Origin of the sequence: Enterobacter cloacae complex sp. ECL352 (genome assembly GCF_020149545.1) — a bacterium.
Taxonomy (GTDB): Bacteria; Pseudomonadota; Gammaproteobacteria; order Enterobacterales; family Enterobacteriaceae; genus Enterobacter; species Enterobacter asburiae_B.
On record NZ_CP083709.1, the window covers coordinates 979660 to 1030987 of the forward strand.

71 protein-coding genes, 6 tRNA genes and 7 pseudogenes (2 of these 84 running past the window's edge) are annotated in these 51328 nt (G+C 52.5%); 36 read left to right on the forward strand and 48 right to left on the reverse strand.

The genetic code is table 11. The features are described from left to right. The 31 genes and pseudogenes from LBF07_RS04570 to LBF07_RS04725 all read right to left on the reverse strand — a co-directional run. Positions 1 to 992, reverse strand: the 5' portion of a protein-coding gene (locus LBF07_RS04570; RefSeq protein ID WP_094934273.1) for a DUF1073 domain-containing protein. Its footprint begins 469 nt before the window's first position; the window shows 992 of its 1461 coding nt (coding positions 1–992); it begins with the start codon at positions 990 to 992; its stop codon lies off the left edge, out of view. An 11-nt stretch (positions 993 to 1003) separates the two neighbouring features. Next, entirely contained in the window at positions 1004 to 2479 is a 1476-nt protein-coding gene (locus tag LBF07_RS04575; protein ID WP_224435119.1) for a terminase, read from the reverse strand. 9 nt (positions 2480 to 2488) lie between these two features. Continuing rightward, a complete protein-coding gene (locus LBF07_RS04580; protein ID WP_224435120.1) occupies positions 2489 to 2938 on the reverse strand; it encodes a DUF2280 domain-containing protein in 450 nt (149 codons plus the stop codon). A gap of 31 nt (positions 2939 to 2969) precedes the next feature. Further along, complete coding sequence (locus tag LBF07_RS04585) at positions 2970 to 3626, reverse strand: putative metallopeptidase (RefSeq protein WP_224435121.1); 657 nt, start codon at positions 3624 to 3626, stop codon at positions 2970 to 2972. A 224-nt stretch (positions 3627 to 3850) separates the two neighbouring features. Further along, positions 3851 to 4078, reverse strand: a complete 228-nt coding sequence (locus LBF07_RS04590; RefSeq protein ID WP_224435122.1) for a head fiber protein — start codon at positions 4076 to 4078, stop codon at positions 3851 to 3853. Between the two features lie 134 nt (positions 4079 to 4212). Next, positions 4213 to 4401: a hypothetical protein gene (locus LBF07_RS04595; protein ID WP_224435123.1), complete on the reverse strand. Its 189-nt coding sequence runs from the start codon at positions 4399 to 4401 to the stop codon at positions 4213 to 4215. After that, a complete protein-coding gene (locus LBF07_RS04600) occupies positions 4398 to 4934 on the reverse strand; it encodes a Rha family transcriptional regulator (RefSeq protein ID WP_224435124.1) in 537 nt (178 codons plus the stop codon). The genes LBF07_RS04595 and LBF07_RS04600 overlap by 4 nt, the downstream gene beginning before the upstream one ends. Before the next feature lie 190 nt (positions 4935 to 5124). Beyond that, a pseudogene (locus LBF07_RS04605) lies at positions 5125 to 5214 on the reverse strand (lysis protein); the annotation flags it as partial. Beyond that, positions 5214 to 5738 carry an NUMOD4 domain-containing protein gene (locus LBF07_RS04610; protein WP_224435125.1) on the reverse strand — a complete coding sequence of 175 codons (525 nt, stop codon included), beginning with the start codon at positions 5736 to 5738 and terminating at the stop codon, positions 5214 to 5216. The pseudogene LBF07_RS04605 and the gene LBF07_RS04610, both read right to left, overlap by 1 nt. A gap of 27 nt (positions 5739 to 5765) precedes the next feature. Further along, on the reverse strand, positions 5766 to 6236 hold the full coding sequence (locus LBF07_RS24600; protein WP_253164777.1) for a lysis protein: 471 nt from the start codon (positions 6234 to 6236) through the stop codon (positions 5766 to 5768). Next, positions 6230 to 6676: a lysozyme gene (locus LBF07_RS04625; protein ID WP_224435126.1), complete on the reverse strand. Its 447-nt coding sequence runs from the start codon at positions 6674 to 6676 to the stop codon at positions 6230 to 6232. The genes LBF07_RS24600 and LBF07_RS04625 overlap by 7 nt, the downstream gene beginning before the upstream one ends. Continuing rightward, on the reverse strand, positions 6660 to 7001 hold the full coding sequence (locus LBF07_RS04630) for a phage holin, lambda family (RefSeq protein WP_094934279.1): 342 nt from the start codon (positions 6999 to 7001) through the stop codon (positions 6660 to 6662). The genes LBF07_RS04625 and LBF07_RS04630 overlap by 17 nt, the downstream gene beginning before the upstream one ends. A 159-nt stretch (positions 7002 to 7160) precedes the next feature. Beyond that, complete coding sequence (locus tag LBF07_RS04635) at positions 7161 to 7661, reverse strand: antiterminator Q family protein (RefSeq protein WP_094934280.1); 501 nt, start codon at positions 7659 to 7661, stop codon at positions 7161 to 7163. Beyond that, positions 7661 to 7777 carry a hypothetical protein gene (locus LBF07_RS04640; protein ID WP_094934281.1) on the reverse strand — a complete coding sequence of 39 codons (117 nt, stop codon included), beginning with the start codon at positions 7775 to 7777 and terminating at the stop codon, positions 7661 to 7663. Before LBF07_RS04640 ends, LBF07_RS04635 begins: the two co-directional genes overlap by 1 nt. Continuing rightward, a complete protein-coding gene (locus LBF07_RS04645) occupies positions 7774 to 7956 on the reverse strand; it encodes a hypothetical protein (protein ID WP_094934282.1) in 183 nt (60 codons plus the stop codon). The genes LBF07_RS04640 and LBF07_RS04645 overlap by 4 nt, the downstream gene beginning before the upstream one ends. Further along, positions 7953 to 8594, reverse strand: a complete 642-nt coding sequence (locus LBF07_RS04650; protein WP_094934283.1) for a recombination protein NinG — start codon at positions 8592 to 8594, stop codon at positions 7953 to 7955. Before LBF07_RS04650 ends, LBF07_RS04645 begins: the two co-directional genes overlap by 4 nt. After that, positions 8587 to 8886 carry a hypothetical protein gene (locus tag LBF07_RS04655; protein WP_094089355.1) on the reverse strand — a complete coding sequence of 100 codons (300 nt, stop codon included), beginning with the start codon at positions 8884 to 8886 and terminating at the stop codon, positions 8587 to 8589. Before LBF07_RS04655 ends, LBF07_RS04650 begins: the two co-directional genes overlap by 8 nt. Further along, positions 8879 to 9049, reverse strand: coding sequence for a NinE family protein (locus tag LBF07_RS04660; protein ID WP_094934284.1), 171 nt, complete (start codon positions 9047 to 9049; stop codon positions 8879 to 8881). Before LBF07_RS04660 ends, LBF07_RS04655 begins: the two co-directional genes overlap by 8 nt. Then, the gene (locus LBF07_RS04665; RefSeq protein WP_048702407.1) at positions 9049 to 9630 is read right to left on the reverse strand and encodes an NUMOD4 domain-containing protein; all 582 of its coding nucleotides are present in this window, start codon (positions 9628 to 9630) and stop codon (positions 9049 to 9051) included. Before LBF07_RS04665 ends, LBF07_RS04660 begins: the two co-directional genes overlap by 1 nt. Next, positions 9623 to 10054 (reverse strand): recombination protein NinB, encoded by a 432-nt coding sequence (locus tag LBF07_RS04670; protein ID WP_094934285.1) that lies wholly within the window; start codon positions 10052 to 10054, stop codon positions 9623 to 9625. Before LBF07_RS04670 ends, LBF07_RS04665 begins: the two co-directional genes overlap by 8 nt. A gap of 184 nt (positions 10055 to 10238) precedes the next feature. Then, the gene (locus LBF07_RS04675) at positions 10239 to 10829 is read right to left on the reverse strand and encodes a hypothetical protein (RefSeq protein ID WP_224435127.1); all 591 of its coding nucleotides are present in this window, start codon (positions 10827 to 10829) and stop codon (positions 10239 to 10241) included. Beyond that, positions 10826 to 11305: an ead/Ea22-like family protein gene (locus LBF07_RS04680; RefSeq protein WP_206461941.1), complete on the reverse strand. Its 480-nt coding sequence runs from the start codon at positions 11303 to 11305 to the stop codon at positions 10826 to 10828. The genes LBF07_RS04675 and LBF07_RS04680 overlap by 4 nt, the downstream gene beginning before the upstream one ends. Before the next feature lie 266 nt (positions 11306 to 11571). Continuing rightward, positions 11572 to 11910: pseudogene (locus tag LBF07_RS04685) on the reverse strand (hypothetical protein); the annotation flags it as partial. Beyond that, complete coding sequence (locus LBF07_RS04690; protein ID WP_224435128.1) at positions 11907 to 12206, reverse strand: protein ren; 300 nt, start codon at positions 12204 to 12206, stop codon at positions 11907 to 11909. The gene LBF07_RS04690 and the pseudogene LBF07_RS04685, both read right to left, overlap by 4 nt. After that, positions 12206 to 12970 (reverse strand): annotated as a pseudogene (locus LBF07_RS04695) (DnaB-like helicase C-terminal domain-containing protein); the annotation flags it as partial. The pseudogene LBF07_RS04695 and the gene LBF07_RS04690, both read right to left, overlap by 1 nt. A gap of 318 nt (positions 12971 to 13288) precedes the next feature. After that, positions 13289 to 13999, reverse strand: a pseudogene (locus LBF07_RS24685) (DNA helicase); the annotation flags it as partial. Beyond that, positions 13991 to 14659, reverse strand: a pseudogene (locus LBF07_RS04705) (DnaB-like helicase N-terminal domain-containing protein); the annotation flags it as partial. The pseudogenes LBF07_RS24685 and LBF07_RS04705, both read right to left, overlap by 9 nt. Next, complete coding sequence (locus LBF07_RS04710; RefSeq protein ID WP_094934290.1) at positions 14649 to 15545, reverse strand: DNA replication protein; 897 nt, start codon at positions 15543 to 15545, stop codon at positions 14649 to 14651. The pseudogene LBF07_RS04705 and the gene LBF07_RS04710, both read right to left, overlap by 11 nt. After that, complete coding sequence (locus LBF07_RS04715; RefSeq protein WP_023306333.1) at positions 15538 to 15684, reverse strand: hypothetical protein; 147 nt, start codon at positions 15682 to 15684, stop codon at positions 15538 to 15540. Before LBF07_RS04715 ends, LBF07_RS04710 begins: the two co-directional genes overlap by 8 nt. A gap of 89 nt (positions 15685 to 15773) precedes the next feature. Continuing rightward, complete coding sequence (locus LBF07_RS04720; RefSeq protein WP_094934291.1) at positions 15774 to 16316, reverse strand: toxin YdaT domain-containing protein; 543 nt, start codon at positions 16314 to 16316, stop codon at positions 15774 to 15776. 30 nt (positions 16317 to 16346) lie between these two features. Further along, entirely contained in the window at positions 16347 to 16568 is a 222-nt protein-coding gene (locus tag LBF07_RS04725) for a helix-turn-helix domain-containing protein (RefSeq protein ID WP_000608751.1), read from the reverse strand. A gap of 117 nt (positions 16569 to 16685) precedes the next feature. On the opposite strand from LBF07_RS04725, the gene LBF07_RS04730 reads away from it, so the two are divergent. Beyond that, positions 16686 to 17396, forward strand: coding sequence for a helix-turn-helix transcriptional regulator (locus tag LBF07_RS04730; protein WP_032671516.1), 711 nt, complete (start codon positions 16686 to 16688; stop codon positions 17394 to 17396). Between the two features lie 74 nt (positions 17397 to 17470). Further along, positions 17471 to 17851, forward strand: coding sequence for a hypothetical protein (locus tag LBF07_RS04735; protein ID WP_032634788.1), 381 nt, complete (start codon positions 17471 to 17473; stop codon positions 17849 to 17851). A gap of 41 nt (positions 17852 to 17892) precedes the next feature. On the opposite strand, the gene LBF07_RS04740 is transcribed toward LBF07_RS04735, so the two are convergent. Further along, entirely contained in the window at positions 17893 to 18102 is a 210-nt protein-coding gene (locus LBF07_RS04740) for a hypothetical protein (RefSeq protein ID WP_094934292.1), read from the reverse strand. A gap of 867 nt (positions 18103 to 18969) precedes the next feature. Between LBF07_RS04740 and LBF07_RS04745 the strand changes: the two genes are divergently transcribed. The 18 genes and pseudogenes from LBF07_RS04745 to LBF07_RS04830 all read left to right on the forward strand — a co-directional run bounded on the left by LBF07_RS04745 (position 18970) and on the right by LBF07_RS04830 (position 25349). Next, positions 18970 to 19164, forward strand: coding sequence for a hypothetical protein (locus LBF07_RS04745; protein WP_224435065.1), 195 nt, complete (start codon positions 18970 to 18972; stop codon positions 19162 to 19164). Positions 19165 to 19324: 160 nt separating this feature from the next. Further along, positions 19325 to 19585 (forward strand): hypothetical protein, encoded by a 261-nt coding sequence (locus LBF07_RS04750; protein ID WP_047357432.1) that lies wholly within the window; start codon positions 19325 to 19327, stop codon positions 19583 to 19585. After that, positions 19582 to 19743, forward strand: a complete 162-nt coding sequence (locus LBF07_RS04755; protein WP_206461960.1) for a hypothetical protein — start codon at positions 19582 to 19584, stop codon at positions 19741 to 19743. The genes LBF07_RS04750 and LBF07_RS04755 overlap by 4 nt, the downstream gene beginning before the upstream one ends. Then, entirely contained in the window at positions 19740 to 19949 is a 210-nt protein-coding gene (locus LBF07_RS04760) for a cell division protein FtsZ (protein WP_058676785.1), read from the forward strand. Before LBF07_RS04755 ends, LBF07_RS04760 begins: the two co-directional genes overlap by 4 nt. A gap of 73 nt (positions 19950 to 20022) precedes the next feature. Next, positions 20023 to 20994, forward strand: a pseudogene (locus tag LBF07_RS04765) (hypothetical protein). An 8-nt stretch (positions 20995 to 21002) separates the two neighbouring features. Then, complete coding sequence (locus tag LBF07_RS04770; protein ID WP_224435063.1) at positions 21003 to 21200, forward strand: thioredoxin reductase; 198 nt, start codon at positions 21003 to 21005, stop codon at positions 21198 to 21200. Then, positions 21197 to 21355, forward strand: a complete 159-nt coding sequence (locus LBF07_RS04775) for a hypothetical protein (RefSeq protein WP_159427221.1) — start codon at positions 21197 to 21199, stop codon at positions 21353 to 21355. The genes LBF07_RS04770 and LBF07_RS04775 overlap by 4 nt, the downstream gene beginning before the upstream one ends. Beyond that, the gene (locus LBF07_RS04780; protein ID WP_224435062.1) at positions 21352 to 22077 is read left to right on the forward strand and encodes a Rad52/Rad22 family DNA repair protein; all 726 of its coding nucleotides are present in this window, start codon (positions 21352 to 21354) and stop codon (positions 22075 to 22077) included. Before LBF07_RS04775 ends, LBF07_RS04780 begins: the two co-directional genes overlap by 4 nt. Then, positions 22078 to 22611, forward strand: a complete 534-nt coding sequence (locus LBF07_RS04785; RefSeq protein ID WP_224435061.1) for a single-stranded DNA-binding protein — start codon at positions 22078 to 22080, stop codon at positions 22609 to 22611. 25 nt (positions 22612 to 22636) lie between these two features. Further along, positions 22637 to 22858, forward strand: coding sequence for a hypothetical protein (locus LBF07_RS04790; protein WP_094934657.1), 222 nt, complete (start codon positions 22637 to 22639; stop codon positions 22856 to 22858). After that, a complete protein-coding gene (locus tag LBF07_RS04795) occupies positions 22858 to 23010 on the forward strand; it encodes a DUF1317 family protein (RefSeq protein WP_129719539.1) in 153 nt (50 codons plus the stop codon). The genes LBF07_RS04790 and LBF07_RS04795 overlap by 1 nt, the downstream gene beginning before the upstream one ends. After that, complete coding sequence (locus LBF07_RS04800; protein WP_129719535.1) at positions 23007 to 23666, forward strand: MT-A70 family methyltransferase; 660 nt, start codon at positions 23007 to 23009, stop codon at positions 23664 to 23666. The genes LBF07_RS04795 and LBF07_RS04800 overlap by 4 nt, the downstream gene beginning before the upstream one ends. After that, positions 23663 to 23881 (forward strand): hypothetical protein, encoded by a 219-nt coding sequence (locus LBF07_RS04805; protein WP_224435129.1) that lies wholly within the window; start codon positions 23663 to 23665, stop codon positions 23879 to 23881. Before LBF07_RS04800 ends, LBF07_RS04805 begins: the two co-directional genes overlap by 4 nt. After that, positions 23878 to 24225, forward strand: a complete 348-nt coding sequence (locus tag LBF07_RS04810) for a hypothetical protein (protein ID WP_172421305.1) — start codon at positions 23878 to 23880, stop codon at positions 24223 to 24225. The genes LBF07_RS04805 and LBF07_RS04810 overlap by 4 nt, the downstream gene beginning before the upstream one ends. Positions 24226 to 24310: 85 nt before the next feature. After that, positions 24311 to 24532 carry a TraR/DksA family transcriptional regulator gene (locus LBF07_RS04815; RefSeq protein WP_206461931.1) on the forward strand — a complete coding sequence of 74 codons (222 nt, stop codon included), beginning with the start codon at positions 24311 to 24313 and terminating at the stop codon, positions 24530 to 24532. Then, entirely contained in the window at positions 24532 to 24771 is a 240-nt protein-coding gene (locus LBF07_RS04820; protein WP_206461930.1) for a DUF4222 domain-containing protein, read from the forward strand. The genes LBF07_RS04815 and LBF07_RS04820 overlap by 1 nt, the downstream gene beginning before the upstream one ends. An 8-nt stretch (positions 24772 to 24779) precedes the next feature. After that, positions 24780 to 25010, forward strand: a complete 231-nt coding sequence (locus LBF07_RS04825; protein WP_094058358.1) for a hypothetical protein — start codon at positions 24780 to 24782, stop codon at positions 25008 to 25010. Between the two features lie 135 nt (positions 25011 to 25145). Continuing rightward, positions 25146 to 25349: an AlpA family transcriptional regulator gene (locus LBF07_RS04830; RefSeq protein ID WP_094935813.1), complete on the forward strand. Its 204-nt coding sequence runs from the start codon at positions 25146 to 25148 to the stop codon at positions 25347 to 25349. A gap of 151 nt (positions 25350 to 25500) precedes the next feature. Here the strand turns inward: LBF07_RS04830 and LBF07_RS24605 are convergent, their stop codons facing one another. From LBF07_RS24605 to LBF07_RS04845, 4 genes and pseudogenes are all read right to left on the reverse strand, one after another. Further along, positions 25501 to 25770: a VasL domain-containing protein gene (locus tag LBF07_RS24605; protein WP_176686757.1), complete on the reverse strand. Its 270-nt coding sequence runs from the start codon at positions 25768 to 25770 to the stop codon at positions 25501 to 25503. 2 nt (positions 25771 to 25772) lie between these two features. Further along, a pseudogene (tssC, locus tag LBF07_RS04835) lies at positions 25773 to 27039 on the reverse strand (type VI secretion system contractile sheath large subunit); the annotation flags it as partial. A gap of 32 nt (positions 27040 to 27071) precedes the next feature. Continuing rightward, positions 27072 to 27569 carry a type VI secretion system contractile sheath small subunit gene (gene tssB / locus LBF07_RS04840; protein ID WP_094935815.1) on the reverse strand — a complete coding sequence of 166 codons (498 nt, stop codon included), beginning with the start codon at positions 27567 to 27569 and terminating at the stop codon, positions 27072 to 27074. A gap of 632 nt (positions 27570 to 28201) precedes the next feature. Beyond that, a complete protein-coding gene (locus LBF07_RS04845; protein WP_162531704.1) occupies positions 28202 to 28342 on the reverse strand; it encodes a hypothetical protein in 141 nt (46 codons plus the stop codon). Positions 28343 to 28354: 12 nt separating this feature from the next. On the opposite strand from LBF07_RS04845, the gene lpxP reads away from it, so the two are divergent. Both lpxP and ypdK read left to right on the forward strand, forming a co-directional pair. Continuing rightward, positions 28355 to 29275, forward strand: coding sequence for a kdo(2)-lipid IV(A) palmitoleoyltransferase (gene lpxP, locus LBF07_RS04850; RefSeq protein ID WP_024907634.1), 921 nt, complete (start codon positions 28355 to 28357; stop codon positions 29273 to 29275). A 357-nt stretch (positions 29276 to 29632) separates the two neighbouring features. Next, entirely contained in the window at positions 29633 to 29704 is a 72-nt protein-coding gene (gene ypdK, locus LBF07_RS04855) for a membrane protein YpdK (RefSeq protein WP_099458937.1), read from the forward strand. Positions 29705 to 29756: 52 nt separating this feature from the next. Here ypdK and alaC read toward each other — a convergent pair whose 3' ends face one another. Beyond that, positions 29757 to 30995: an alanine transaminase gene (gene alaC, locus LBF07_RS04860; RefSeq protein WP_023308710.1), complete on the reverse strand. Its 1239-nt coding sequence runs from the start codon at positions 30993 to 30995 to the stop codon at positions 29757 to 29759. A gap of 18 nt (positions 30996 to 31013) precedes the next feature. Continuing rightward, positions 31014 to 31265 (reverse strand): hypothetical protein, encoded by a 252-nt coding sequence (locus LBF07_RS04865; RefSeq protein WP_126327530.1) that lies wholly within the window; start codon positions 31263 to 31265, stop codon positions 31014 to 31016. Positions 31266 to 31381: 116 nt separating this feature from the next. Here LBF07_RS04865 and LBF07_RS04870 point away from each other — a divergent pair, with 116 nt between their 5' ends. Then, positions 31382 to 33088, forward strand: coding sequence for a sensor histidine kinase (locus LBF07_RS04870; protein ID WP_094935816.1), 1707 nt, complete (start codon positions 31382 to 31384; stop codon positions 33086 to 33088). Between the two features lie 3 nt (positions 33089 to 33091). After that, the gene (locus LBF07_RS04875) at positions 33092 to 33823 is read left to right on the forward strand and encodes a LytTR family DNA-binding domain-containing protein (protein WP_048977832.1); all 732 of its coding nucleotides are present in this window, start codon (positions 33092 to 33094) and stop codon (positions 33821 to 33823) included. Positions 33824 to 33858: 35 nt separating this feature from the next. Here LBF07_RS04875 and glk read toward each other — a convergent pair whose 3' ends face one another. Then, a complete protein-coding gene (gene glk / locus LBF07_RS04880; protein WP_094935817.1) occupies positions 33859 to 34824 on the reverse strand; it encodes a glucokinase in 966 nt (321 codons plus the stop codon). Between the two features lie 205 nt (positions 34825 to 35029). Here glk and LBF07_RS04885 point away from each other — a divergent pair, with 205 nt between their 5' ends. Then, the gene (locus tag LBF07_RS04885) at positions 35030 to 36265 is read left to right on the forward strand and encodes an ion channel protein (RefSeq protein ID WP_094935818.1); all 1236 of its coding nucleotides are present in this window, start codon (positions 35030 to 35032) and stop codon (positions 36263 to 36265) included. On the opposite strand, the gene ipdC is transcribed toward LBF07_RS04885, so the two are convergent. Continuing rightward, positions 36266 to 37924, reverse strand: a complete 1659-nt coding sequence (gene ipdC, locus LBF07_RS04890; RefSeq protein ID WP_069303143.1) for an indolepyruvate decarboxylase — start codon at positions 37922 to 37924, stop codon at positions 36266 to 36268. Between the two features lie 184 nt (positions 37925 to 38108). On the opposite strand from ipdC, the gene mgrA reads away from it, so the two are divergent. Together mgrA and LBF07_RS04900 are read left to right on the forward strand one after the other, a co-directional pair. Further along, positions 38109 to 39107: an L-glyceraldehyde 3-phosphate reductase gene (gene mgrA, locus LBF07_RS04895; protein ID WP_094935819.1), complete on the forward strand. Its 999-nt coding sequence runs from the start codon at positions 38109 to 38111 to the stop codon at positions 39105 to 39107. Between the two features lie 127 nt (positions 39108 to 39234). Next, a complete protein-coding gene (locus LBF07_RS04900) occupies positions 39235 to 39588 on the forward strand; it encodes a DUF2502 domain-containing protein (RefSeq protein ID WP_023308717.1) in 354 nt (117 codons plus the stop codon). A gap of 32 nt (positions 39589 to 39620) precedes the next feature. On the opposite strand, the gene LBF07_RS04905 is transcribed toward LBF07_RS04900, so the two are convergent. Further along, positions 39621 to 40859, reverse strand: a complete 1239-nt coding sequence (locus LBF07_RS04905) for an Nramp family divalent metal transporter (protein ID WP_033146141.1) — start codon at positions 40857 to 40859, stop codon at positions 39621 to 39623. A gap of 348 nt (positions 40860 to 41207) precedes the next feature. Here LBF07_RS04905 and LBF07_RS04910 point away from each other — a divergent pair, with 348 nt between their 5' ends. Continuing rightward, positions 41208 to 42395, forward strand: coding sequence for a NupC/NupG family nucleoside CNT transporter (locus tag LBF07_RS04910; RefSeq protein ID WP_008501591.1), 1188 nt, complete (start codon positions 41208 to 41210; stop codon positions 42393 to 42395). A 44-nt stretch (positions 42396 to 42439) separates the two neighbouring features. On the opposite strand, the gene LBF07_RS04915 is transcribed toward LBF07_RS04910, so the two are convergent. The 3 genes from LBF07_RS04915 to LBF07_RS04925 all read right to left on the reverse strand — a co-directional run bounded on the left by LBF07_RS04915 (position 42440) and on the right by LBF07_RS04925 (position 45038). Continuing rightward, on the reverse strand, positions 42440 to 44632 hold the full coding sequence (locus tag LBF07_RS04915) for an EAL domain-containing protein (protein ID WP_112778099.1): 2193 nt from the start codon (positions 44630 to 44632) through the stop codon (positions 42440 to 42442). A gap of 213 nt (positions 44633 to 44845) precedes the next feature. Continuing rightward, a tRNA-Ala gene (locus LBF07_RS04920) sits at positions 44846 to 44921 on the reverse strand. A 41-nt stretch (positions 44922 to 44962) separates the two neighbouring features. Then, positions 44963 to 45038, reverse strand: a tRNA-Ala gene (locus LBF07_RS04925). 217 nt (positions 45039 to 45255) lie between these two features. Between LBF07_RS04925 and LBF07_RS04930 the strand changes: the two genes are divergently transcribed. Both LBF07_RS04930 and LBF07_RS04935 read left to right on the forward strand, forming a co-directional pair. Then, complete coding sequence (locus LBF07_RS04930; protein ID WP_094934563.1) at positions 45256 to 45618, forward strand: YfeC-like transcriptional regulator; 363 nt, start codon at positions 45256 to 45258, stop codon at positions 45616 to 45618. Between the two features lies 1 nt (position 45619). Then, positions 45620 to 46003 (forward strand): YfeC-like transcriptional regulator, encoded by a 384-nt coding sequence (locus LBF07_RS04935; protein WP_033146144.1) that lies wholly within the window; start codon positions 45620 to 45622, stop codon positions 46001 to 46003. 52 nt (positions 46004 to 46055) lie between these two features. Here the strand turns inward: LBF07_RS04935 and gltX are convergent, their stop codons facing one another. Beyond that, positions 46056 to 47471, reverse strand: a complete 1416-nt coding sequence (gltX, locus tag LBF07_RS04940) for a glutamate--tRNA ligase (protein WP_087823074.1) — start codon at positions 47469 to 47471, stop codon at positions 46056 to 46058. Positions 47472 to 47729: 258 nt separating this feature from the next. On the opposite strand from gltX, the gene LBF07_RS04945 reads away from it, so the two are divergent. From LBF07_RS04945 to LBF07_RS04965, 5 genes are all read left to right on the forward strand, one after another. Then, positions 47730 to 47805: transfer RNA gene (locus LBF07_RS04945), tRNA-Val, on the forward strand. A gap of 41 nt (positions 47806 to 47846) precedes the next feature. Continuing rightward, positions 47847 to 47922: transfer RNA gene (locus LBF07_RS04950), tRNA-Val, on the forward strand. A gap of 29 nt (positions 47923 to 47951) precedes the next feature. Further along, positions 47952 to 48027 (forward strand) — tRNA-Val (locus tag LBF07_RS04955). Positions 48028 to 48031: 4 nt separating this feature from the next. Continuing rightward, positions 48032 to 48107 (forward strand) — tRNA-Lys (locus tag LBF07_RS04960). Positions 48108 to 48295: 188 nt separating this feature from the next. Next, positions 48296 to 48634 carry a FlxA-like family protein gene (locus tag LBF07_RS04965; protein WP_047060695.1) on the forward strand — a complete coding sequence of 113 codons (339 nt, stop codon included), beginning with the start codon at positions 48296 to 48298 and terminating at the stop codon, positions 48632 to 48634. On the opposite strand, the gene LBF07_RS04970 is transcribed toward LBF07_RS04965, so the two are convergent. Next, a complete protein-coding gene (locus LBF07_RS04970) occupies positions 48631 to 49566 on the reverse strand; it encodes a LysR family transcriptional regulator (protein WP_033146568.1) in 936 nt (311 codons plus the stop codon). The two genes, LBF07_RS04965 and LBF07_RS04970, sit on opposite strands and share 4 nt — an antisense overlap. A gap of 89 nt (positions 49567 to 49655) precedes the next feature. Here LBF07_RS04970 and LBF07_RS04975 point away from each other — a divergent pair, with 89 nt between their 5' ends. Next, positions 49656 to 50651: a bile acid:sodium symporter family protein gene (locus tag LBF07_RS04975; protein WP_047060698.1), complete on the forward strand. Its 996-nt coding sequence runs from the start codon at positions 49656 to 49658 to the stop codon at positions 50649 to 50651. Here the strand turns inward: LBF07_RS04975 and LBF07_RS04980 are convergent. Both LBF07_RS04980 and ligA read right to left on the reverse strand, forming a co-directional pair. Further along, entirely contained in the window at positions 50648 to 50863 is a 216-nt protein-coding gene (locus LBF07_RS04980) for a DUF3820 family protein (RefSeq protein ID WP_003861328.1), read from the reverse strand. The two genes, LBF07_RS04975 and LBF07_RS04980, sit on opposite strands and share 4 nt — an antisense overlap. Before the next feature lies 1 nt (position 50864). Further along, positions 50865 to 51328: the end of an NAD-dependent DNA ligase LigA gene (ligA, locus tag LBF07_RS04985; protein ID WP_094934564.1), read on the reverse strand. Its footprint extends 1552 nt past the window's final position; the window shows 464 of its 2016 coding nt (coding positions 1553–2016); its start codon lies off the right edge, out of view; the stop codon is at positions 50865 to 50867.

A 51328-nucleotide genomic window follows, 5' to 3' on the forward strand; every position in this document is an offset into this window, starting at 1 on the left:
TTGGCTGCCACTGTCCAGGTCGGGGACGGGTCTGCCGCCGCAACAGAAAGCACCGACGGCGTGCCGGCCTGCATAACCAGGGCCGCATCCGTGCCACGGTTCATCTTGGCGACTTTGTCGTTAAGCGCCTCGCCCAGGTCTTTGTAGCCAGATTCTGTGGCTTGCTTTGACAGGTTCGCAATGTTGGTTTCTTTGTCGAACGCAATCCCTAGCTGACGGCTGGCATTCTTCAGGAACCCCTCGGCACTACCGCCAGATACCTTTTCAAGGTCGAGCAGTTTGTTGTAGCCCGCTCGCAGGAAGGGTACGCCAGACAGCATGTTCTCGTCTTCTGAGCCTTCGCAAAGGATGATGATTCTCTCTGGGTGCACGGTAACGCCACGCACCGGGCCGTACGTGCCATCATCACCAACTGGCTGCTCGTTGAAATTGTACGAAACTGGCTGACCGTACGTTTCTGAAAGCGTGTCGGTATCGAAGTTACCTGGCTTGACCTGTGATTCCCATGCGGGGATTAGCTTAACGATAGGTCCGCTACCGATATTTCGCAGGGATTTAACCTTCGCCCGGTCTACCGGCTCATGCCATTCCTTGCCGTCGCGGAACTGAATGAGCAATGCCGAGTACCGGCCAACAAGATTGCGGCGATCCGCATCCTTAATTTTCGGCCAGTGCTTCTTCAGCAGCTTTGTAACTGACTTTTCCCAAGGCGTAGTCTTAGTGGACTCCTTCGCACCATCTCCATCAATTATCGTCGGATTATCAACCCAGCACGAATCAAGCAGCTTATGGACTGCAGCAAACGCCACCGCGTTGCGCTCGTAGGCCCGATAGTAGCGGTCGAACTCGAGACTGTTTGGATAGCCGAACTCATCCCACAACTTCGTGCGTTTGGTGTTTCCCGGCTGGCCCGCGTACAGCATGCGCTGTCGCCCGATAGCATCAGCAAGGGCATTAACGAGGAACTGTTCCCCGGTGCTTAATTCACTCACTGATGAGCTCCTTAGAAGAATACTGCGCCGACCTGCTTGTGGTTGTTCTTCGCTACAGCAAAGTAACGGAAGCCGTCAGCACCGTGTGATGTGAAGTCATGAAGCGGTTTGTCTTTCCAGCAACCGCGCTTGTCGTCCCACTCCTTGCGGTAGCCTTCGAGGTGAGATATGCCCTCGGCACATTTCTCCTCATCGAAGACGCAGGACGGGAGAATTTCACGCACAGACTCAATGCCGGTATCAACTCCCACTTTCGGAACCACCTGAAACGTCATGCTGTAAACCTGCCCGTCGATTTCATACCCTTCGCGGGCAAGTTCTCTGCGGGATTTTGCGTCAGCACCGAATTCACGGTTATCGATGTCGTGCGGCCCCCAGTGCTCGCCGTACTCATAGCCGCGGTCTTTCAGCACCTTCATGTAGTGCCTCAGACCCTCACCGGAGTTTTCGTAGTAATCGATGATATGGAACTCTTCGCCAACCTCACGAACGAACCAGATCGCCGTGGAGTCACCCACACCGATATCCCAGAACGTGTGCACCGGGAGGTGCAAGTTATCCGGGATTTTGCCGATCCGCTTGTTGGTGTAGAGCCATCGGAACTGTTTGGCGTAGTACGCGCCTTCGACCGACTGCTGGAATGCCTCGTCCGGAATGGTCGGGTATTCGCGCTTCATGTCGTCGCCGAGCGTTTTCTCTTTGGCGTGATACCAGGCTTTCTGGCGCTCGTTTACCACTACGCCGTGCTTCGCTTCCATCTCTGCGAAGTATTCAAGCAGGCGCACCGGCAGAGACTCGACCGGGTCGATTGCGTACTGCGGATTCTTCCACCAGGAGAAGAAGAAAAACTTCCAGTCGAGGTTGGATAGTTCCTTGCCCTGAAGCATGGCCTTCTCAGCCTCAGAGCAGTAATCATAAAAATATCCCGCCCGCCCCTCAGCCGTGCTTTCCAGGGTGATTACGCCACCAAGTGGCACAGCCTCGAAAGCACCGGTAACAATCTCCTTAGCCTTCTCTGGCCACTTTGCGCATATCTTCCCAAACTCGGAAACGTGCAGGCTATACAGCGTGCCGCCTCGGAAGGATGTCGATACCGTTACGCTACCTCCTTTCGCGAAGACGTACTCGCTGGTCGTCTCTTTAACGAGAGGATTGGCCAGCTTGATATCGTCGGGCATCCGCTGGTAGGCAAACTGCGTTTTGTTTCGGAATAGCCTTTCTGCATCCGGGAGGGAATGAGCGATCAGCGCGCATTCTTTTTTGTGGAAGATCGCCAGATCAAGCTGGATGATGCACACCTCGGTGGTGAATCCGAGCTGGCGTGCTTTAAGTATCACGTTGCGGTCGTGCATCCCGTCGAAATACTCCAGCTGCTCTGGAGTCATCTTGAACGTTACGCACTTACCGTTCTTATCTTTGATTTTGTACAGGTGATTGAGACGCCAGAACCTGTTCTTCAGGAGCGCTTTCTGCTTATCAGTTAACACAGCCACTCCTTACAGGTCTTCATCTCCTATCTCGTCCATGACAGATGCAACTGAGCTCACGGCTAGGCCGCCTGAGTGTTCAACCTTCTGCTTGTTCGTGTATGCATCCCCGCACTCTTTCGCTGCCTGCTCGATTATTTCCGCTGCAAGCGCGATGTTCCTCATTTTTTCAGCATTACCCATCATCCGGTCAAGTACACGGAGCCTGTATGCCTTGTTGGCAATGGGGATGTCTGATATGTCACTCTGGAATCGGGCACGCGTTGAGTGAAATAAATCCACCCACTTCTTAGCCAAACTCACACCAGCAGCCTTTGTTGGATCGTGTGACGCCACATGCTGGCGGGTTATCTGAATAGAGAATTCATTTTGTACGGCCTCGACTATTTGAGATGGGGTATCGAAGCACGCAAGCTGCTGGACGATGAAGGCTTTCACTTCTGGCTTTAATGCAGCCATGCTTCACCACCCGTATAAACAAGTATAAAAGTTAAGCCAATTTCATGAGGCAAGTTCCACATGCTCTGGCTATGTTGATTTTTGCCACTTCGGCAGGTTTGTTTGCAGCATCGACTAACTCCTGCACGTCGACACTTGCACCATATCTACGCACAACGCCAACAAACTCTTCGACGTCATGCCCTCGCATACAGAGCTTTGGCAGCCCGGATTCTTTGTAGAACTTAGGAGCGCCGAACTCATCTGCCTCTTGCGCTATGTGATAAAGCTCGTGCTCAATCAGGGCGCAGAATTCCAGGTCCGAGCATTGAGAACAGAAGTCAGCGGCTAATGTGATGATGTAGTCCGGTTGGTGACCGAACCAGTCATTCATCTGCTGCTCCATTCTTGCCTTCTGCCACCCACCGGCACGAAACATAACTTCTTCAGCCTGACCTAGAACTGTACGGCCTTTTTTGGTGAATCCGTGCTGAGCCCAAAGGAAAGCGATATCTGCTCCTTCGAGGTGAGCGTGATCGGGGTTATGTATAGCGCCAGTGCTGGAGATGATGTTCTGATGCACCCATTCGTAAATGCCATCAGCGGGAATCAGTCTGTTGTACGGATAGAACTCAGCAATGAAAACCTCACCCGGAAGCGGCCTCGACTCACGGGCAAACAGCTCTTGCTTGTCAGTGAGCTTTGCCATGTTATTTCTCGGTTTTGAACTTGAAGCCGAATCTGGCGATGAAGCCGGTCAGTGGCTTAAAGTGTTTCTCTTTGACGACTCTCGCGTAGACCAGAGCCTTTAACGCTGTGAGTAATGGAGATACCCACCACCGCTTTTGAGCCACTACCTTCATCGTGCTTGCCATATCAGCATTTCCTACTTTTAACCCTCGGAGGATTTCTCACTTCGCGGGATATTGTTCTTTATGAAATTACGCCAGCAGCCTTTAATGATGCAATCAGCGCATTAAGCTGTGTGCCTGCGCTTGTGCCGTCAGCTGCAACGGTGCAAGCGGCAACTGTTGCGCCCTTCTTAACGCCGCCAAGGTCATTTGTAGTGGCAGCAGGAAGCGAGTAAGCCTCTCCATCCACATCATCCATATTGGCGACAGTCGTGGGGACGCCGCCAGCTGAGATTACGCGAGTTGGCATTTTTGTCTCCAGGTTGATTTATCCCCTGGAAGGGATATTTTTGTTTTATCCCCGCAAGGGGATATTCATTATCAAGCGCCCCAGTAGAGACGCTTTGTAATGAAGAGCCGTTGTGAAAGTGGCTCTCGGGGTGGTTACTTCTTGGATTTAGCGCCCTTTAACACATCCTTTCTCTCTTTGAGCTTCATCAGTGCGTCTATCAGTAAATCCACATTGTCTACACAGGCAACGCCTTCAGCCACTCGACCACATGAGAGGTGTTCGACTGCGCTTTTCAGGTATCGCTGTGCAGTGACTATTTGCGCCCTTTCATCTTTCGTCATTCTGTAACCCCCGGAAGGCAGATTTGTGATTGCTGTTCCAGCCTCTCGATTTTGGCAAGCAACACCGGTTTCTTTACCTTTCCCCAGCGATTCAGCAATCTGCCCGACATACTAGCTACGTCTTTCTCTTTCATGTATTCGAGCATCACCGCGTTTCGCTCCGCTTCATAACTTTCGCTGTATTTGCGTAGCTCAGAAGTCATCCAGTTAAATGCGTTGATATATGACTCTTTTACAGAATCAGCCTTGGCACCACTGAACCCCATTACGAGCATCATGAAGCCACTGAAATCCATGCGATAATAGGTTTGCTTTTTATCAAAGACACCTAAGTCATTGATTCTCTCGGCGACGCAATAATGCGCTCTCCGAAACTCATCTGAAAATCTGCAATTTTTAAGGGCTCGCAATACATCCGCATGGCGTTTTCCAAATGCCTTCGCGATTTGAAAGGTGTCTGTTACCGGCTCACCATCTGCGGCGGATACCAGTTGTCGGAAATCAAAATCAGACGTAACTGACAATTCGTTCATAGCGTCTTTACCTTTTAGAAAGTGAGCCTGTCTCACAGAAAAGCCGCCCGAGAGAGGTCGCCACCTATAACGGCATTTCTCAGGCTCGCTTACTGAAAGGCTCTCGTTGTGAAATGCGCGTGAGATGCGCGGTGAAATTAGGGAATAAAAAAGCCCGACCGAAGTCAGGCTGTGTTATTTGGGTGATGAATCACTTCAGGCATTGGGTGGTGATGTATTCCTGCAGCGTTCTTAATGCTGTTTGGTCGTTGAGGATTCCGGATCGGATACCGAGAACGTTTATTTCACTTCCGACCATGCTTCTTTTCGTATGATTCGTGAAATCAAAACTTGTGACACTCCATACTTTTTCGCTAATTCAGCATGCGGCATGGATTTACAGGAAAGGATGTCAACAACCTGCTCACTGGTAAGCTTTGAATTTGGATGTCGTTCTCCATTAAGCGCTTTTCTCAATCCTGATCGGTAAGCATGTGTGTTATTTTGCGATCTGCTTACCCATTCGAGATTAGATGCACGGTTGTCGCTCTTAATGCCATTTACGTGATTTACCTCGGCAAATGATTGGGGATTATCCGAAAATGCAGAAGCCACTAACCTATGGACAAACTGGTACTTTTTTTCACCGTCAAGATAAAGACATACCTTTAAATACCCATCTCTGTCTGTTCCAGGCTTCAACCAACGACCTTTAACCAGCCTACCTGATCGATTTACTCTTGAGTGTGAATAAACCCTGCCTTCATCGGTAACTGCATACTGGCCTTCGTATCCAGAAATATCTTTTGATGTTTCGCTTAGCATTAAGCTACTCCCTAAAGGTGAATCATTTCACTTTAAACACTGATTACGTACGTATTCCTGTAATCCGGTTAATTGCTTGGTGACTGCTTCGATTCGTTGTCTGAGGGTGAAATAATCCCGTTCAGCGGACTCAGTAAGTCTGGCGGTGGAAGCATCATCCATGCCGGTGGCGCTGGTCGTTCCGTTCGCGGGACATTTTGCGTTGACGCGCAGCCCACACTTACCATCGCGAACACAACGCTGCAGATCATCAAGCTGCTTTTTCGCATCAGCTAAATCCTTCGTGTATTTGGCATCTATGGCCGCGACATCGCGCTGGCGGGTTGTCATGTCTGTGATGGTGGCGTTAGCCTGATTCAGCGCCTGCGTTTTCTCATCGCGCTGCTTCTTGTATTCTGTGGCGTTGTCGCGGTAGTGATTAATAGCTAAAGCCATCGCCGCGATAATTGCCAGCACTGCTAGTTGTAACCAGTACCGCTTAAGCAGCGCCGTCAGCATGACAGAAACAGAGCCCGCTCCGCCTCTCGCCGACGAGTTAGCCCGGCCAGCACTTTTCCACCCGCTTTATTCCAGCGAAGGAATTCATCGGCAGCGCCAGCGTAATCACCGGCGTTGAGTTTTCGCAGAAGGGTCGATGTCGACAGTGACCGGGCGCCGAGGTTGTAAGTGAACGACACCAGAGCATCGAATTGCCCCTGAGTCAGACCAACTTTAACCAGGCGTGACACATCGCTTTCATAGCTGACCAGTCCGGTCTTCAGCAGACGCTCTGCTGTTTCCTGCTTAATCGTCATCCCTGCGCGGATTGGTTTCCCGTCGACGGGCTTGGTCCAGCCATAGCCGATCGTCCACACTCCGACGCTGTCCTGATACGCGGTGAGCTTGCAGCCTTCGAACTGCTTGATCAGGGCAATGCCTTTATCACTGGTTTGCATCACCGCCTCCAAAGCGAGAATTAAACACCCATGCAGCCATAACCTTCACCTGCTCTACGCCAACAAAACCGAGTGCGCCACCTATAGCAATCGACAGGGACTGCGGAAGGTTGAAGTAATCAAGAGCTGACACAGCAGTAAGGGTCAGAGCCCCACAGATTGCCCCCTCAAGTAGCATTTTCTTCCAGCCGCCACCGCCGTAAGCGATTCGTAATGCGGCCATGGCAACCGATAGCAATACGGCACCCATCGGCGTTTCGCCACGCCACCAGCTGTGGAGTAGTTCGATAAACTCCGTCCAGGAGTGGGGATCGTTATGCATTTTCATAGTCTCTAACCTCCGGCTTAAAAGCGGGGGCTGTGTGTTTAAATGGGTTCTGTGTGCGGCGTACCGCAAATAAAAAAGCCCCGCACGATGGCGAGGCTTGGTATTCATTCATGTCACACACAACAATGGCAACATATACGATTTATTCTGCTCATTTGTTCATTGGAAAGCAAGCACGTTTTGATGTTTATTTGCTATTTTCCTCACACTTTCGCGATCGTTAAACGCATTTTGCAGCGGTTGGTACAAACAGAACAGCGCAGCATTGATGACATCCTTCACTTCCCGGCGGATGGTTGAGATGCTCGGGCGCTTATACTGGTTTCCGGCGCGAGTCTTCATCAGGCGCGGCTTGCTGACAGCATGTTGCCAAGTGGCGATGCGGATCTCGCTGGAGTTGCAGACGTAGTAGGCGAAGATAACCCGCCAGGCATTTTCATCCACATTCTTCAGGTAGTGGCGAATGACAGCATCAATGAGCATCCCGTCATCATCACTACATACCGGCCGTGATGCTTGCTGGGGCTCGACGGTAGCCATGAATCTGGCAATCATGTTAATCATCGCTTTATCAATCTTGCCGGTCTGGCACCATGCGCCCCACAACTGGAGCCACTGGTCTACCCATTGATGCTGGCCGTTGGTTAATTCCAGTTTCATTATGCGGCTTCCTTCTGTGGCTGGTTGGTTTTGGTCTGGCTGTGCTTTGCTACTGGCGGCATGCTGGCGCGCTTAACGCTTTCTGCCTGGTACCGGAGAAGTTCTGAAAAATTCATAAGTCCTCCCGGTCTGGGTGAAGGCTTTTCAGCATTTGGTACTTTCTTTGAAACCGAATACCTTTGCTGATTGCTGAGAACTGAATGCGACATTTTTTGTAATTGATATGACTGATAATGCCCGTCGCGATCAGCGGAATGAGGTAAAAGGCCAGCAGAAATAAAGACTCAAGTTTCATGCGGCCTCCCGCTGTTTCAGTGCTTTGAGCTTGGCGCGGTACTCATCGCGGATCCGGATGAAGTCTTCCCGGCGGTAGTTGGTCATTTCGTGGGGACCATTGAGCCAGTCGACGTATTCCTGACCATAGCGAGCGACCAGACCAGCTTCGTATTGCTGTGCGACCGTCGCCTCTTTGGCGGTGTACTTCCCGGCCCCGGCATTGCATGATTTGCACTGCTTATGGGCGTTGCGCTCTTCAAAGCGCAGTTCAGGGTTAGCACCGACCGTCTTGAAGTGGCCGCAGTCCCACTGGCCGCCGTGCAGATCGGGAGGATTAGTCTCACCGCAGCTGATGCATGGCAAATCGGCATCGCGCGCACGGATGTAGGCGTTGAATGCCTGCTGTGCCTGCGCTTTGTAGTAACCGGCAGGCCGAAGCTCAGCCAGCCGCTCCTTGCGACGTTTTCGCCCGGCCTTCTCGGCTTCCTTCTGCTCCTTGATGCGCTTAGCCGCGGCTTTCACTTTCTCCTTTTCGCGTTCTTCCATCGCGAGGATTGCGCCGTGTTCCGGGCAGCACCAGCGGATCCGGATATCGTGGAATTTCGGCACGAAGTATTCACCGCATACTTTGCACTTACGGCGGGATGGTTTACGCATGTGACTTCTCCTTGTCAGATGCCAGTTCATTTGAAAAATCGCCACCATCTATAGGCATCAGCCATTTTGCGGGGCAATTAACAGTTGGCCAGGAAACGATCAGGCCTCCAGGCAAGTAACCGCTCAGATTGCCACCGCTAGCGGATTCGACTTTCCACGCTTCAAATCTTTCTTCAGAAATAGCGCCTTTAATCACCCCGAGATACTCAACCAGACGCACTGTTGCGCCGACATTCTCAGGAATTCTGCTTTTGATGATTAAAGCGAGACCATCAACTTTTAATTCACTCATGATTCCTCCTCGCCGCGAGACGCAGCCATTTCTGATCCACCAGGCGGGCGGTATAGCCTTTCAAGGTCGGGATGTCGGACGGATTAACCACGGCCTTGCGCTGGCGGCGCGCCGGAACGCGAAAGATTTCGTTCGTGATGACGCGGGAAAGTGGAGTAGACATCAGGCCTCCTGTTTATCGCGCAGCTGCTGGTATTCACAGTTGGATGTGGCAGAGCAATAACTCCACTGCATCCCCCTGTGCTCACCCTGCTTTCCGTTGATCGACGCGTGGACTAACGCCGGGTTGCATCCGTACTTCTTGGTCGATTGCATTGATGGAAACCAGTATCCAAACCCATCTCTCTCTGCAATTACAGGCATTTTATTCTTGTTGGATAGCCCGGTTTCATTGGCGTGCTTCATGTTCATGGCATGCGTGCACCACTCAAGATTCTCTGGCAGATTGTTGTGCTTATTTCCATCGATGTGGTTGACGTGCGGGTAGTTATTAGGATTTGGCACAAACGCTAGCGCCACGAACCGATGTAGCATTTCGTGTTTATTAGAAAGTGATACCCTGATGTATTGGGATGATGTGCATCCCTTAAGAATCCGCCCAGCGATAGTCCTAGTGGTCCACGTCTTCTTATCGCTCCCGCACGTAGTAACTTTGCGAGACAAACTACGGACGCGAGCAAGAGAGCTAACCTCAAACCGGCCTTCATACCCCGGAACCGGCTTCCAAATTTCATTCTCAAACATGATCGTGTCCTTTTTCGTGATATTCGGAGTTGGCGGGGATCCGCAATTTGATACCGCGTTCAGCACACCAGACTTCAATGCGGCGCAGGTAGAAGGTCATCTCTTCGGTGTCGAGTAGCTTGGTGGACTTCACCATCTTGGTTTCACCAAGAACGGTTACAGGCTTGGCGGGACAGAACATATCCTTCATAAATTCATGAAGGTCTTCCTCTGTTAGCTTGCTATCAGCGTTCCGGTTGACGGCAGATGCAACGTCACCATTCCACATCCAGAGAAGGGCATTTTGGGAGAGGCTGCGCTTGTCCTTCCAGGGCTTGATGATAAGGCGATAGCAGTCGCCAGATTCCAGCATTGGCTGTATCTGCTGCCCGATGGCGGAAAAATTGGATTTGTGCAGACGGATGCCGTCTTTGTTCATGCTCATACGGCCTCCTTAACGGAAACCGCAGAATGCAGAAAATCGCAGGTGCATTTCTGCATCTGTGACAATGTGAGGAGTTCAGATTGTGGTCGCATTTAAGTCCCCTTAAATGCGCAGAAGTCACCGGAGTTGTTCAGGCTCCGATGACATGATTATAACATCACTTTTGAAAAATGATTATCAAGAATCACTCTAACTTCGGCGCTGCTTCAATCATCCTGCGATAGACATCGTAAGTTCCGAATTGTTCATCACCAGCCTCAAGCATTTCATGGGTTGGATCTTCTGGCACCATCACCCAACCATCCGGAATAACCGGAGAGTTGAGTTGTTCGGAATTACCGAACGACTTAAGCATGGTGGTGCGGCAGGCGTTCCAGATATCCCACGCGAAGTCTTTCATCTCGTCATCCTGCGTGAGAGGATGGGTGGACGATGACCAGATTTCCTCAAAATCGCTGTATCCAGATGGCAAAGCTACCGGTGCTGGCGGGGCGGTGAATAGCGGGGCGATATTTCTTTCCAGGTCGGTAATTACGCTCCATACCGGAATAGATTCAACACCATGATTAGCCATATTGCGATAACTGTCTGCATAGGCCAGCACTGGATTTCGCCCCGACGCCTCCGCTTCGAGCGATGCCAGCGCGATACGCGCATTATTAATCAGGAGGCTATCAGCAGGAGATAAAACAACATGAGCGTTACCCTCAGCATCAATTTCAGAATTCGTAATTTTTCTGAACAGCTTTGCCAGTTCTCTGGTAATAGTGCTCATGATGCCTCTCCTTTACCGGCTGCTGCTGGCATATCGCACATGTTTGTTGGGTGCGGGTTCTCACGAATAATCCGTGCCATTCGTGCTGCCGGGGTTTCTGTCTCTTCGTTGAATTCACGAATTACAGCCGCCAGTTTGTCGGCGTCAGCGGATGAAATATCACCATCGATAAACATTACCGGCTTACCCTCCCGCGCCTCCAGCTCAGCAATCCTCTTGTCTTTGGCTTCCAGCTCATCCAGCAGCGCCAGCACGGTGGAGGGGTCACACAACCTGAAGAACAACTCATCAGCTTCACTGTTTCCACCAATGAATCCGTACTCCATATTTTTATGGTCTGTTTGCAAAACCAAAGAGCCGTCGTTACCGAAGCACTGATATTTGAAACTGCCACTGCCATCAATCCTGTCTCCGATGCGACCAGGTGTAGCCTTCTCTGCCGCTTCACGCAGCGCCTGTTTGTCGATGTTGCTCATTGGGCGGACTCCTGACGGTCTATGCGTTCAATTTCCGCGAGGATTAACGCGCCTGCTTTAACAAGATCGCGGCGCTGGCCGGACTGTTTCCACCACTCCCGCGCCCACGGCCAAAGACCCGGAACAGAAAAGCCCTGGTTATTGGCAAACATCGCATAACACGCCGCCGCTTCTGCCATTTCCCCTTCTGTGTGTTCGTCGTCGTGTTCGGGTGTCCAGCCCTCAACAGATTGCTGGCGTTGACGCTCTGAAATCACTGACTGAACTGCATTGGATAGAGATTTCACACCCTGCGCCCGCACTTCAGCCAGGAAAGCGTCGGTTGCCGGGGTTTTAATATCGTTAAGCGCATCAGTGAATCCTCCGCGCTCCATGCCTAATTCAGCTTCGTAATCAGCATCGAATGCAGCGTCTTTGCAGAACTTCATCAATCCCGCATTCTCCGCAGCCAGCGCCGCGCACTTGGCTTCACCTTCAGCCACGCCAGCCTGGTACGCTTCGAACATGTGCTGCGTCATCTCGTACACAAAGCTTCTGTCGTCTTCCATCGCTGGCGAGCAGCCGTTGTTGTTCTTGGTAAACCACTCGATAAATTTCTGTTTCATACCCCTACCCTCTCCCAAACCATCAATACCCTTCTCATCGCCGGACTGTTGCGGCATTCCTGAAATATTCCGTTGGTGCAGCTGCGTGCGGTACCGGCCTGCTCTTCCTGCGTGGCCAGGCGATAAGTCACCGTTCGCCAGACCTTGCTCACCCGGATAATTTTTCGAGACTTTTCCAGATCGATAGCGTTCTTCGTGATGCAGTTGATGGTCATGCCGCACTCTGTGGCCACATCCTTCGCTGTGAAGGTCTGGTGCGTTTCGAGATAACGCAGAATTGCCTGTTTGCCTTTCATCAGTAGCCCCCTTTCTTTTTCGGCTGCTGCTCGCGCCCGCGGCGTTCTGCGGCGGCGGCCTGCTGGTCTGTGTCGTAAATTGCACCGTTTATCTGATTGCAATAAACCGTTCCGGTACTGCCGTGGCGGTTGAGTCGCAGGATTAACTCGGTTTCTCCCGGCGGCACGCTGTCATCGAAAGCACCTTCCCGGTGGATACCAACCCAGTAGTCGCAGTCCTGCTCAATCTGCCCTGTGTCGCGGGAATCGCTCGGTAACGGGCGTTTATTCACTCGTTTCTCCAGTTCGCGGTTGAGCTGGGTCAGCAGCACGACGACGCAGCCAAGCTCTTTGGCGATGTTCTTCAGACCTTTGGTGATCATCCCGTAGGCCAGGTCATTACGGTCGGCCTTTTCGGCGGTCATCAGAGTCAGGTAGTCAACCAGGATCATGCCTACGCAGCCCTTCTCGCGTTTGATTCGGCGGCTTTCGCTAACGATGTGCGCCAGTGACAGGCCCGGGGTGTCGTCGATGTACAGCATGTCGATTTCACTCAGTCTCCCGGCTGTGGCGATCGCCTTCTTAAAGTCACCGTCGTAGTCTCCCTGGTACTGGTCGTCGGCGTCATCCGTGGCGGGCATGTAAAAAATGCTCGGGTTAATGCCGGACTTCTGACCAACCAACTTTTCAAGGATCTGATCGCCTGGCATTTCAAGGCTGAACATCAGCGCTGGCTTTTTCTCACGAACTGCGCAGTTGATCGCCATCTGCCCGTACAGGGTGGTGTTGTGGGTCACGATATAGTCATCTGTGACATAGAGGTGCCGGGGGTGAGACACCATAATGCAAAGGCACTCTTCCGGATCAATCTCGATAACTGATTTAATCCCAATACCACGGTTTCCAAGACGGTTCACACCAAGGTTTGCACGGATCCTCGGTGACTTAATGTGTTCAAGAATTTCATCAGGCAGCTTCATGCTGACCATTTGCGCATCTAAGCCCTGAAGAGCTTCTCCCTTGTAGGTGTATGAAATATCGGTGCGCGTTGTTTCCCTGGCTGTTCCACCGAGAGAATGAACAAGCTTTACCACCCCTTGCGAAAGCTTCTTGCTGGCCGAAGAGAATCTAATGCAGCCGAATTTTTCAACCCAGCCATCAGTCTCGAGCAGTCCAACCAATACGCCGATCCGCGTGGCTTTTCCTGCACTGAAAATAGACTCTGGGATTTCTTTATCCTGCGCAGTTTTCCCCACCAAGCCGTACTCTCTCAATCTCTCAAGGAGAGGGTTTTTACACCCACGATGATGCGTTACCGTGTAATCATTCCCGCCAACATGGCGGAGGTTCAGTGGAAATACGCTGGCCGCCATGCGAGACAGAACGTAGTCTTCTGAGTTAGTGAATTTGACGCTTTTGGTTAAAGAACCATCGCCAAGGAGAGCACCTAACACCCACCCGTCGACGTGATCGGTTGATGAGCCAAAATCACCTGACAGCGATGGAATGCGCAGCCTTCCTTGATACCTAACCCTCTGAAGCATCGCTTCTAACTTTTCCGTATCCACTACACGATCACCTTCAAATTTCGACGAGCTTATCTCCCAAAGGTGAGAGTCGGCCGCCTTAACGGTGCGCCCATCCTCAAAAGTGACTTGATACATTTTGCGGACTCCCTGAGGAAATACCCCAGTAACCATTGAGGCGTGGCCATCAACAGATGCAACTTGTTGACCCACTTTGATTTCCCCATGCGTTGTCCAAGACCCGTCCTGCAAAAGAATTTTTGCGTCCAAGGCCATTGCTTTCCCCATCTTTGGCCTTGCGCCAATTACGAACAGAGACCCTTTAACCAGACCTTTCGGCGCCAGCAGTCGGTCGAGCGACGGGATACCGGTACTCATTCCGCGCTGTTCGCCTGAAGGGTCAAATCGTTTCTCCAGATCCGCTACCCAGTCATCCATAACCTCGCCGAATGAACGCAAACCACGGCGGCTGCCGGTTTTTGAATGGTCTGCGAGCTGGGTGAAAATACCCTGAATGGCCTCGTACTTCTGCGTAGCGCTCATGCCGTTGCGGGAATACAGCAGCTCAGTAGCTTCGGTCAGACGGTTGATGCCATAGCGCTCCATTGCGGCTTCCCGGACTGATGCTGCGTATGCCACGATGTTTGCAGCGCTGGGAGTGTTCTTGGCAATCTCCGCCAGGTAAGCAAAGCCACCTACCTGCTCCGCGAGCCCTTTGCCTTCAAGCGCGTCGAACAGTGTCAGACCATCGACTGGCTTGTTGTCGCGGAACATCTGGCGCATCTCGGCAAAGATCAGCTGGTGAGGTCGGCTGTAAAACGACTCAGGCTTGAGCATTGCCAGCACTTTTTGAACACGCTCGCTGTTGTCATCGTCCAGCAGGAGTCCGCCGATGACGCTCTGCTCTGCTTCGACGTTGTGGGGTACGGTCAGGATTTCAGAGGTCATCACAGGCCCCCTCGCGCGTCTTGGCATACACATCCACGTTCAGGAAGTATTCGAGAGCCTTGCGGCGCCATGTGCGTCCCGTGCGCTGGTCTGGGCGGTTCTCCAGCATCCAGCGGCAGTTAGTGGCGATGTAGCTCAGATACGATTCCCAGTCGCTCAAGGTGAACTTATGGCCGTCGAGCTGCTGAGTTACTTTCCCGGCCTTCTGCCAGAAGGTGCGGATCAGAGCACGGCGCTTGTCAGTCAGTATCCTGATGCTCTGGGCTTCAGGCAGTACGCGATGGTAAACCTCGACTACCTGCTCACAGCTGATTGACGATTTTTTCTGTGCAGGAATAAATTCCGCTGATGCACTCTCTCTTACGTTAGTAAGAGAGTTATTAATAACTTCTTTATCTGTGGTAATTTGCTGGTAATCTGCTGGTACACTCTTCGCTTCAAGCTGCGCCACATCTGGCTTTGCGCTGGTAATCTGCTGGTAATCTGCTGGTACAGAATTTGACTGATAATCGTCATATTTCACGATGGTAAAAACAGAGAATTTACCGTGTGAAACCCAGCTAACCATCCCCAGCTTCTGGAACTTTCTGAGCAGGTACTGAACGCGATCTGCTTTCAGACCTGTTTCAAATGCCAGGGCGTTTCGACCACTGAGCAACTGTCCCCGGTTAACCAGCATTTCGCCGATATCGGTGAGAACTGACTCAGGAGCGTGCTTGGCTTTGAGGATGAGATGCACCCATAAGTGTGATGCCTCAGCGTCCTTGTAGAACGGCACATCCATAATTTTACGGTGCAGCAAGGCAAACCCCTTACCGTCATTCGTGCGCGGTTTCTGGAGCCTTCTGGCCTCTCTGGCTTCGGCTAAATTGGATACGTTACCCACGGCCACTCTCCTTACGTTTCAGTTCTTCCAGGATGGCGCGCATCTTCTCTGCCACAATCGGATTAACCGAGCGGATGAAGCGGTCGCGGGTTATGTTTTTATGTACAGCGGTATGGAAATAGCGTGGTTTTTTTGCCATTATTCCTCCTGCAATGAGTGCACACGATTTGCATCTGAAGGCCAGTTCTGTTCGCGCAGACTGGCTTTCGCCATTTTTGATACTTCCCATCACATAACCCCCAGCATCGACGTAACCATCGTCATCAGCGGCCCTACCTGCTCCGGCATGAGGCGGAACAGCGACGCTATGCCCTCGCTTACCTCTTTGAGCTTCTGATGCTCTGGAGCGTCCAGCAGCACGGCCTGCTTAGCTTCGGCACACTCTTTCATCGCAGTGGCGATCAGCGACATCGTGTCGTTCTGCGGCGCCAGACGGTTGCGATACTCCAGCGGCAGGACCGCCATGATTGCCGGTGTCAGCTGGCGCACGTTCTCGCGGTACTGCTCAGAGTCGAAACGGTTATCCAGAAAGCGAAAAAGTTTCTGGCGCGCCCTGCTGATGTCTTCCGGGAAGCTGATGGCGGTCCCGCCCTGCTCCCGGTATTCGTTGATGATCAGCGCCGAAACGACGTCCTGATTGTCCAGCGCCGACGACCATGCCCGGACCGCATCGCGGATTTTTTCGTGGTCTGGCGCCGCTTTAGCTTGAGCGCGGTTTATCATCGCTCCCGGGTGTATTCCGGTATTGTTTTGATACGCAAGTGAATGCATTGCTTTCCCTTTCGTGGTTAGGGCCGCCGGTTAGGCGGCAAAGATACCTGGATATAGAACTTCGCGAGGAAGTCCCGTTACTTCTTCGTACTTACGCATTTTTGTTACTGGAAGGCTGCCACCTCGCTTTTTAAGCATATTGATGGCCTGAGGCGTTACGCCGACCTTTTCAGCAAGCACCTTTTGAGAGCCGCCCACTGCATTAATGGCTTTCTCAAGCGGGGTGCTGGCGTTGGATTTTTTGTTGATCATGTTTTGCTCCGCTCATGTGTAATCAACACCATGTTAATTCATGACGTGGATTAAATCAACATTATGGTGATGGAAAAAATCCACATGTTGTTTACCATGCATGGAGCGGAGGGTTTTATGAGTAGCATTTCTGAAAGAATTAAATTTTTACTGGCAAGGGAAGGCTTGAAGCAGCGGGATTTGGCTGAGGCTTTGTCGACCAGCCCACAGACCGTCAACAACTGGATAAAAAGAGACGCGTTAAGTCGTGAGGCGGCGCAACAAATATCTGAAAAATTCGGTTATTCTCTTGACTGGTTATTAAATGGAGAGGGTTCTCCAAAGAAGGATCTGGAGAGCAACATCCCGCCGGAGTCTGAGTGGGGAGTTGTTGATGCATGGGATAAAGACACCCCGCTTCCTGTTGATGAGGTTGAAGTGCCATTTCTTAAGGATATTGAATTTGCGTGTGGTGATGGTCGAGTTCAGTGCGAAGACCACAATGGATTTAAGCTGAGATTCTCTAAGGCAACGCTCAGAAGGGTGGGTGCAAATAGTGATGGTTCTGGAGTGCTTTGCTTTCCCGCTTCTGGTGACAGCATGGAGCCCGTTATTCCTGACGGCGCAACGGTAGCAGTCGATACAGGCAACAAGCGGATTATTGATGGCGAACTCTATGCTATTAACCAGGGCGATTTAAAGCGCATAAAGCAGCTTTATCGAAAGCCTGGTGGGAAGCTATTAATACGAAGCATCAATCGCGATTATGACGATGAAGAGGCTGAAGAGTCCGATGTGGAGATAATCGGGTTTGTATTTTGGTATTCTGTTTTGCGATACAGAAGATAACAAAAAGCAATCATATTTCACTCAACTACATGTGATGTTAAGATGTTTCTGATTGCAATCAATGGAAATGAAACATGAAAAAAATAGCTCTTGCAGTGATTATTGCCACCGGCCTTGTTGGGTGCGCCTCTTCTGGAAATCAGCAACTGAAAAACGAAACTGAAACCAGTGTTCAGACAAAAATTCAGGAAGGAAAAACCACCAAGGCAGAAGTTAAATCCTACTTTGGATCACCTGATGCCGTGTCATACACTGATGGCGGCAATGAGATTTGGAAGTATGCCTTCGCCAAAGTTAAAGTTAACGGCACTACTTTCATACCGTTCTATGGGCTTTTCCATAACGGAACGAATGGCACCAAGAAAGAGCTGACCATTCTCTTCAAAGATGACAAGGTCCAGAAATACACTATGGCCGAATCAGCGATTAATACAAAATCAGGATGGGCTGATTAACAACCATCACTTTCAACGCCCGGCCTTAAGGTCGGGTTGCTTCACTTTAACGCTTTCCTGCCCTTCCTTACGATCTCAGCTGCATCTCTGTTAATACCTTTCCCGATCACATTACCGGTCTCCTTTCGGTACTGCTCCAGCTTGTCGATGATGGCTTGCTGAGTCACAGGCAGATCCGCCAGCGATAACTCCATCACCGCGCGCCCAGCGGCATGGGCCATCATTTTCACCCTTTCTTCATCCAAGTCCATTACCCAATCCCTTTTTGATGTTTTTTGCAGCATATCACTTATGCCACCAAAAAATAAATCAACATAAAAATCAACAAGAAACGATTAAATCAACAAATTAAATCCACAAGGTGTTGACCTATAAATCCACATGATGTTTAATTACCCCATCGAAACGAAACATCGACAGCTGAGCGAAGTTAGCCAGCGGCGGACAGCAAGTCGCCTGCTTTTTAACAACATGCAGATTTACAGCGTCAATGACCTGTTAAGACCCCTACACGTAAACGTGCTGTATCACCGGGTGCGATCCGGTCGGTGAGAGAGTATCCCCGCGCGAGAGCGAGAACGGCGTGAGAACGGGCAACACTGGCAGGGAGTTGGCGCTGACCATTAGAGGGAATGTTTTGGGATTGGATGAATGCGCAGGCTGATGCGCTGAGACGTCAAGATGATGATGCTCAAGCTGCCTGGGCACGGTTCGCAAAGTGGTGAGAGGCAGGTTTACCTAGCGAGAAATCATCAATGCCGGGAGTAGTTCAGCGCCGGCCATCCAATCACCAAAGCATTTCGAAAGTTCCTGGCTAGCCGCTGCCACCCTTTTCGACGCGGCACACCGCATCGGAGGAATTATGTAACAGGTAACAGTGACGACTGAAAACCAACATTCAGCCCCGGATTATGCCGGGGCACACCGTGGAATGTTTTGGGGTGTGGTGAAGCTCAACGGCGAGCTAGGGAATAGGCTTGCGGAAAAAATTCGCGATGAAATCCGCAAGGCGCGCGTAACCCAATCGGCAGCGCACCGATGGAAGCTGGTTCGACTCCAGCCACCACACCACCAAAGCATTTCTCCCGCATCAGCGGGTAACTACAGAGGGTAAGGCGATGAAAAGCAGTTTATTAACAAGTGAGATTGAAAAAGATAAGGCTAATGAGATTAGCGAAATCATCTTCCAGGCATTGCAGGAAATCGACCCAGCAGAGTTTAAAGATGAGGACTCTGGTGGCACAGAGAGGGCATCAGGCCTTGCTGATCAAATTTCAGAACGCCTTGTACTCAAGGGCGCATCTATCAACTAACCCGCTCCGGCGGGTTTTTTATCGGCCATACATAGGCAGATTTTCGAGTCTGCCCATTTATGACAACCGGCGGCAATCCACCGCCCATTGAAACACTGAATAAATGCGTTGAAGTCTTGTATTAACCGTTCCGTTCGCCGCGATAAGGCTAAGAGGATTTATGAGCACTGTAAAGATGATTGGCGCCAGTCCACTAACTGGAACAATTTTCGAAGGACGACTTAACCCAGTCAAAAGCTGCTGGGTTGGAAAGAAAACAGATGTTACCGATATGGTTCTGAGAGCTACCGCTGACCACCTCTACGTTGTGAAAAAGGAATATGCGTTCCCGTTACGAGACGGAAAGGTGGCTGTGTTGAGCATGCATATTTTCGATGAATTGCCAGAGCGCTTCATTGGTGGCACGGAGCATGGCGAATGATGACAGTCACCCACAACGGCAAGCAGTACACCGCCAAAAAGCTCAACGACAACGAGTGGCAACTCTCATCAGTCGATAAACCTCGCGAGAAAATCACAATGAACCGCTGGCAGATGGATTTCGCCGGTTTATTGCAGCAGGTGGAGGGTAAATCATGATCGGACACTACGGCACGACACCAATGATTCGCCAGTGCGTGACGCCTGGAATGATGGCACTTCACGAAGGCAGAACTTATCGCGTCTCAGCAGTCATTCAGGAGCGCAAATGGGTGTACCTGCACACGGATGCAGAGATTATCCGGCTCACTGACTGCGTAATTGACGTCCTCCTGGACGGTCACGGAAACCCTATCCAGCACTAATTTCAAACCCATTCCCCCCTGCTCGTCCGGCTATCGCAGACGGGAAGCGCACAACCAAATTTCAGGAGAGACCATGAGTGAAGTAACGGATTTAGTCGTTATCGAAAAATCTAGTGCAATGGCTGTATTCACCACCAAAGAGCAGCTCGATCCAATCATTGAAAAAATTGAGAAAGAAGCTCGCAGCCTGGTTCCGGATGTATCCACCAAGAAAGGTCGTGATGCTATCGCATCTATGGCGCATAAGGTTGCCCGTTCCAAAACCTACATCGACAACGCCGGCAAGGATCTGGTTGCTGAGCTTAAAGCCCTGCCGAAGCAGATCGACGAAAGCCGCCGCATTGTGCGTGAGCGGCTGGACGCGCTGAAGGATGAAGTACGGCGCCCACTCACCGAATGGGAAGCCGAGCAGGAACGCATTAAGGCTGAAGAAGCCATGAACGCGCTGCACGCCGAAGCGCTGGAAATGAACATCAAGTTCGATCAAGAGCTGGCGGCCAAGTTTGAAGCGGACCACGAAATGGCTCTGCTGATGAACAAGGATATTGACCGTGACCGCGAAGAGCAGCGCCGCCTGGCGGAACAGGCTCAGCGTGAACGTGACGAACGACTGAAGCAGGAAGCGGCAGAACAAGCCCGCCGCGATGCCGAAGCGAAGCACAAAGCAGAGATTGAAGCCGCAGCGCGCCGTGAAGCCGAAGAGAAAGCCCGCGCTGAGCTAGCCGAGCGCTAGCGCATTGAAGCGGAACAGCGTGCGGTACGCGAGAAGCAGGAAGCAGAAGCCCGGGCGGAACGCGAAAAAGCCGCGGCGGTAGAAGCTGAACGCCTGAAAGCAAAACAGGCAGAAGAAGCCCGTCTGGCTGAGCAGAAGCGCATCGCCGACGAACAGGCAAAACGTGAAGCTGACGTGAAGCACCGCAAGACGGTCGGCACCAACATCGTTAACGCGCTAACCAGCAATACCAGCTTAACCCGCGAACAGGCTATCGAAGTTCTTACCGCTCTGAAAGATGACCTGATCCCCTGCGCGAAAATTCATTACTGAGGTGAATCATGAATATTACATGCGAGTGCATAGACATGCGCACATCCGTCGGCCCCCACAACACTATCAAAGTAGAGATGGAAGGCGTTGTGCTGGCCGGTACCGTTAAAACCCGTGACGTACTACCCCAACTCGACGGCGCAGAAGTCATCGAATGGCTGGCTGAGCAGGGTTACGTCATCACTCATCAGGAGCGTGCAGCATGACGGCAGCAGAACGGTGGGATGAAGAGTCGTTCCTTCGCCTTATGCGCGACGTGATACCAGAAAAGCCAGAAAACGACGACGAGCCAGTTAACCTGGCCGCCGAGCGGCAGAACCCGGTCATTAGCTGGGATGAATTTGCGGGGAATTACACATGAACCTTGATGAATTAGATGCGCCATTTGCCAGCGAGGATATTGAATGGCGCATTCAGCAGGCGGGAAAAAACAATAACGGCATCTGGGCAAAGGTGCTGGCCTACGTCACCAACCGCGCAATCATGAAGCGGCTGGATGAAGTATGCGGCAAGGCTGGCTGGCGTAACGAATATCGCGATATTCCGAACAATGGCGGCGTTGAGTGCGGCATTTCCATCAAGGTTGACGGCGAGTGGATCACCAAGTGGGATGCGGCAGAAAACACACAGGTTGAAGCTGTGAAAGGTGGTCGCTCTGGCGCCATGAAGCGCGCCGCCGTGCAATGGGGGATCGGTCGTTACCTCTACAACCTGGAAGAAGGGTTCGCAGTGGTTTCAGCAACGCGCGCGCCCGGGTTCCAGTACGCCAAATCAAAAGAGGTTGGTGTTTTCTACTGGAAGGCGCCCGCTCTACCGGGATGGGCATTGCCTTCAGGAACACCAATCGAGCAGGGCCAGCAACCGCATGATGGTCACCAGCAGCGAGATCAGGCACCACAGTCCGTAGATGCGGACAAAATCCTCGACGAATTCTCGGCATACGCTGGCTCTGAAAACGATATCGATCGGCTTAAGCATCGCTATGAAGACACATGGAAATTACTGAACGGCTTTGCTGAGCACCAGAACAAATGCAAAGACGTTACTGGCATTCGACTCAAAGAACTTAAACAGGCGGCGTAAATGGCTAGCAAAGGCGTAAACAAAGTGATCCTCGTAGGCAACCTCGGGCAAGACCCCGAGGTCCGTTATCTTCCGTCCGGCGGCGCAGTGTGTAGCGTGACGCTGGCAACTTCGGAGTCATGGCGAGATAAAGCCACCGGCGAGCTTAAAGAGCAAACGGAATGGCACCGCGTCGTTCTGTTCGGAAAGTTGGCTGAAGTGGCCGGAGAATACCTGCGCAAAGGCTCTCAGGTCTATATCGAGGGCCAGCTGCGCACCCGCAAATGGACAGATCAGGCAGGCACGGAGAAGTACACCACAGAGGTTGTTGTAAACGTCGGCGGCACCATGCAAATGCTCGGTGGTCGTCAGGGTGGTGGTGCACCAGCAAGTGCTGGCCAGCAGAATGGTAACCAGCCGCAACATAGTAGTGGACAGCGTCAGCAACAACAGCGACCGCAACATGGTGGTGAACCAGGAGGATGGGGAACCCCACAGCAAGCGCAGGGACAGCAAGATGCCCCAATGGACTTTGACGACGACATACCCTTTTGAAGCATCTCCCGGCCAGGAGAAACCAATGAACAAATTTACCCCCGAGTATCGAAAATATCTTCTCCGGCCAATCCCTGACCGGAAGCTTTCACCCTCTGAGCTAGCAGATCGCAAAGAGCTTTACCAAATCATCCAGCAAGAAAGAGCCAACGACGATTCACCCCCTGCCCCATCCAATTACACGCCAGCCGACCCATATCTCAACGACAACCGCAAAGGCCTCGGCGGCGCTTCAAGGAGTGACTAATGACTCACGCTCACGACGATATCAGGGTTGGTAATCTGAGCCTTCCCTTCATTGGTAAAGGCTGGCTAATGCCATGGGGTGAAGTGGTCAGCAATCCATTAAAGGCGCAGCGGCTCGGTGAGGAATATCGGGAAAGACAGGAGGCGGCATGACAGCGAAATACTCACTTCTGTATGTCGATCCCCCTTGGTCTTACGGCAACACCATCAGCAACGGCGCCGCTGCCGATCACTACTCCACCATGAAGCTGATTGACATCAAGCGCCTGCCGGTTTGGGAACTTGCTGCCGAAAACTCGGTGCTGGCGATGTGGTACACCGGCACGCATAACCAGGAGGCTATCGAACTGGCCGAAGCATGGGGCTTTACCATTCGCACGATGAAGGGATTTACCTGGGTGAAGCTGAATCAGAACGCCGAGCTGCGCATCAACAAGGTACTGGCTGAGGGTGAAGTAACCGACTTTTACGACTTCCTCGATCTTCTTAACGCCGAGACGCGCATGAATGGCGGCAACCACACCCGAGCCAACACCGAAGACTTGCTGATTGCCACTCGCGGCGCCGGGCTTGAACGACAGCATGCCGGGATTAAACAGGTGGTCTACAGCCCGCTCGGAGCACACAGCGAAAAGCCGTGGGAAGTTCGCCACCGACTGGAGCTACTTTACGGCGATGTGCCGCGCATTGAGCTGTTTAGCCGCAGCGCGGCACCGGGCTGGGATCACTGGGGAAATCAGTGCGCCACCGCCGCGGTTGAATTGCTACCCGGCTGCGCCATCGATGTTGTGAAAACGGAGGCCGCATGACGCCAGAAACAGACAACGTCATCCGATCCGCCTGCCGCCGCTGCACCGAGGAAATCCAGCAGGCCATGCGCAAGAAGCCAAAGCCAAACTGGAACGAAACGGTGCCTCCCATCATCAACAAGCATCACAAGAAAATTGAAGCTCTGGGAGTTAGCCTCCTGGAGTTCGTCGTCAAAACTGGCCGCCTTAACGGGCGGTTTGGAGCCGAACAATGAGTAAATACAGAAAAGGCGCGGTGTATCTCCGCAAAATGAAAGCCGGCGATAAATCGAATGACTTTCGCACTTATATGCGCATGGCGATGTTCAGTGACAAAAAAGCGTGGAAACACCCCGAGAAGATTAAGCCTGTCGTGCTCGTTCAGTATGGGATGAAGAATATCGTAAGTGTCTTCATGAATATGGATGACGCTACCGGTTGCCTGTTCAGTGGGGCGATTGAAAAGCGTGCGCGTAACTCCCGACACAATCCTCGCCGCGGCATGCCTTACACAAAAGGCGACCTGAAGAAAGCTTTCCGAAAGTGGGCATTCAAACACAATGCGGAGCGTGCCGCATGAAGGCACTAATCACCAAGGAGCTTAAAGCTCCTTTTTTATTGCTGTCGTTCACCTTCAACCGAATTAACCGACAGTTCCGGGAGCATTGACCAGGGACATCATCGATACCGCAGCAGAGATTGAAGAGCTTCAGCGTAACGCTGCCCTTTCAGCTCACCGCCTCAACCGAAACGTCGTATCGGCTGAGCGTTGTGAAGAATGCGACGAACCAATTCCCGAGCCGCGGCGCGCTGCCGTTCCAGGCTGCCAGACGTGCGCGGAGTGCCAGGGTGTTATCGAACTGAGGAAGAAGCAGCGAGGTGCGTGATGTTTGCACTCATTCAACGAGGTCAGATTTACGCTGACCAGCACGGTTGGCCCGTCATCATCCACAGCTGCACTTCACAGATAGTCCGCTACTGGCGACAGGGCCGGATCAACACCGCTTCAATCGACCGCTTTAATAACGATTTCGAACACCTCGATCACCGTGAGGCGGCGCAGATACGCGCCGAACTGGAGACGAGCGAGCACATTAAATTGCTGCGCGCCCAGCGTGCGGCGTAAGGAGAACTATGAGCACCATTCAGGACATCCGAAACCAGCTATCAACTCTGGTCACCGAGGCGCACAAGGTTGCATGCGCCCTCGATATCGGTGACGAGCGAACCGAGGCTTTCGAGCTATACGAAGCGCTTCGTCGACTTCAGCGCCAGGGTGCCGCTGGAGAGGTTCTATCAGCAACCAACCCGCTTCTCGCCTCGCCATATTACGACGAGGACTGGGAGGAAGATGAAGACGACTGACGCAACTGATAGCCAGTTATGAGCTGGCTATTGGGTGCGAAAGCACTGCCACGTTATCCCCCATTTTCCCGGCCATAGTGCCGGGTTCTTTTTGCCTGGCTTCCAGGTTCGATTTCCAAACCGGAGATGAAACCCATGCGCGAACTGCGAGACGACTCTCTTATTGACATGAAGTTCATGATCGAAGATGCTGGCTATACGGCGAAGTACTTCTATTCGCAGATTAATGCCGGAAAACTCCCCAAGCCAATCAAACTTGGTCGCACATCACGATGGATGTATGCCGACTACCAGAACTGGAAACGCAGTTATCTATCCCCACTAAAAAACGCATCATGATTTGCCTTTGCGGGCATAAATGCGGGCATAAAATTCTTCACTTCTGCAAATAATCTTATTTCCCCAGTAGTTACATACATTTTGTGATGTCTGCAGGGGACACTTTACCCTCCCGCTTTTTCCAGCACATTCGTCTGTCTACCGCCAGAATTCACTGAGCAGAAGAATCCTGTTTTATTTGAGCGTAACGCGTTGCCAGCTGTTTAAGACGCAACTCCAGTTGAGTCTTTTCTGCTTCAGGAAGCGCATCTCCTGCTGGATGCTGTGACAGGCGCCTGAGTTGTTCTTCAGCCGGTATCGTCTGGTTAAATGACTGTATAGTCGAAAAAACTACCGATTTAAGCTCGCTTACCGTGATGTATTTTCCTTTTTGCTCGTCCAGACTACTCAGCCGATGACTCAGTTGCTGAAGCGTCATCATTCCCTGATAGTGGGCGATACGTGACAGCAGGAAGATGTACGGAAGACGGGCGTTGATGCGGCTGTTCGCCGTCGCATCAACGGTGTCGTACAGCGCCGGTTTCTGAGTGGAGTTGGCTGAGAAGAAGCACGCGTAGTCGCGGTTTTTGTAGTAGGACAAAGGAATGAAGCCCAGATTCGCGAATTCGAATTCGCGGGTTTCGGGAATCATCACTTCGCTCGGGATTTTTACCTGATTGCCGGTACCGAGATCGTACAGATGGATAGGCAGGTCCTGAACCGCACCACCAGCCTGCGGGCCACGGATTTGTACACACCAGCCATTATTGATAAAGCTGCGCACCATGTTGGACGCGAAGGCAAACGATGCATTGGTCCACAGGTATTTGTCGTGATCGGGACCTTTGACTTCTTCGACATAGTTGAAGCTGCGAACCGGAACGGTGTCCGGGCCATACGGTAAACGTCCCAATACGCGCGGCATGACCAGGCCGATGTAGCGAGCGTCATCAGTATCGCGGAACGATTTCCACTTGATGTACTCTGCGCGGTCAAAATAATTACCAATATCTTTAATCGCCGCGACGTCTTCCATGGACTCTTTAAGGAAGAATTTCGGGCCTGCTGAGCCGATAAACGGCATATGTGCAGCAGCGGATACCTTAGAGATGTTGCGAAGCAGAGCGACATCCTGAGCTGAAGCATCAAACTCGTAAGCGGAAATCAGTGCCGCAATCGGCTCGCCGCCTGGAGTATCATATTCATCAATGTAGGTGTGTTTATACAGACCACTCTGGATGATTTCCGGGGTATCTTCAAAGTCCTGCCGCAGGTCTTCTTTGGACATACTCAGAAGCTCAATTTTCACGTTCTGGCGAAAATCTGTTTTATCAATCAGTGATTTCACCCCACGCCAGAGGCTTTCGACCGCCTGAAACTCGTCATGGTGCATAACCGCGTCCAGCTGGCGGCTGATCTGGTAATCGAGCTCAGCGATGTGATGATCGATAAGGCTTTTATCCAGTTTTTCGACCTTCGCGCCTGCTTTGGTCAGACATTCCAGAAAGACTTGCATACCTGCAGTCAGACGCTCATCAGCGGTTGCATCTGACATCGCCTGCGCATCTTGCCAGAGGTCTAATGCGCTCAACTCAGAGACAGGATTCAGATTGATTTTCTCAAACAGGGAGGCGTAAACCCCACGCGCAGCAGGACGTTCCAGCACCACGCTTTCACTACCGGCAATATTATTTTGTACAGACATGAGCATTCCTTGTTTAATCCGTTAAAACAGCGTGATGGTTACGATTTTCTTGATGCCAGTGCGGATAGTTCATTTCTCAGTTCAGCACTAAGGGACTGGTCCAGAAGGATTTTTTCCAGCTCTTTTCGGAAAGTCTGGTTATCCAGCAAATTGGCCTTCAGATCGCGAAGCAAGTTGCGCATCGCCAGCATCGCCTTCAGCTGCGGTATCTGAGCAGCCACCTGCTCTGGCGTGAAATCTTTCATGCTCTGGAAAGTCAGCTGAACATTTTCCTCACCACCATCATCAGAGAGCGTATTTTTAACGGTTAGATTAAGTTTTGGGGAGTATTCAGAAAGAACACTGTCGAAATTATTTTTCGTGATGTTAACTTTCTCACGCTCAGATATTTGAGCAGACTCTTTCCCATTACTGAAATCACCCGCAACCAGTAATTTCAGCGGTAATTCCATTTTCTTGCTTGCCCCGCCTGTATGCAGGTCAAGCTTCAGGTTAATACGTGCCTTAGGCACCTCATTCTGAAAACTGTCAGCCATCTCATCATCCCTCTTTGTTTTTGCTACGCCAACTTCACGGTATCGTTCTTGATGCGCAATATTAGAATAATGATCGATGCAAAATCAAATACACAGATCATTTATCCGCAATGAGAAATTTCTTAAGAATTTTCCACTAAGATATTATTACGGATTATCCGTTCAGCTCAGGGAAAGACACTGCTTTTTTCACACAAAGCGAATATTTGCACCGTAAAAAGGATCGCAGCCAGAGAGATGCTAATAAAACCATCTTGTTTTGATTTGCATCACAACATGATATTAAAAAAAGATGAAGGAACGGCAACAGGTTATTGCAAGCAGATAAATGACAGAGGTTAATGAATGAAGAAGAGTGACGAATTGATTGATAACATGAATAATAAATAAGAATTTTCACAAAGAAAATTCTTATTTATTATTCGAAGGAAAATAAAATGTAGATGCGGGTCCGAAAATAAACACTGCTGCTCTTTTGTCGGCCCACTCCTCTTTGCGCAAAGACTTCAGTTCTCCTCTCAGGCATGAGAACTGCTCTCCCTTCTGGAGTTTATACAGTGTAAAATCAAACACCTCCCGGATCGCCGCTTTTTTAATCAAAAACGAGTAATAGCACATATCGTATAACGGTGCTACATTACGCCGCCCGCCCAAATCAGCAGTGGCCAGGCAACGCCGCCGTAAAGTTCGGTAAAGCCTGCAACCATCACCTTGAAGAACGGTCTTATCGGCACGTCGTATCGCAAACTCTGCGCTACCTTTACAGGCTTCACATAGGTTCTACTATTTTGTCTCAATCCAAATTTCAACGTGCGTTTTTACACCCGCGTTACTGGTTTACATGGTTTGGCCTTGGCGTACTCTGGTTGCTGGTTCAACTTCCGTACCCTGTCCTGCGCTTGCTGGGGTCAAAACTGGGCAGCGCTTCCCGCGTTTTCCTGAAACGTCGCGAATCCATCGCGCGTAAAAATATTGAGCTTTGTTTTCCGCAGTACAATGCAGAGGAGCGTGAGAAACTCATCGCTGAAAACTTCAAGTCTATCGGCATGGCGCTGCTTGAAACCGGCATGGCATGGTTTTGGCCAGATGAACGTGTCCGCAAATGGTTTGACGTGGAAGGCCTGGATAACCTTAAACGCGCGCAGATGCAAAAACGCGGCGTGATGGTCGTCGGCGTTCACTTTATGTCGCTGGAGCTGGGCGGCCGCGTGATGGGGCTTTGCCAGCCAATGATGGCAACCTACAGACCGCACAACAGTGCGCTTATGGAATGGGTGCAGACGCGAGGCCGTATGCGTTCCAATAAGGCGATGATCAGCCGTAATAACCTGCGCGGTATGGTCGGTGCTCTCAAGAAAGGAGAGGCCGTCTGGTTTGCCCCCGATCAGGATTATGGACGTAAAGGCAGCAGCTTTGCGCCTTTCTTTGCGGTGAAAGACGTTGCTACGACTAACGGCACCTTTGTCATTTCGCGTCTGTCTGGTGCCTCTATGCTGACCGTGACGATGGTGAGAAAAGCAGATAAGTCAGGCTACCGCCTGCACATCTCCCCTGAAATGGCTAACTATCCGGAAAACGAGTGCGAAGCGGCAGCGTTTATCAATAAAGTCATCGAAACTGAAATCATGCGCGCGCCAGAGCAGTATCTGTGGATGCATCGTCGTTTCAAAACCCGCCCTCTTGGCGAAGCCTCGCTCTATATTTAGCCCTTCATGAAGGTTAGTTTCGCTAAGAAACTAACCTTTTCAATCACCTGTCTTCCCGCTGAGTAACTATCTTTTAATGCGTCGCCCAAAGTGAATTTATTGCGAAGTGAAATCAAACTGTCGCCGTTCCACGACACTCGTAAGTGACGGAAATTATTTAAAAAAATCCCTCTTGTCACCCCTCATTTTTAAGCGTACATTAGCGCCGTCTGGCAACAGGAAAGCACAGAATTCTGAGCTGGAGTTAACGGCATAACGGGAAAATTCTTATTTCCGTTTTGACCGGATTTCAGTTCTCTATAATCAGGTGGACTCTGTTTTTAAATGCGTACCACAAGATACGCGGAGCGATGAAACGTGAAATATTTCTTTATGGGCATTTCGGTGATTGTTTTAGTCTGGGCCGGAACCTTTGCCCTGATGATCTAGTGAAGAACATGCAGTCAAAAAAACAGGAGCCATCGGCTCCTGTTTTTTTATGTCATGACGACGCGGGATGTTCAGCGACGCTCTTTGAGGTCAGAAGACCGTCGGCCCGGAACATACTCTTGATGCCCCTCACCGCCTGACGAATACGGTCGCTGTTTTCAATCAGGGCAAATCGCACATGGGTGTCGCCATAATCACCGAATCCAATGCCAGGCGAGACACACACCTTTGCATCCTGAAGCAGCTTTTTAGCAAACTCCAGCGATCCCATCGCCGCATAGGGCTCCGGAATTTTTGCCCAGACGTACATAGACGCCTTCGGCATTTCCACCATCCAGCCCGCTTCATGCAACCCTTTTACCAGCACGTCGCGGCGGCGCTTATACTGGGCGGCAATCTCGTGGACGCACTGCTGGTCGCCTTCCAGGGCAGCGATAGCGGCGACCTGCAGCGGCGTGAAGGTACCGTAGTCGTGATAACTCTTAATGCGCGCCAGGGCACTCACCAGCGTTTTGTTACCCACCATAAAGCCAATACGCCAGCCCGCCATGTTGTAGCTTTTCGACAGGGTGAAGAACTCTACCGCCACATCACGCGCGCCCGGGACCTGCATAATCGACGGGGCTTTCCAGCCGTCATAGACGATATCTGCATAGGCTAAATCGTGAACCACCAGCACGTCATAACGCTTGGCCAGCGCGACAACTTTCTCGAAGAAATCAAGCTCCACGCACTGCGCCGTTGGGTTCGACGGGAAACCGAGGATCATCATCTTAGGTTTCGGATAGCTTTCGCGAATCGCACGTTCCAGTTCGTTAAAGAAATCGACACCTTCCACCAGCGGCACAGAACGGACCTGCGCCCCGGCAATCACCGCGCCGTAGATATGGATCGGGTAGCTTGGATTAGGCACCAGCACCGTGTCGCCATGATCCAGCGTGGCCAGCATCAGATGTGCCAGCCCCTCTTTCGAGCCGATGGTGACAATCGCTTCGCTTTCCGGATCGATATCAACCTGATAGCGATCCTGATACCAGCGCGAGATCGCGCGACGTAACCTGGGAATACCGCGAGAGGTCGAGTAGCCGTGCGTATCCGGGCGCTGGGCAACCGTGCAGAGCTTTTCAACGATATGCGGTGGCGTTGGGCCGTCAGGGTTACCCATGCTGAAATCGATAATATCTTCGCCGCGCCGACGCGCAGCCATTTTCAGTTCAGCAGTGATATTGAAAACATAAGGGGGGAGACGATCGATACGCGTAAAACGGCGTTCAGGACTGAATTCAGCCATAGATTCCTCAGATTAACGTTAGCGCCCGGACCGTCCGAGCGACGCTGCCACTGATGTGGCATGTTTAGAAAATAACCTGAAAAAAATCATGCTGTCGAGAGGGAAATGAAAAAAAAGCGCTCGACTAAAAACCGGAACCCCGCTGCGCCTAAAAGCGGAAGCCCCTGTTTCGGGATCGGCTGTCTGATAGCTGTTATTTAACAGGATGATATCAAACCAGTTACCTGACGATGCGCCGTTCAGAAAAAAACAGGACGCCTCGGTCATCACCAGATAATCCCCTTTCAAAATTATGGTTTTTCCTCATTTGATAAACCTGACGGATAGCTGGTCAATACGCGCCAGGTTTTTTATCATGGTTCTTTCCCGTTTTCCCAGGTCTACTCGTGCACGAAATATTCAATATGCTGCTGGCGGTTTTTGACCGTGCGGCATTAATGCTGATTTGCCTGTTCTTCCTCATTCGCATTCGCCTGTTTCGCGAGCTGTTGCACAAATCAGCCCACTCGCCAAAAGAGCTGCTGGCCGTTACCGCCATCTTTTCGCTGTTCGCCCTGTTCAGCACCTGGTCCGGCGTGCCGGTAGAGGGTTCGCTGGTTAACGTGCGCATTATCGCCGTCATGTCCGGCGGAATTTTGTTTGGTCCGTGGGTGGGCGTTATCACCGGCCTGATTGCCGGGACGCACCGCTATCTGATTGATATCGGTGGCGTAACGGCGGTGCCGTGCTTTATCACCAGCATTATCGCCGGGGTGCTTTCCGGCTGGATCAGCCGCAAAATCCCGAAAAAACAGCGCTGGCGCGCCGGGATCGTCGCAGGCATGGTGTGCGAAACGCTGACTATGATCCTGGTCGTCGTCTGGGCTCCCACCACCGAGCTGGGGCTGGATATCGTCTCGAAAATCGGTATTCCGATGATCCTGGGCAGCGTGTGCATCGGTTTTATCGTGCTGCTGGTGCAAAGCGTTGAAGGGGAAAAAGAGGCCAGCGCCGCCCGTCAGGCCAAGCTGGCGCTGGATATCGCCAACAAAACGCTGCCTCTCTTCCGCCACGTTAACGCGGAATCGTTGCGTCAGGTCTGCGAGATCATTCGCCATGACATCCACGCTGACGCCGTCGCCATCACCAATATTGACCACGTGCTGGCCTACGTTGGCGTCGGGGAGCACAACTATCGCGACAACGATGACACCATAAGCCCGACCACCAGACAGGCGATTAACTACGGTAAAATCATTATTAAAAACAATGATGAAGCCCACCGAACGCCGGAAATTCACTCGATGCTGGTCATCCCGCTGTGGGAGAAAGGCGTCGTGACGGGCACGCTGAAAATTTATTACTGCCACGCGCATCAGATCACCTCCACGCTGCAGGAGATGGCCATCGGCCTGTCGCAGATAATCTCCACCCAGCTTGAGGTTTCGCGGGCGGAACAGCTGCGCGAGATGGCAAATAAGGCAGAACTGCGCGCGCTGCAGAGTAAAATCAATCCCCATTTCCTGTTTAACGCGCTGAACGCTATCTCCTCGTCCATTCGCCTTAATCCGGACACCGCGCGCCAGCTGATTTTTAACCTGTCGCGCTATCTGCGCTACAACATCGAGCTGAAAGATGACGAGCAGATCGACATCAAAAAAGAGCTGTATCAGATCAAGGACTACATCGCGATTGAGCAGGCCCGCTTTGGCGACAAGCTCACGGTCATTTACGATATTGATGAAGAGGTCAACTGCGTGATCCCGAGCCTGCTTATTCAGCCGCTGGTCGAAAACGCGATTGTTCACGGTATTCAGCCCTGTAAAGGCAAAGGCGTCGTCACCATTAGCGTCACCGAAAGCGGCAACCGGGTGCGGATTGCCGTGCGCGATACCGGCCACGGGATTGATCCAAAAGTCATTGAGCGCGTGGAGTCTAACGAGATGCCGGGGAATAAAATCGGTCTGCTGAACGTGCACCACCGGGTCAAGCTGCTTTACGGCGACGGTCTGCATATTCAACGTCTTGAGCCGGGCACCGAAATTGCTTTTTACGTCCCGAATGCGCGCTCGCGCGCGCATACGACGACATCACTGTTGCCCCAGGTGGATTAACCCATGAAAGTTATCATCGTAGAAGATGAATTCCTGGCTCAGCAGGAGCTCACCTGGCTTATCAAAACCCACAGCCAGATGGAGATTGTGGGTACGTTTGATGATGGTCTGGACGTGCTGAAATTTTTGCAGCATAACCGGGTCGATGCGATTTTCCTGGATATCAATATCCCGTCGCTGGATGGCGTATTGCTGGCGCAAAACATCAATCAGTTTGCCCATAAGCCGTTTATTGTGTTCGTTACCGCCTGGAAAGAGCACGCCGTAGAGGCCTTCGAGCTGGAGGCGTTTGACTATATTCTTAAGCCTTATCAGGAGTCGCGGATTGTCAGCATGCTGCAAAAGCTGGAGGCCGCATGGCAGCAGCAGACCGCTCCCGCTAGCGCCACCCCGACTGTACGGGAAAACGACACCATTAATCTGGTCAAAGACGAGCGCATCATCGTGACGCCGGTTAACGATATCTATTACGCCGAAGCACACGAAAAGATGACGTTTGTCTATACGCGGCGGGAATCGTACGTGATGGCGATGAACATCACCGAGTTTTGCAGCAAGCTGCCGACTGCCCACTTTTTCCGCTGCCACCGGTCGTTTTGCGTGAATTTAAATAAGATCCGCGAGATCGAACCGTGGTTTAACAACACCTACATTTTGCGTCTGAAGGATCTGGATTTTCAGGTGCCGGTAAGCCGCAGCAAGGTGAAAGAGTTTCGTCAGCTGATGCACCTGTAAAGAAAAGGCCCTCTCCCGCGGGAGAGGGCTCTGCATCAGAGGATTTGACCGAGAACCTGACGCAGATGGGCCCCGGAACCCAGCAGTCCCGGGTTGTCATGCACGATCAGATAAACCGGAATGTCCTGCACGTAGCTTCTGAAACGCCCTTTATCTTCAAACCCGCCGCGGAAGCCCGAGGCTTTAAAGAAGTCGAGGAAGCGCGGTACGATCCCGCCCGCGATATAGACCCCACCGAAGGTGCCCAGCGTCAGCGCCAGGTTGCCGCCGAAACGTCCCATGATCACGCAGAACAGCGACAGGGCACGACGACAGTCAATGCAGCTGTCCGTCAGCGCGCGTTCGGTGACGTCTTTCGGCTGCAGGTTTTCCGGCAGACGACCGTCTGATTTCACAATCGCGCGGTACAGATTCACCAGCCCCGGACCTGAAAGGACGCGCTCGGCGGAGACGTGGCCGATCTCAGCGCGTAACTCTTCAAGGATAATGCCCTCTTCTTCGCTGTTTGGCGCAAAGTCTACGTGGCCGCCTTCACCCGGCAGGCTCACCCAGCGCTGAGCAACATGCACCAGATGCGACACGCCGAGGCCGGTACCGGCCCCGTAAACCGCAATCGGCTTGCCTTCGACCGGTTCAGCGCCGCCAAACTGGATCAGATGCTCTGGCTTCAGCATTGGGATCGCCATGGACACCGCGGTAAAGTCATTGATGATTTCAAGATGCGAAAAACCGAGGTTTTTTTTCATCTCGGCGATGGAGAATGCCCAGGTATGGTTGGTCATTGCGACCCAGTCGCCGGTTATCGGGCAGGCAATAGCGATGCAGCCGTCTTCAACGCTCACCTGATGCTCTTCCAGATAGACGCGGACAACGGCCTCAAGGCTTGGATAATCCAGCCCGGAATAGGTTTTCGCCCGGGAAATCTCACCGCTACTAACATCGCACAATGCGAGGCGCGCATTCGTGCCGCCCACATCACCTACCAAAGCATACTTTGTCATTCTTCTACTGCTCCGCTAAAGTCAAAATAAATCTTTGGGACACTGTAAATTCAAGGCGTGATAACAACAACGGCCATAAGGTGAATGCCCATGGATTATCGATCTTCGTCACAGAATAACTTTACCGTTTCAGCACCTTTTGCACTATTGCCATAAAGCTTAATGTGCAAAGTAACGTAATACCGTTTTGTACAAGGAAATCATCATGCTCCACCCGCGAGCCAGAACCATGCTGTTGCTGGCAATTCCGGCGCTAATTATTGGCGTGGCCTCAAGTCTGGTGCTCATTGTCGTGATGAAAGTCGCGTCGGTGCTGCAAGCCATGTTGTGGACAGCGCTTCCGACAAAACTGGGGGTCAATGCTGATTCCCCTGCCTGGATCGTTGTGATGCTGACGTTAACCGGTATTGCGGTAGGCCTGGTGATCCGTTTCAGTCCCGGCCATGCCGGCCCCGATCCGGCGCAGGAACCGCTGATTGGCGCCCCGGTTCCCCCTTCGGCACTGCCCGGACTGCTCATTGCGTTGATTATCGGTCTGGCCGGCGGCGTCAGCCTGGGGCCGGAGCATCCGATTATGGCGGTGAATATTGGCCTGGCGGTTTTCCTCGGTTCACGCATTTTGCCCCGCGTCGGCGCGCTGGACTGGACCATCCTCGCCTCCGCAGGCACCATCGGGGCACTTTTCGGCACGCCCGTCGCTGCCGCACTGATCTTTTCTCAGACGCTCAGCAGCAATAACGACGTCCCACTGTGGGATAAACTCTTTGCTCCGCTGATGGCAGCAGCCGCTGGCTCGCTGACGACCAGCCTGTTTTTCCATCCCCACTTCTCACTCACCCTCCCCCACTATGGGCAAATGCAGATAGCCGATATTTTCAGCGGCGCCATCGTCGTCGCGTTCGCCATCGCGCTGGGAATGGTGGCGGTATGGTGTCTTCCTCGCCTGCACCGGCTGATGCATAAACTCAAACACCCGGTGTTAGTTCTGGGGGCAGGAGGTTTGATCCTCGGTATTTTAGGGGCAATCGGCGGGACGGTGACGTTGTTCAAAGGTCTGGACGAGATGCAGCAGCTGGCCTTCAGCCAGGTGTTTAGCGTCTCCGACTATCTGCTGTTTGCCGTGATTAAGCTGGCCGCGCTGGTGGTGGCTGCAGCCTGCGGTTTTCGCGGTGGACGCATCTTCCCGGTGGTCTTTGTCGGCGTAGCGCTGGGGCTGATGCTGCACGAACACGTCGATGCGGTGCCTGCGGCCATTACCGTCTCCTGCTCTATTCTGGGGCTGGTTCTGGTGGTCACGCGTGACGCCTGGCTCAGCCTGTTTATGGCGGCGGTAGTGGTACCCGATTCGACGCTTTTCCCCCTGCTCTGTATCGTGATGTTGCCCGCCTGGCTCCTGCTGGCGGGCAAACCGATGATGATGGCCTGGCGAAACGACAAGTAATCAGGCGCTATTGCGCGCTTCCAGCGCTTTAGTAATCGCCCCCAGCAGCGGCGGGATATCGGCTTTCGGCAGCATCACCTCAATTAGCGAGAGCCGCTCGTGGTGCGCCACTTTCTCAAGGACATCCGCCAGCTGCTCCGCTTCACTGACCCGCCAGCACTGGGCCTGAGGATCAAGGCTCAGGGCCTGCGGGATTTGCGTCCAGTTCCATAGCGCAATGTCGTTATATCGCTGTTCCGGCCCGTGGATCGCTCTTTCCACCGTGTACCCTTCGTTGTTAAGGACCAGAATAATCGGGTGTTGTTTATCGCGCAGCATAGAGCCAAGCTCCTGGATGGTGAGCTGCGCTGCGCCATCCCCAGTCAGCACAATCACGCGCCGGTTTGGGCAGGCGGTTTGCGCGCCAAACGCTGCGGCCAGGGTGTAGCCGATCGATCCCCACAGCGGCTGGACGATAAAATTCACATCAGCCGGAAGACGAAGGTCGATCGCGCCGAAGGCCGAGGTGCCTTGATCCGCAAGGATGATGTCTCCAGGGCGGATAAACGTCTGCAACGTTTTCCAGAAATTCTCCTGCGTCAGCGAGCCATCCGGCTGCGGATATTCAATCGTGCTTTGAGACGACGGTGCCGGCGCATCGTGCACGTGCTGTTTACACAGCTCTACCAGCGTTTCGATTGCCTGAAGCATGGGGATGCCGGTAAACCAGACGTCACCGACGCGTGAGGCATGAGGCTGAACTTCAATTGTTTGTGACGGGGTTAGCTGATGCGTGAAGCCGGCGGTCAGGGTATCGGTAAATCGCGTCCCGATGCACAGCACCGTGTCTGCCCCTTCAATCGCCTCTTTTACCGCACCGGCGCTCGCCGAACCGCTGTAGGTGCCGTAAAAACCGGCGTGACGCTCGTCAAATATGCCTTTACCCATCAGCATGGTGGCGTGTGCCATCGGCACGTCCTTGACCCACTTCTGTAGGGCATGCTTCAGGCCGTGGCGAAGGACAAGGAAATCGGCCAGCAGCGCAGTACGCTTGCTCATGGCCAGCCTGTTCTCAGCGGCATCCCGGAACGCTTTCAGGCAGGCGCTATCGGCATGCGCGTGTTTGAGAGTGAGAGCGTTTACAGGAGGCGTGGCGGCTTTTTTTGCCACATCCGCAGGCAGCATCAGATAGCCGGGGCGACGCTCCCGGAGCATGGTAGTTAATACCCGGTCAATCTCATAACAGGCGTTTTGTTCGGTCAGGATCGCCTGTGCAACGGTGATCGGTTCGCTCATATGGTAAAAATGACGAAACTCACCGTCGCCCAGCGTATGGTGCAGCAGCTCCCCTCTTTGCTGTGACGCCGTACCCGGCGCGCCCACAATATGCAGTACCGGAACGTGCTCAGCGTAGCTGCCCGCAATGCCATTCATCGCACTTAACTCTCCTACGCCAAATGTCGTCAGCAGCGCGGCAAAGCCCTTACATCGGGCATATCCGTCCGCGGCATAGGAGGCGTTTAACTCGTTGGCACAGCCCACCCAACAGATATCCGGGCTGTCTATCACATGGTCGAGAAACTGCAGGTTATAGTCGCCCGGCACGCCAAACAGATGATCGGCTCCACAATCCGTAAGACGGTCCAGCAGGTAATCGGCGACGCAGTATGGGGTACGCATGAACAGGTATCCTTCTAATGTTGACCTCACCTTGAGTATTAAATAAGCGTGATGACTGTCCAGAATTGGCGATAAGAAGATCATGGAAAGAATGCTTTACAAAAAAGGCTGCGCTATGCTGCTTTTTTTCGCGTTAATGTAAACGCATACACTGATTTTTTCTTCAGCGCCAGAGGTGATGAGAATGGGTTATCAGCCGGACAAAAATCGTTATCGGACAATGGAGTATCGTCGCTGCGGGCAAAGCGGACTCAGGTTGCCCGCCATCTCGCTTGGGCTGTGGCATAACTTTGGCGACACCACGCTTATCGAAAACAGCCGTCAACTTTTACAGCGCGCGTTCGATCTAGGCATTACGCATTTCGACCTTGCCAACAACTATGGCCCGCCGCCGGGATCGGCCGAACGTAATTTCGGCCGTATTTTGCAGGAGGATTTCCTGCCCTGGCGCGACGAGCTGCTCATCTCTACCAAAGCAGGTTATACCATGTGGGATGGCCCTTACGGCGACTGGGGGTCACGCAAATATCTGCTGGCAAGCCTGGATCAGAGCCTGAAGCGCATGGGGCTGGAGTATGTGGATATCTTCTATCATCACCGTCCTGACCCACAAACGCCGCTGCTGGAAACCATGAAAGCGCTTGACCATGCGGTGCGCCAGGGAAAAGCCCTGTATGTCGGGTTATCCAACTACCCTGCGGAGCTGGCCCGCAAGGCGATTGATATCCTTGACGATCTCGGTACGCCCTGCCTGATCCACCAGCCGAAATACTCCCTTTTTGAACGTGCGCCGGAAGAGGGACTGCTAAACGTGCTGCAGGAAAAAGGGGTCGGCTGCATTCCCTTCTCACCGCTGGCCGGTGGACAACTGACCAACCGCTATCTCAACGGCATTCCGGCAGACTCACGCGCGGCAAGCGGCAGTCAGTTCCTGAACCCTGACCAGATCACCGAAGAGAAGCTGGAGAAGGTAAGAAAGCTGAACGCCATTGCGGAAGAGCGCGGTCAGAAGCTGTCCCAGATGGCGCTGGCCTGGGTATTACGCCATGAGAACGTGACGTCAGTGCTGATTGGGGCAAGTAAAACGGCCCAGATTGATGATGCCGTGGGGATGCTGGAAAACCGCCATTTCTCTGCGGAAGAACTTGTCCGTATTGACACGATTCTGAACAGCTCAAAATAGAATCACTTTTAGCAAAAAGTGCTCTCGCTCAGGAATTCGGAGTTGAGGCGATGAAACGAGGCTTTACCAACTCGTAATATTGCGTTAACAGGCCCCACAAGGGCCCCGATCGTGAAGGAGAAAGAGTATGTTCAGGTCACTGATTCTTGCAGCGGTATTACTGGCTTCAGCCCCGCTGATCGCCAATGCGGGCGAAATCACCCTGTTGCCATCAGTAAAATTACAAATTGGCGATCGTGACGACTACGGCAGATACTGGGACGGTGGCTACTGGCGCGACCGTGACTACTGGAACCGTCACTATGAGTGGCGCGGAGACCGCTGGTGGAAACATGATAACGGCAGACACCGCGGCTGGTATAAAGACAACGCGTATGAGCGCGGCTACCGTGAAGGCTGGAACGATCGTGACGACCGTCGCGGCGGCTGGGATCGCGGCGGGAAAGGACGCGGCCACGGTCATGGCCACGGTCACCATTAATACAAAAAGGAGCCTCCCGGCTCCTTTTTCTTTTAGAGCCCCAATGCGGTGCCAATAAGCAGCCACAGGTTTAGTGCCACCACCACCACCACGATTGCCCACCCGGTCCGTTTCACCAGCGTTGAGTTAACCAGTTCGCCCATCAGGGTTTTGTTGCTGGTAAAGATCAGCAGCGGCACCAGCGCCAGCGCGATACCAAAGCTCAGCAGCACCTGGCTCATGACCAGAATTCTCGTAGGATCAAGCCCCATCAGAATCACGATAAATGACGGGAGCATGGTGACGGAGCGACGAACCCACAGCGGAATATGGAAGCGGACAAACCCCTGCATCACCACCTGGCCTGCCAGCGTGCCCACTACCGTAGAAGAGAGACCGGCAGCCACCAGGCTGAGACCAAATATCGTGGCGGCAGCATGGCTCAGTAAGGGCTCCAGCGTGAGATAGGCCTGGTCGAGATCGGCAATACCGGTGTGGCCGTTAAAGTGGAAAGCGGCGGCTGCGGTAGCCATCATCGCCAGATTGACAAACCCCGCGATGGTCATGGCAATCGCCACGTCCCATTTGGTGGCGGAGTAACGCTCTTTGCGCGTTCCACCATGGAGATGCTGGGTCAGCGAGGAGTGCAGGTAAATCACATGCGGCATGATGGTCGCCCCCAATACCCCGGCGGCCAGGAACACCGCTTCCGAGGTTGGCAGGCTTGGTATTGCCATACCTTTACCGAGCTGCACCAGATTCGGCTGTGAGAAAATCAGCTCGACGATATAGGCCGCCGCGACAAACAGAAGCAGACCGCCGATAACCTTCTCCAGCGGCTTTTGACCCCGACGCTGCAGCATCAGGATCAGGAAAGTGGCAATCCCGGTCAGTACCGCCCCCTGCAACAGCGACACGCCCAGAATCAGCTTAAAGCCGATCGCTGCACCGATAAATTCAGCGAGGTCAGTGGCCATGGCGATGATTTCCGCCTGAACCCAGTAGAGCCAGACGGCCGGACGCGGATAATGGTCGCGAATTTGCTCCGCCAGGTTTTTACCCGTGGCAATCCCCAGCTTTGCGGAGAGCATCTGAATCAGCATCGCCATCAGGTTAGCCCAGACGACCACCCACAGCAGCTTATAGCCGAAGCTGGCCCCGGCCTGAATATTGGTCGCAAAGTTACCTGGATCGATATAGCCAATGGCAGCGATGAACGCAGGTCCCATTAATGCGAACCGCAACTTGCGCGCGGCTCTGCCACTGCTACCCTCTACGCGACTGTTTGTCATTTCTGCCTCTGAAATATAGCCTTTGCTATGTTTAATGCTATCAAAATGAGAATGATTATCAAGATCATTTATGCTGTTTACAGTGATTTCTCTGATAGCTTTGAACGATAGACGGGCGGGTAAGTGGGGCGATCTAACAGAAACTAAAATCGCGCGCGCTTTTGTGAAGACTAGCACACAAACTTAACTTTTCACTCATTTACCTAACATAACAAAAATGTATTGTGGATCACTATTTTTGAGACTCGTCACAGGATGTAACTATAGTGTGTCCTCGATCTCGTTTTCTTTTCGCTTGTTACATAGAATGTGCACGAAAATTAAACCTGCCTCATATTTGGAGCAAATATGGACCGCGTCCTTCATTTTGTCCTGGCACTTGTTGTCGTTACTGCACTTGCATTGCTGGTCAGCACAGACCGCAAAAAAATTCGTATCCGTTATGTTGTCCAGCTGCTGGTCATTGAAGTTTTACTTGCGTGGTTCTTCCTGAACTCCAATGTAGGCCTCGGCTTCGTGAAAGGCTTCTCCGAAATGTTCGAAAAACTGCTCGGATTCGCCAATGAAGGGACCAACTTTGTCTTCGGTAAAATGAACGATGAAGGTCTGGCGTTCTTCTTCCTGAAGGTTCTCTGCCCTATCGTCTTCATCTCCGCGCTGATCGGTATTCTGCAGCACATCCGCGTTCTGCCGTTCGTTATTCGTGGAATTGGCTTCCTGTTATCCAAAGTGAACGGCATGGGCAAGCTGGAATCCTTCAACGCCGTCAGTTCCCTGATCCTCGGTCAGTCTGAGAACTTCATCGCGTATAAAGATATTCTCGGCAAAATGTCCCGCAACCGCATGTACACCATGGCGGCAACCGCAATGTCTACCGTTTCCATGTCTATTGTGGGCGCGTATATGACCATGCTGGAGCCAAAGTATGTTGTTGCGGCGCTGGTTCTGAACATGTTCAGCACCTTTATCGTTCTGTCGCTGATCAACCCGTACCGCGTTGACGCAAGCGAAGAGAACATTCAGATGTCAAACCTGCACGAAGGCCAGAGCTTCTTCGAAATGCTGGGGGAGTACATTCTGGCGGGTTTCAAAGTGGCGATTATCGTTGCCGCCATGCTGATCGGCTTCATTGCGCTGATTTCTGCGCTGAACGCCCTGTTCGCCGCGGTGCTGGGTATCTCCTTCCAGGGTATTCTGGGCTACATCTTCTACCCGGTTGCCTGGGTGATGGGTGTTCCGGCTCACGAAGCGCTGCAGGTGGGCAGTATCATGGCAACCAAACTGGTTTCTAACGAATTCGTTGCGATGATGGATCTGCAGAAAATTGCCAGCACGCTTTCTCCGCGCGCGGAAGGCATTCTGTCCGTGTTCCTGGTCTCCTTCGCGAACTTCTCGTCCATCGGGATTATCGCGGGCGCGATTAAAGGTCTGAACGAAGAACAGGGCAACGTGGTTTCTCGCTTTGGCCTGAAGCTGGTTTACGGCTCTACGCTGGTGAGCGTCCTGTCTGCTTCTATCGCGGCACTGGTACTCTAACGTTTAGCGTTAAACAAAAACCGGGAGCCTGGCTCCCGGTTTTTTTATGCCCGCAATTCTTCCAGCGGTTTGGGTTTGCCTATCAGGTAGCCCTGCAGGTAATCCACGCCGAAGCGAAGCAGCATCTCGCGCTGCGCCGGTGTTTCGACGTATTCCGCTACGACGCACAGCGATTTCGTCTTCGCCAGATTACACATCGACTGCACGATCATCGCATCCATATCATCGGTACAAATGTCTTTAATAAAGCAGCCGTCAATTTTAATGATGTCTGCCTGCAGGCGTCTGAGGCGCTCGTAGTTGGCGTAGCCGGTACCAAAATCATCTATAGCAATCCGGAAACCGTAATCCCGCAGTTGCTGAATATTGTGGATGCTGCTGCCTGAATTTGAGAAGGCCTGCTCTTCGGTAATCTCAATCACGACGGACTGAGGCGCAACGCCGTAGCGTTCAAAGAGCGCACAAATCTCGGACGCCACCTCTTTTTGCATCAGCGTAAGCGGCATCAGATTAACGGAGAAACGAGCGCCAGCCTGCGTTGAAGGGTGATCGCGCAGCCACAGCAGTAATTTCTCCATGACGCACATATCAAACCGGTGGCTGAGGTTGAACTGGGCAATCAACGGAATAAAGCGGTCAGGAGTGAAGATCTCGCCCTCGCTCTCCATACGCGTCAGAATTTCGTAGTAGCCGCTCCCGTCCGCCTTCTGGATCGGTTGCGCGTATAAATGGAACTGACCCGCCTCCAGGGCATGCTTAATCCGCGCCAGCATCAGGACTCGCTCTGTCGTTTGCCCTGATGCCGCCTCGAGGCTATTCGTGAGCGCAAGCACGTTGTTTGCTGCTCCGCAGGATTGCTCGGCCAGCCAGCTCAGCTGCCCCAGCGTGTGGTGCAGTTTTTCGCCGTTTTCGACCATTCCCCAAGACGCACCGAATTCAATATCCAGCCCGGTGTTGTTCCAAAAAATCTTACGGCTGTTCAGTCGATCAACCATATGCTGGAGGCGCTCAGCGGTTCCCGGGCCCAGTAATACCAGCACAAGCTCGCTTCCGGGAAGCTGGAAGAGCGTCTCATCTTTTTGCAGGAGAGGCTGCAGCGACGTGGCGATCGTACGTTTGCAATGGACCCGCATCAGGATCCCATAATGGCGGCTCAAAAATTCCAGGTTATCCATACGCAGAATGCTCACTTTTGCATCCGGGTGAATCTCAAGATAATCCTCCAGCGCACGAATATTGGGCAATCCGGTCAGCGGATCGGTGAGCGCCCTCCCCTGCCAGCCCCGCTTAAGCCACTCGCTGCGCTGATAAATGCGCGACATGTAAAGCAGACAGATCGCGAATGAGATAAGCACGGACAGAATAAAAGAGAGCGAATGGCCCGATTCCACCCCGTTAAGGAAGTTGTAGTTGTAGGTCAACAGCAGGAGCGCAGATACAGCCCACAGCAGAGAAATCAACGCATAGGTCAGTCGGCTTATCGCTAAGGTAAAAAGAATAAAAATCAGCGGCATCAAATAGCCCGCAATGACGGGAGATTCAAAAGGACCACATAAAATGACGAGAATGAAACTTAATAGCACCAGCCAGGCAAAAATATATAATGAATTCTTGTGAAAAAACACGGGCTTCACGCTTCGTCGCCAGAAACTTATTGCATAACGAGGATTAATTATCATTCTTAACGGGTAATAGAACATCATGGTAAAAATCAATGCCGCACATATCAGGCTTTGTATATCCACAACGTTATAAATTACCGTCCCTTCGCCGAAAAAGGTCGAAATTGTCACCGGAAAATCAAACAAATAGCCCGCCAAATACATCGACAGCTTAATCCCTATTGGCACCATAAAACCGAGCCAGAATATCCGCAATCCGATGTGCTTGTTAGGGATGGAGTAGCGCCAACGCTTACCCAGCATGATGCGCAGAAGGCCGCACGCCGCGAACAACGCAAAGGTCTGACAGAACAGTAATACTGAATATTGTAGCGGTGCTAAATTTACATAGAATAAATTAGTGACAGTAAAACCTAACAAAATGGGAAGAATAGCCCTGCGCCCAAATAGCAGAATTACCGCCAGCATTACGCTTAAAGGTAACCATGCTAAATAAACGTCGTGACCATTAACAATTGCGCGGGGAGAGAGATAACGGGAGACAGGTACCGCAATCAGGCATAAGGCCAGAGCAATCATAAATATCTTTACATTATTGTAAGTTTTTCTATTCATTAACCTGGGCGTTATTTTCCGAGAGAATTATTGACCGGATGGATAATAGGTTTATTAATTGCGCGAATCAAGTTCAAGTCTATTTTTAGACTGGTTTATTGATGTCGATTGAGGTGAGGTACGGGAATACCTTCTTTTTGATAACAAAATACGGTGGCGGGTGTTACAAACACATAAAAAAAACCCTCGTCTTTTGACGAGGGTTTACAATTTTGGTGGAGCTAAGCGGGATCGAACCGCTGACCTCTTGCATGCCATGCAAGCGCTCTCCCAGCTGAGCTATAGCCCCACATGTGACTTTACTGACCGCACTCTGTTGGGTTCAGAGTTTGGTGGAGCTAAGCGGGATCGAACCGCTGACCTCTTGCATGCCATGCAAGCGCTCTCCCAGCTGAGCTATAGCCCCATCGTAAAGCTGTCATGTTGACGGGCGGCATAATATGAATTCCGCCGCGGAGTGTCAACGGCAAAATCAATCCCAGCCATTCAATCGCCGAAAAATCATGCAAATGAATCACTTTGCGAGCCTGCTCGCAGTCAGGAGTTAAGCCTGTCACGTTTTCACGTAAAACGGTGCTATAAAATGAGCCGTTAATTAACCCCACTGATATTCAGGAAATTGCATGATCAAGGAACGAATGACGCCAGAAGAGTTAGCCCTCCTCACTGGCTATAGCCGCCAGACCATCAATAAATGGGTACGCAAAGAGGGTTGGATTACATCACCAAAACCAGGCGTCCAGGGCGGGAAAGCTCGCCTGGTACATGTGAACGAAAAAGTCCGTGACTTTATCCGCAGCGCACGTCGGGCAACTGAAACGTCCGAACTGCCAGAAGGCATCAGTCATGATAGTTCGCTTCACACGCTGCTCCTGACGCTGGCCAATGAAATGACGCCGGAAGAGCAGAAGCAGATGACATCGCTGTTAATGCGGGAAGGGATTACCGGATTGTTGCAACGTTTAGGAATTCGCGATCAGAACTGATATGAAAAAATTACGCAGCAAAATGACCACGGAAGAGCTGGCGGAGAGTTTGGGCGTTGCCAGACAAACGGTTAATCGCTGGATACGCCAGCAGGGATGGAAAACCGAAGGCCTCAACGGCGTGAAGGGTGGTCGCGCGCGGCTCATTCATATTGATGCGCGCGTGAAGGAACATATTATGAGCCTCCCGGCGATCCGTAACCGTCAGGCGGTTTACCATCTCGCTGAGGTCACCGCTTCATACAGTGAACCCTCTTCAAACCTGTCTCCGGGCATTATTGAGACGCTGGAGAGTATGACTCAGCCAGAGCAGAGGCGTCTGGACGCCTTATTGAAACGTGAAGGCATACACGGCTTCCTGACGCGGCTCGGTCTCACGGAATAAAAGGCATAAAAAAAACGGCAGGGTAACCTGCCGTTTTTTATCTGAGGCCTAATTACTGCTGATTTTCACGTTCAGCGATAAAGTCCAGCGCCCTGTTAATGCGCGCCACGCTGCGTGACTTGCCGATGGCGTGAACCGTCACATCCAGTGCCGGAGACTGACCCGCCCCGGTCACCGCAACGCGCAGTGGCATACCGACTTTACCCATACCGACTTCCAGCTCGTCTGCCGTCGCCTGAATGGCGTGATGCACATTCTCAGCGGTCCACTCGGTAAGGGCCGCCAGCTTGTCGCGCACCACTTCCAGCGGCTGACGCGCAACCGGACGGAGGTGTTTCTTCGCGGCGTCCGCGTCGAACTCTTCAAACTCTTCATAGAAGTAGCGGCAGCTTTCGGCAATCTCTTTCAGCGTTTTGCAGCGCTCGCCGAGGAGTTTCACCAGGTCCGCCAGCTCAGGGCCAGTGCGGGTATCAATATTTGCCTGCTCAATATGCCACTGCAGATACGTCGCCACATATTCTGGCTGCATGGTGTTGATGTAGTGATGGTTCAGCCACAGGAGCTTGTCGGTATTAAAGGCGCTCGCTGATTTGCTTACAGAGCTCAGAGAGAATAGTTCGATCATCTCTTCGCGACTGAAGATCTCCTGGTCACCGTGGGCCCAGCCCAGACGCACCAGATAGTTCAGCAGTGCTTCCGGCAGATAACCGTCGTCGCGATACTGCATAACGCTTACCGCACCGTGACGTTTAGACAGTTTTTTCCCGTCATCGCCGTTGATCATGGAGACGTGCGCATAAACTGGCACAGGGGCGTTCAGCGCCTTCAGGATGTTGATCTGACGTGGCGTATTGTTGATATGGTCTTCACCACGGACAACGTGAGTAATTTCCATATCCCAGTCGTCAACCACAACGCAGAAGTTGTAGGTTGGAGAACCGTCGGTACGACGGATGATCAGATCGTCCAGCTCCTGGTTGCTGAATTCAATTGGGCCACGGATCTGGTCGTCAAAGATCACCGAGCCCTCTTGCGGGTTAGCAAAACGCACCACGCAAGGCTCATCTGCAGCATGCTCGCTATGGTCGTGGCGGCAGCGGCCGTCATAACGCGGCTTTTCACCGTTCGCCATCTGCGCTTCACGCAGTTCATCCAGACGCTCTTTAGAGCAGTAGCACTTATACGCCGTGCCCGCGACCAGCATCTCATCAATGACAGCGTTATAGCGGTCAAAGCGTTTGGTCTGGAAGTAAGGACCTTCATCCCATTCCAGATTCAGCCAGTTCATCCCATCCATAATGGCTTCAATTGCTTCTGGCGTGGAGCGCTCAAGATCGGTGTCTTCAATACGCAGCACGAACTCACCTTTGTTGTGGCGTGCGAAAAGCCAGGAATAGAGAGCGGTACGTGCACCACCGACGTGCAGATAGCCTGTCGGGCTCGGCGCGAAGCGAGTTTTGATTTTCATGAAATGGCCTTACATTATAAAGATGCCGGCAATCGGCAAATCCTGGGGAAAAAACGATGGGCAATATTCTATCACTGTGGGGGGATTCCTCAATGTTGATCACTTTATCGTGACCGAGTTTGCGATTTTTGTTTAGAAATCATGCGTCATTGCCCGTTTCGCGATCGTTTTGTTTAATTTTACGACGAACGAATAAAAACTTTAGAAAATGCGTTGACTCATTTTCAACTCTCCCTATAATGCGACTCCACACAGCGGGGGTGATTAGCTCAGTTGGTAGAGCATCTCCTTTACACGGAGGGGGTCGGCGGTTCGAGCCCGTCATCACCCACCATCTACTTCGGTAGACCCGCAGTGTAGATAAGAATTGAGATTGGGCGATTAGCTCAGTTGGTAGAGCATCTCCTTTACACGGAGGGGGTCGGCGGTTCGAGCCCGTCATCGCCCACCATTCTCACCTTATCGCAGCAGTTCCGAAATGGGCGATTAGCTCAGTTGGTAGAGCATCTCCTTTACACGGAGGGGGTCGGCGGTTCGAGCCCGTCATCGCCCACCATTTCGGGTCGTTAGCTCAGTTGGTAGAGCAGTTGACTTTTAATCAATTGGTCGCAGGTTCGAATCCTGCACGACCCACCAATGTAGAAAGGCGCCCTAAAGGCGCCTTTTTGCTATCTGCAGTTTGTCTACTTCCGCCTTCCAGTACACTTTCACCGCATCATCAATACTGATTGTGTATCAATGTAACTCCCTGCCAGATATGGCAGTTTTGCTCAAGCTAATCCCGTTGGTGCCGATACCTCTGTTTTATAACGCGAGGAAAAAGTATGACGACCATTCAGGCTTCAACCCAACAGATTCAAACCAGCGGCGCGAGTGGAACTTCGAGCAGTAACGATATTGCTGCGCAAATCACCCGCATTCTCGACAAGATCAAAAAGCTGACTCAGCAGTTAAAAGAGCTGGCAAACAGTCCCGTCAGCACCGATGAGAAGAAAAAGCAGCAGGAACTTATTCAGACCCAGCTCAAAGTGCTGCAGGCACAGCTCGCCGCGCTGCAGCGCCAGCAGGCAGAAGAGGCCCAAAAGAAGCAGGATCAAAAGCTGGGCAAAGTGGAAGGTGTGAATACCCCTTCAGACAATAATCAGATTGATATTTACATCTAATCTTCTGATGCGTTAAACAGTGGGTCGCGTATGCGGGCTTCGGTTAATCGTTGTGCCTGGATACGCACCACTTCCCAGATAGCCTGCGCCGCCCCTGAGAGTGAGCGATTTTTTCGCCGCACCAGCATCAGCTTTCGCTCAACAACGGGCGTTAATCGCTTGACGGCCAGCCGGCTTCCCTGCGGCAGGGGAAGCGCCAGGGCGGGCAACACGCTGATGCCAATGCCGGCTTCCACCATGGGAAACAGCGTCGCCGGGTGACCAATCTCCTGCACGATCGTTGCCTTTACACCCTGATTCACCAGCGCGGAATCAATCAGCGGACGGCTGCCCGAGGCATAATCCTGTAAAACCAGGTTCGCGCCCGTCAGGGACTGCCAGCTGACCTCCGGCAACGTGGCCAGCGGGTCGTCGTCACGGCAGAGCAGCAAAAAGGGCTCGGAAAGTACGCTTTCGCACGCCAGATCGCTCGCCTGGCCGGGATCGATAACGATACCAAAATCCACATCTCCCTGGCGGATGCTCTCCAGCACCCACTGCTGCGGCCTGTCATGCAGGACAAAATCAATGTCCGGGTAGCGATGACTTCCCTCGGCAATACATTGCGGGATAAGGTGTGCAGAGATCGTCTGACTGGCCGCGACGCGCACGGTCCCCGAAAGCTGCTGCCCCAGCCTCCCCACGTCTCTGAGCGTGCTGTTCAGCTCATCCAGCAATCGTTCAAGACGCAGGGCGAGCTGCTGCCCCGCTTCGGTGAGCACCACTTCACGGGTTGTGCGGTCAAGCAACTTCACCCCGGTCTGATTCTCAAGCTCTTTCACGCTGTGGCTGACCGCCGACTGGCTCAGGCCAATCATCTCCCCTGCCCGGCTAAAGCTGCGGGCGTGAGCGACGGTGACGAAAATACGAAGCTGGCGTAAGGAGTAATTCATCTGTTTCATTCATGAATGGATGCAATAAATCAATTTTATTTCTCAAATGGAAAAAAGCACAATAGCGACATCTGTTTTCAGGAGTCATTATGAAACTATTTCGTATTGTTGATCCGTTTACGCTCACCCTGGTGGTTACCGTTTTACTGGCCTCGTTCTTCCCCGCCCGCGGGGGCTTCGTCCCGTTTTTTGAAGGGCTGACGACGGCCGCCATCGCGCTGCTGTTCTTTATGCACGGCGCAAAGCTCTCGCGCGAAGCGATTATTGCCGGCGGTAGCCACTGGCGGCTGCACCTCTGGGTGATGTGCAGCACGTTCATTCTGTTCCCAATCCTCGGAGTGCTGTTTGCCTGGTGGGCGCCGGTTAACGTCGACCCGGCGCTCTACACCGGTTTCCTGTATCTCTGTATTCTGCCGGCTACCGTACAGTCCGCCATTGCCTTTACCTCTCTCGCCGGAGGGAACGTTGCGGCCGCGGTCTGCTCGGCATCGGCATCCAGCCTGTTAGGGATTTTCGTTTCCCCGCTGCTGGTGGGCCTGCTGATGAACATGCACGGCGCGGAAGGCAATCTCGAGCAGGTTGGAAAAATTTGCCTGCAGCTGCTGCTGCCGTTTGTCCTGGGGCATCTATCCCGTCCATGGACCGGGGCGTTCGTGGCTAAGCACAAGAAATGGATCTCAAAAACCGACCAGTCGTCGATTCTGCTGGTGGTCTATTCCGCCTTCAGCGAAGCGGTTGTAAATGGGATCTGGCATAAGGTGGGCGCAGGCTCGCTGCTGTTTATCGTGGTGGTCAGCCTCGTCCTGCTGGCGATTGTGATTGCGGTAAACGTCTTTGTGGCACGCAGGTGCGGCTTCAGCAAAGCGGATGAAATCACCATTGTCTTCTGCGGTTCGAAAAAGAGCCTGGCGAACGGTATCCCGATGGCCAATATTCTGTTCCCGACCTCGGTGATTGGGATGATGGTGCTGCCGCTGATGATTTTCCACCAGATCCAGCTGATGGTCTGCGCGGTGCTGGCGCGTCGCTACAAGCGCCAGACCGAAAAGCTGGCGCAGGAAGAGACCCGCGCCGCGAAGGCTTAAGGACGTTTCAGGGGCTGAACCAGCTGGGTCAGCCCCTCGGTTTTGATCAGTAACGTGATAGCCATCAGCTCGCCCAGCCGCCCTGCCGGGAATTCATCCTTACGGGCAAACCACAGCAGATACTCCTCCGGCAAATCAATCAGCCTGCGGCCCTTGTATTTACCGAACGGCATCTCCGTATTGGCTATTTCAACGAGCTGTTCTTTCTCCACGTTACTCTCCTAACAGACGCATCATTTCCGCTTCATCGATAACCTCAATGCCGAGCTCCTGGGCTTTCGCCAGCTTAGAGCCCGCCGCTTCCCCGGCGATCACCAGGTCGGTTTTCTTCGACACGCTGCCCGCCACTTTGGCCCCCAGCGCCACCAGGCGCGCCTTCGCATCGTCGCGTGCAAGCTGGCTCAGGCTACCGGTCAGGACGACCGTTTTACCGGCGAACGGGCTGTCGATCTCTTCGGCGTTAACCACCACCGGCGCGGGCCACTTAATGCCCTCTTCCAGCAGCTTGCCGATGACTTCACGGTTGCTCTCTTCGGCGAAGAAGTTAAAGACGTGCGTGGCGACCACAATGCCTACGTCAGGGACTTTCTGCAGCTCGTCGATGCTTGCCTTTTCCAGCGCCTCCAGCGTACCAAAGTACGCCGCCAGGCCCGCTGCCGTCGCCTCACCCACTTCAC

What these genes read in the sequence shown, in the direction of transcription:
- LBF07_RS04600 (WP_224435124.1), bottom strand. Translation starts at nt 4,934, where the DNA reads ATGAACGAATTGTCAGTTACGTCTGATTTTGATTTCCGACAACTGGTA.
- alaC (WP_023308710.1), bottom strand. Translation starts at nt 30,995, where the DNA reads ATGGCTGAATTCAGTCCTGAACGCCGTTTTACGCGTATCGATCGTCTC.
- LBF07_RS04900 (WP_023308717.1), top strand. Translation starts at nt 39,235, where the DNA reads ATGTTCAGGTCACTGATTCTTGCAGCGGTATTACTGGCTTCAGCCCCG.
- gltX (WP_087823074.1), bottom strand. Translation starts at nt 47,471, where the DNA reads ATGAAAATCAAAACTCGCTTCGCGCCGAGCCCGACAGGCTATCTGCAC.
- LBF07_RS04915 (WP_112778099.1), bottom strand. Translation starts at nt 44,632, where the DNA reads ATGAATAGAAAAACTTACAATAATGTAAAGATATTTATGATTGCTCTG.
- LBF07_RS04715 (WP_023306333.1), bottom strand. Translation starts at nt 15,684, where the DNA reads ATGGCAAAAAAACCACGCTATTTCCATACCGCTGTACATAAAAACATA.
- LBF07_RS04820 (WP_206461930.1), top strand. Translation starts at nt 24,532, where the DNA reads ATGTTTGCACTCATTCAACGAGGTCAGATTTACGCTGACCAGCACGGT.
- LBF07_RS04935 (WP_033146144.1), top strand. Translation starts at nt 45,620, where the DNA reads ATGAAAAAATTACGCAGCAAAATGACCACGGAAGAGCTGGCGGAGAGT.
- LBF07_RS04745 (WP_224435065.1), top strand. Translation starts at nt 18,970, where the DNA reads ATGAAAAGCAGTTTATTAACAAGTGAGATTGAAAAAGATAAGGCTAAT.
- LBF07_RS04655 (WP_094089355.1), bottom strand. Translation starts at nt 8,886, where the DNA reads ATGAGTGAATTAAAAGTTGATGGTCTCGCTTTAATCATCAAAAGCAGA.
- LBF07_RS04670 (WP_094934285.1), bottom strand. Translation starts at nt 10,054, where the DNA reads ATGAGCATGAACAAAGACGGCATCCGTCTGCACAAATCCAATTTTTCC.
- LBF07_RS04725 (WP_000608751.1), bottom strand. Translation starts at nt 16,568, where the DNA reads ATGATCAACAAAAAATCCAACGCCAGCACCCCGCTTGAGAAAGCCATT.
- LBF07_RS04665 (WP_048702407.1), bottom strand. Translation starts at nt 9,630, where the DNA reads ATGTTTGAGAATGAAATTTGGAAGCCGGTTCCGGGGTATGAAGGCCGG.
- LBF07_RS04635 (WP_094934280.1), bottom strand. Translation starts at nt 7,661, where the DNA reads ATGAAACTGGAATTAACCAACGGCCAGCATCAATGGGTAGACCAGTGG.
- LBF07_RS04785 (WP_224435061.1), top strand. Translation starts at nt 22,078, where the DNA reads ATGGCTAGCAAAGGCGTAAACAAAGTGATCCTCGTAGGCAACCTCGGG.
- LBF07_RS04680 (WP_206461941.1), bottom strand. Translation starts at nt 11,305, where the DNA reads ATGAGCAACATCGACAAACAGGCGCTGCGTGAAGCGGCAGAGAAGGCT.
- LBF07_RS24605 (WP_176686757.1), bottom strand. Translation starts at nt 25,770, where the DNA reads ATGATGACGCTTCAGCAACTGAGTCATCGGCTGAGTAGTCTGGACGAG.
- LBF07_RS04585 (WP_224435121.1), bottom strand. Translation starts at nt 3,626, where the DNA reads ATGGCAAAGCTCACTGACAAGCAAGAGCTGTTTGCCCGTGAGTCGAGG.
- LBF07_RS04690 (WP_224435128.1), bottom strand. Translation starts at nt 12,206, where the DNA reads ATGAAAGGCAAACAGGCAATTCTGCGTTATCTCGAAACGCACCAGACC.
- LBF07_RS04650 (WP_094934283.1), bottom strand. Translation starts at nt 8,594, where the DNA reads ATGCGTAAACCATCCCGCCGTAAGTGCAAAGTATGCGGTGAATACTTC.
- LBF07_RS04750 (WP_047357432.1), top strand. Translation starts at nt 19,325, where the DNA reads ATGAGCACTGTAAAGATGATTGGCGCCAGTCCACTAACTGGAACAATT.
- LBF07_RS04805 (WP_224435129.1), top strand. Translation starts at nt 23,663, where the DNA reads ATGACGCCAGAAACAGACAACGTCATCCGATCCGCCTGCCGCCGCTGC.
- mgrA (WP_094935819.1), top strand. Translation starts at nt 38,109, where the DNA reads ATGGGTTATCAGCCGGACAAAAATCGTTATCGGACAATGGAGTATCGT.
- LBF07_RS04660 (WP_094934284.1), bottom strand. Translation starts at nt 9,049, where the DNA reads ATGTCTACTCCACTTTCCCGCGTCATCACGAACGAAATCTTTCGCGTT.
- LBF07_RS04780 (WP_224435062.1), top strand. Translation starts at nt 21,352, where the DNA reads ATGAACCTTGATGAATTAGATGCGCCATTTGCCAGCGAGGATATTGAA.
- LBF07_RS04830 (WP_094935813.1), top strand. Translation starts at nt 25,146, where the DNA reads ATGCGCGAACTGCGAGACGACTCTCTTATTGACATGAAGTTCATGATC.
- LBF07_RS04760 (WP_058676785.1), top strand. Translation starts at nt 19,740, where the DNA reads ATGATCGGACACTACGGCACGACACCAATGATTCGCCAGTGCGTGACG.
- LBF07_RS04755 (WP_206461960.1), top strand. Translation starts at nt 19,582, where the DNA reads ATGATGACAGTCACCCACAACGGCAAGCAGTACACCGCCAAAAAGCTC.
- LBF07_RS04770 (WP_224435063.1), top strand. Translation starts at nt 21,003, where the DNA reads ATGAATATTACATGCGAGTGCATAGACATGCGCACATCCGTCGGCCCC.
- LBF07_RS04610 (WP_224435125.1), bottom strand. Translation starts at nt 5,738, where the DNA reads ATGCTAAGCGAAACATCAAAAGATATTTCTGGATACGAAGGCCAGTAT.
- LBF07_RS04825 (WP_094058358.1), top strand. Translation starts at nt 24,780, where the DNA reads ATGAGCACCATTCAGGACATCCGAAACCAGCTATCAACTCTGGTCACC.
- LBF07_RS04630 (WP_094934279.1), bottom strand. Translation starts at nt 7,001, where the DNA reads ATGAAAATGCATAACGATCCCCACTCCTGGACGGAGTTTATCGAACTA.
- LBF07_RS04975 (WP_047060698.1), top strand. Translation starts at nt 49,656, where the DNA reads ATGAAACTATTTCGTATTGTTGATCCGTTTACGCTCACCCTGGTGGTT.
- LBF07_RS04735 (WP_032634788.1), top strand. Translation starts at nt 17,471, where the DNA reads ATGAAAAAAATAGCTCTTGCAGTGATTATTGCCACCGGCCTTGTTGGG.
- LBF07_RS04645 (WP_094934282.1), bottom strand. Translation starts at nt 7,956, where the DNA reads ATGAAACTTGAGTCTTTATTTCTGCTGGCCTTTTACCTCATTCCGCTG.
- LBF07_RS04970 (WP_033146568.1), bottom strand. Translation starts at nt 49,566, where the DNA reads ATGAATTACTCCTTACGCCAGCTTCGTATTTTCGTCACCGTCGCTCAC.
- tssB (WP_094935815.1), bottom strand. Translation starts at nt 27,569, where the DNA reads ATGGCTGACAGTTTTCAGAATGAGGTGCCTAAGGCACGTATTAACCTG.
- glk (WP_094935817.1), bottom strand. Translation starts at nt 34,824, where the DNA reads ATGACAAAGTATGCTTTGGTAGGTGATGTGGGCGGCACGAATGCGCGC.
- LBF07_RS04590 (WP_224435122.1), bottom strand. Translation starts at nt 4,078, where the DNA reads ATGCCAACTCGCGTAATCTCAGCTGGCGGCGTCCCCACGACTGTCGCC.
- LBF07_RS04885 (WP_094935818.1), top strand. Translation starts at nt 35,030, where the DNA reads ATGCTCCACCCGCGAGCCAGAACCATGCTGTTGCTGGCAATTCCGGCG.
- LBF07_RS04640 (WP_094934281.1), bottom strand. Translation starts at nt 7,777, where the DNA reads ATGAATTTTTCAGAACTTCTCCGGTACCAGGCAGAAAGCGTTAAGCGC.
- LBF07_RS04675 (WP_224435127.1), bottom strand. Translation starts at nt 10,829, where the DNA reads ATGAGCACTATTACCAGAGAACTGGCAAAGCTGTTCAGAAAAATTACG.
- LBF07_RS04730 (WP_032671516.1), top strand. Translation starts at nt 16,686, where the DNA reads ATGAGTAGCATTTCTGAAAGAATTAAATTTTTACTGGCAAGGGAAGGC.
- LBF07_RS04795 (WP_129719539.1), top strand. Translation starts at nt 22,858, where the DNA reads ATGACTCACGCTCACGACGATATCAGGGTTGGTAATCTGAGCCTTCCC.
- LBF07_RS04875 (WP_048977832.1), top strand. Translation starts at nt 33,092, where the DNA reads ATGAAAGTTATCATCGTAGAAGATGAATTCCTGGCTCAGCAGGAGCTC.
- LBF07_RS04790 (WP_094934657.1), top strand. Translation starts at nt 22,637, where the DNA reads ATGAACAAATTTACCCCCGAGTATCGAAAATATCTTCTCCGGCCAATC.
- LBF07_RS04810 (WP_172421305.1), top strand. Translation starts at nt 23,878, where the DNA reads ATGAGTAAATACAGAAAAGGCGCGGTGTATCTCCGCAAAATGAAAGCC.
- LBF07_RS04905 (WP_033146141.1), bottom strand. Translation starts at nt 40,859, where the DNA reads ATGACAAACAGTCGCGTAGAGGGTAGCAGTGGCAGAGCCGCGCGCAAG.
- LBF07_RS04740 (WP_094934292.1), bottom strand. Translation starts at nt 18,102, where the DNA reads ATGGACTTGGATGAAGAAAGGGTGAAAATGATGGCCCATGCCGCTGGG.
- LBF07_RS04720 (WP_094934291.1), bottom strand. Translation starts at nt 16,316, where the DNA reads ATGCATTCACTTGCGTATCAAAACAATACCGGAATACACCCGGGAGCG.
- LBF07_RS04775 (WP_159427221.1), top strand. Translation starts at nt 21,197, where the DNA reads ATGACGGCAGCAGAACGGTGGGATGAAGAGTCGTTCCTTCGCCTTATG.
- LBF07_RS04800 (WP_129719535.1), top strand. Translation starts at nt 23,007, where the DNA reads ATGACAGCGAAATACTCACTTCTGTATGTCGATCCCCCTTGGTCTTAC.
- LBF07_RS24600 (WP_253164777.1), bottom strand. Translation starts at nt 6,236, where the DNA reads ATGCTGACGGCGCTGCTTAAGCGGTACTGGTTACAACTAGCAGTGCTG.
- ipdC (WP_069303143.1), bottom strand. Translation starts at nt 37,924, where the DNA reads ATGCGTACCCCATACTGCGTCGCCGATTACCTGCTGGACCGTCTTACG.
- LBF07_RS04965 (WP_047060695.1), top strand. Translation starts at nt 48,296, where the DNA reads ATGACGACCATTCAGGCTTCAACCCAACAGATTCAAACCAGCGGCGCG.
- LBF07_RS04580 (WP_224435120.1), bottom strand. Translation starts at nt 2,938, where the DNA reads ATGGCTGCATTAAAGCCAGAAGTGAAAGCCTTCATCGTCCAGCAGCTT.
- LBF07_RS04595 (WP_224435123.1), bottom strand. Translation starts at nt 4,401, where the DNA reads ATGACGAAAGATGAAAGGGCGCAAATAGTCACTGCACAGCGATACCTG.
- LBF07_RS04930 (WP_094934563.1), top strand. Translation starts at nt 45,256, where the DNA reads ATGATCAAGGAACGAATGACGCCAGAAGAGTTAGCCCTCCTCACTGGC.
- LBF07_RS04910 (WP_008501591.1), top strand. Translation starts at nt 41,208, where the DNA reads ATGGACCGCGTCCTTCATTTTGTCCTGGCACTTGTTGTCGTTACTGCA.